This is a genomic window from Enterobacter cloacae complex sp. P24RS (genome assembly GCF_014982165.1).
GTDB lineage: Bacteria > Pseudomonadota > Gammaproteobacteria > Enterobacterales > Enterobacteriaceae > Enterobacter > Enterobacter quasihormaechei.
This window is the reverse complement of record NZ_JADCKU010000005.1, coordinates 173,014-230,684: the sequence shown is the minus strand read 5'-3', so window position 1 is coordinate 230,684 and position 57,671 is coordinate 173,014. Positions and strand designations below refer to the sequence as shown.

At 57.0% G+C, this 57,671-nt stretch carries 54 protein-coding genes and 1 pseudogene (2 of these 55 only partly in view); 24 read left to right on the top strand and 31 right to left on the bottom strand.

Going from position 1 to position 57,671, the window contains the following annotated elements; translation table 11 throughout:
- The 3 genes in view from INF58_RS07340 to INF58_RS07330 are tightly spaced (at most 15 nt apart) and all read right to left on the bottom strand, a layout consistent with a single transcriptional unit that may run on beyond the window.
- Nucleotides 1-108: the beginning of an ABC transporter substrate-binding protein gene (locus tag INF58_RS07340; protein WP_193527392.1), read on the bottom strand. Its footprint begins 1,425 nt before the window's first position; only the first 108 of its 1,533 coding nucleotides appear in the window; it begins with the start codon at nt 106-108; its stop codon lies beyond the left edge, outside the window.
- A 15-nt stretch (nt 109-123) separates the two neighbouring features.
- On the bottom strand, nt 124-696 hold the full coding sequence (gene ddpX, locus INF58_RS07335; RefSeq protein WP_063866677.1) for a D-alanyl-D-alanine dipeptidase: 573 nt from the start codon (nt 694-696) through the stop codon (nt 124-126).
- Between the two features lie 12 nt (nt 697-708).
- On the bottom strand, nt 709-1,563 hold the full coding sequence (locus INF58_RS07330; RefSeq protein ID WP_193527391.1) for a MurR/RpiR family transcriptional regulator: 855 nt from the start codon (nt 1,561-1,563) through the stop codon (nt 709-711).
- Between the two features lie 267 nt (nt 1,564-1,830).
- Here INF58_RS07330 and INF58_RS07325 point away from each other — a divergent pair, with 267 nt between their 5' ends.
- The 9 genes from INF58_RS07325 to dsbG all read left to right on the top strand — a co-directional run bounded on the left by INF58_RS07325 (nt 1,831) and on the right by dsbG (nt 13,654).
- A complete protein-coding gene (locus INF58_RS07325; RefSeq protein ID WP_193527390.1) occupies nt 1,831-3,306 on the top strand; it encodes a carboxylesterase in 1,476 nt (491 codons plus the stop codon).
- Nucleotides 3,307-3,391: 85 nt separating this feature from the next.
- Nucleotides 3,392-4,603, top strand: a complete 1,212-nt coding sequence (locus INF58_RS07320; RefSeq protein ID WP_131637135.1) for a diguanylate phosphodiesterase — start codon at nt 3,392-3,394, stop codon at nt 4,601-4,603.
- Nucleotides 4,604-4,691: 88 nt separating this feature from the next.
- Entirely contained in the window at nt 4,692-5,588 is an 897-nt protein-coding gene (locus INF58_RS07315) for an aminoimidazole riboside kinase (protein ID WP_193527389.1), read from the top strand.
- Nucleotides 5,589-5,758: 170 nt separating this feature from the next.
- The gene (locus INF58_RS07310; protein WP_193527388.1) at nt 5,759-7,276 is read left to right on the top strand and encodes a carbohydrate porin; all 1,518 of its coding nucleotides are present in this window, start codon (nt 5,759-5,761) and stop codon (nt 7,274-7,276) included.
- 66 nt (nt 7,277-7,342) lie between these two features.
- Nucleotides 7,343-8,713: a sucrose-specific PTS transporter subunit IIBC gene (locus INF58_RS07305; RefSeq protein ID WP_193527387.1), complete on the top strand. Its 1,371-nt coding sequence runs from the start codon at nt 7,343-7,345 to the stop codon at nt 8,711-8,713.
- The gene (locus tag INF58_RS07300) at nt 8,713-10,119 is read left to right on the top strand and encodes a sucrose-6-phosphate hydrolase (RefSeq protein ID WP_193527386.1); all 1,407 of its coding nucleotides are present in this window, start codon (nt 8,713-8,715) and stop codon (nt 10,117-10,119) included. The genes INF58_RS07305 and INF58_RS07300 overlap by 1 nt, the downstream gene beginning before the upstream one ends.
- 28 nt (nt 10,120-10,147) lie before the next feature.
- Nucleotides 10,148-11,164: a LacI family DNA-binding transcriptional regulator gene (locus INF58_RS07295; RefSeq protein WP_193527385.1), complete on the top strand. Its 1,017-nt coding sequence runs from the start codon at nt 10,148-10,150 to the stop codon at nt 11,162-11,164.
- 98 nt (nt 11,165-11,262) lie between these two features.
- The gene (locus INF58_RS07290; protein WP_193527384.1) at nt 11,263-12,813 is read left to right on the top strand and encodes a methyl-accepting chemotaxis protein; all 1,551 of its coding nucleotides are present in this window, start codon (nt 11,263-11,265) and stop codon (nt 12,811-12,813) included.
- 64 nt (nt 12,814-12,877) lie between these two features.
- Nucleotides 12,878-13,654: a thiol:disulfide interchange protein DsbG gene (gene dsbG / locus INF58_RS07285; protein WP_193527383.1), complete on the top strand. Its 777-nt coding sequence runs from the start codon at nt 12,878-12,880 to the stop codon at nt 13,652-13,654.
- Nucleotides 13,655-13,692: 38 nt separating this feature from the next.
- On the opposite strand, the gene INF58_RS07280 is transcribed toward dsbG, so the two are convergent.
- The 3 genes from INF58_RS07280 to INF58_RS07270 form a co-directional block, all read right to left on the bottom strand.
- Nucleotides 13,693-14,982: a glycoside hydrolase family 10 protein gene (locus INF58_RS07280; RefSeq protein WP_063866685.1), complete on the bottom strand. Its 1,290-nt coding sequence runs from the start codon at nt 14,980-14,982 to the stop codon at nt 13,693-13,695.
- Nucleotides 14,983-14,989: 7 nt separating this feature from the next.
- Nucleotides 14,990-15,277: a VF530 family DNA-binding protein gene (locus INF58_RS07275; RefSeq protein ID WP_193527382.1), complete on the bottom strand. Its 288-nt coding sequence runs from the start codon at nt 15,275-15,277 to the stop codon at nt 14,990-14,992.
- Nucleotides 15,278-15,402: 125 nt separating this feature from the next.
- Nucleotides 15,403-16,884: a UbiD family decarboxylase gene (locus INF58_RS07270; protein WP_193527381.1), complete on the bottom strand. Its 1,482-nt coding sequence runs from the start codon at nt 16,882-16,884 to the stop codon at nt 15,403-15,405.
- Nucleotides 16,885-16,994: 110 nt separating this feature from the next.
- Here INF58_RS07270 and INF58_RS07265 point away from each other — a divergent pair, with 110 nt between their 5' ends.
- Nucleotides 16,995-17,879 carry a LysR substrate-binding domain-containing protein gene (locus INF58_RS07265; protein WP_193527380.1) on the top strand — a complete coding sequence of 295 codons (885 nt, stop codon included), beginning with the start codon at nt 16,995-16,997 and terminating at the stop codon, nt 17,877-17,879.
- Here INF58_RS07265 and INF58_RS07260 read toward each other — a convergent pair.
- The 4 genes from INF58_RS07260 to INF58_RS07245 form a co-directional block, all read right to left on the bottom strand.
- Nucleotides 17,870-18,778, bottom strand: coding sequence for a LysR family transcriptional regulator (locus tag INF58_RS07260; RefSeq protein WP_193527379.1), 909 nt, complete (start codon nt 18,776-18,778; stop codon nt 17,870-17,872). The genes INF58_RS07265 and INF58_RS07260 overlap by 10 nt on opposite strands.
- Before the next feature lies 1 nt (nt 18,779).
- On the bottom strand, nt 18,780-19,757 hold the full coding sequence (locus INF58_RS07255) for an MBL fold metallo-hydrolase (protein ID WP_193527378.1): 978 nt from the start codon (nt 19,755-19,757) through the stop codon (nt 18,780-18,782).
- A gap of 107 nt (nt 19,758-19,864) precedes the next feature.
- The gene (locus tag INF58_RS07250; RefSeq protein ID WP_063866691.1) at nt 19,865-20,749 is read right to left on the bottom strand and encodes an SDR family oxidoreductase; all 885 of its coding nucleotides are present in this window, start codon (nt 20,747-20,749) and stop codon (nt 19,865-19,867) included.
- 112 nt (nt 20,750-20,861) lie between these two features.
- Entirely contained in the window at nt 20,862-21,389 is a 528-nt protein-coding gene (locus INF58_RS07245) for a GNAT family N-acetyltransferase (protein ID WP_193527377.1), read from the bottom strand.
- Between the two features lie 131 nt (nt 21,390-21,520).
- On the opposite strand from INF58_RS07245, the gene treZ reads away from it, so the two are divergent.
- Genes treZ through glgX form a run of 3 tightly spaced genes read left to right on the top strand, consistent with a single transcriptional unit; the run spans nt 21,521 to nt 27,864 of the window.
- On the top strand, nt 21,521-23,308 hold the full coding sequence (gene treZ, locus INF58_RS07240; protein ID WP_193527376.1) for a malto-oligosyltrehalose trehalohydrolase: 1,788 nt from the start codon (nt 21,521-21,523) through the stop codon (nt 23,306-23,308).
- Nucleotides 23,305-25,773 carry a malto-oligosyltrehalose synthase gene (gene treY, locus INF58_RS07235; RefSeq protein ID WP_193527375.1) on the top strand — a complete coding sequence of 823 codons (2,469 nt, stop codon included), beginning with the start codon at nt 23,305-23,307 and terminating at the stop codon, nt 25,771-25,773. Before treZ ends, treY begins: the two co-directional genes overlap by 4 nt.
- A gap of 15 nt (nt 25,774-25,788) precedes the next feature.
- Nucleotides 25,789-27,864, top strand: a complete 2,076-nt coding sequence (gene glgX, locus INF58_RS07230; RefSeq protein WP_107535374.1) for a glycogen debranching protein GlgX — start codon at nt 25,789-25,791, stop codon at nt 27,862-27,864.
- On the opposite strand, the gene INF58_RS07225 is transcribed toward glgX, so the two are convergent.
- Nucleotides 27,861-28,409 carry a winged helix DNA-binding protein gene (locus INF58_RS07225; protein ID WP_063866695.1) on the bottom strand — a complete coding sequence of 183 codons (549 nt, stop codon included), beginning with the start codon at nt 28,407-28,409 and terminating at the stop codon, nt 27,861-27,863. The genes glgX and INF58_RS07225 overlap by 4 nt on opposite strands.
- 224 nt (nt 28,410-28,633) lie before the next feature.
- Between INF58_RS07225 and INF58_RS07220 the strand changes: the two genes are divergently transcribed.
- From INF58_RS07220 to INF58_RS07210, 3 genes are read left to right on the top strand one after another with little or no spacing between them, the layout of a single operon-like run.
- A complete protein-coding gene (locus tag INF58_RS07220; RefSeq protein WP_193527374.1) occupies nt 28,634-29,356 on the top strand; it encodes a DUF969 domain-containing protein in 723 nt (240 codons plus the stop codon).
- Nucleotides 29,353-30,339 (top strand): DUF979 domain-containing protein, encoded by a 987-nt coding sequence (locus tag INF58_RS07215; protein WP_063866697.1) that lies wholly within the window; start codon nt 29,353-29,355, stop codon nt 30,337-30,339. Before INF58_RS07220 ends, INF58_RS07215 begins: the two co-directional genes overlap by 4 nt.
- A 9-nt stretch (nt 30,340-30,348) precedes the next feature.
- Entirely contained in the window at nt 30,349-31,344 is a 996-nt protein-coding gene (locus INF58_RS07210; RefSeq protein WP_193527373.1) for a DUF2891 domain-containing protein, read from the top strand.
- 12 nt (nt 31,345-31,356) lie between these two features.
- On the opposite strand, the gene INF58_RS07205 is transcribed toward INF58_RS07210, so the two are convergent.
- On the bottom strand, nt 31,357-32,736 hold the full coding sequence (locus INF58_RS07205) for a DHA2 family efflux MFS transporter permease subunit (RefSeq protein ID WP_193527456.1): 1,380 nt from the start codon (nt 32,734-32,736) through the stop codon (nt 31,357-31,359).
- 128 nt (nt 32,737-32,864) lie between these two features.
- On the opposite strand from INF58_RS07205, the gene INF58_RS07200 reads away from it, so the two are divergent.
- From INF58_RS07200 to INF58_RS07190, 3 genes and pseudogenes are all read left to right on the top strand, one after another.
- Nucleotides 32,865-33,779: a LysR family transcriptional regulator gene (locus INF58_RS07200; RefSeq protein ID WP_193527372.1), complete on the top strand. Its 915-nt coding sequence runs from the start codon at nt 32,865-32,867 to the stop codon at nt 33,777-33,779.
- A 65-nt stretch (nt 33,780-33,844) separates the two neighbouring features.
- Nucleotides 33,845-34,133 (top strand): annotated as a pseudogene (locus INF58_RS07195) (DUF1778 domain-containing protein).
- Nucleotides 34,121-34,606, top strand: a complete 486-nt coding sequence (locus INF58_RS07190) for a GNAT family N-acetyltransferase (RefSeq protein WP_193036826.1) — start codon at nt 34,121-34,123, stop codon at nt 34,604-34,606. Before INF58_RS07195 ends, INF58_RS07190 begins: the two are co-directional and overlap by 13 nt.
- Nucleotides 34,607-34,802: 196 nt before the next feature.
- On the opposite strand, the gene INF58_RS07185 is transcribed toward INF58_RS07190, so the two are convergent.
- From INF58_RS07185 to INF58_RS07175, 3 genes are all read right to left on the bottom strand, one after another.
- Nucleotides 34,803-35,465 (bottom strand): epoxyqueuosine reductase QueH, encoded by a 663-nt coding sequence (locus INF58_RS07185; protein WP_369750619.1) that lies wholly within the window; start codon nt 35,463-35,465, stop codon nt 34,803-34,805.
- A 91-nt stretch (nt 35,466-35,556) separates the two neighbouring features.
- Nucleotides 35,557-36,849 carry a glycoside hydrolase family 28 protein gene (locus INF58_RS07180; protein ID WP_193527371.1) on the bottom strand — a complete coding sequence of 431 codons (1,293 nt, stop codon included), beginning with the start codon at nt 36,847-36,849 and terminating at the stop codon, nt 35,557-35,559.
- A gap of 104 nt (nt 36,850-36,953) precedes the next feature.
- Nucleotides 36,954-37,712 (bottom strand): DeoR/GlpR family DNA-binding transcription regulator, encoded by a 759-nt coding sequence (locus INF58_RS07175; protein ID WP_107535367.1) that lies wholly within the window; start codon nt 37,710-37,712, stop codon nt 36,954-36,956.
- Between the two features lie 86 nt (nt 37,713-37,798).
- On the opposite strand from INF58_RS07175, the gene INF58_RS07170 reads away from it, so the two are divergent.
- Nucleotides 37,799-38,383 carry a GDP-mannose pyrophosphatase gene (locus INF58_RS07170; RefSeq protein WP_193527370.1) on the top strand — a complete coding sequence of 195 codons (585 nt, stop codon included), beginning with the start codon at nt 37,799-37,801 and terminating at the stop codon, nt 38,381-38,383.
- 84 nt (nt 38,384-38,467) lie between these two features.
- Entirely contained in the window at nt 38,468-39,226 is a 759-nt protein-coding gene (gene tam, locus INF58_RS07165; RefSeq protein WP_193527369.1) for a trans-aconitate 2-methyltransferase, read from the top strand.
- A gap of 6 nt (nt 39,227-39,232) precedes the next feature.
- Here tam and INF58_RS07160 read toward each other — a convergent pair whose 3' ends face one another.
- The 6 genes from INF58_RS07160 to INF58_RS07135 form a co-directional block, all read right to left on the bottom strand.
- Nucleotides 39,233-40,423, bottom strand: coding sequence for a cytochrome c biogenesis protein/redoxin (locus tag INF58_RS07160; protein ID WP_193527368.1), 1,191 nt, complete (start codon nt 40,421-40,423; stop codon nt 39,233-39,235).
- 135 nt (nt 40,424-40,558) lie between these two features.
- Complete coding sequence (locus INF58_RS07155; RefSeq protein WP_193527367.1) at nt 40,559-41,854, bottom strand: ATP-binding protein; 1,296 nt, start codon at nt 41,852-41,854, stop codon at nt 40,559-40,561.
- Nucleotides 41,851-42,591 (bottom strand): response regulator, encoded by a 741-nt coding sequence (locus INF58_RS07150; RefSeq protein ID WP_107535362.1) that lies wholly within the window; start codon nt 42,589-42,591, stop codon nt 41,851-41,853. The genes INF58_RS07155 and INF58_RS07150 overlap by 4 nt, the downstream gene beginning before the upstream one ends.
- Nucleotides 42,592-42,635: 44 nt before the next feature.
- The gene (locus INF58_RS07145; RefSeq protein ID WP_193527366.1) at nt 42,636-43,631 is read right to left on the bottom strand and encodes an alpha/beta fold hydrolase; all 996 of its coding nucleotides are present in this window, start codon (nt 43,629-43,631) and stop codon (nt 42,636-42,638) included.
- A 134-nt stretch (nt 43,632-43,765) separates the two neighbouring features.
- Nucleotides 43,766-44,206: a GNAT family N-acetyltransferase gene (locus tag INF58_RS07140; RefSeq protein WP_193527365.1), complete on the bottom strand. Its 441-nt coding sequence runs from the start codon at nt 44,204-44,206 to the stop codon at nt 43,766-43,768.
- Nucleotides 44,203-44,811 carry a hypothetical protein gene (locus tag INF58_RS07135; RefSeq protein ID WP_193527364.1) on the bottom strand — a complete coding sequence of 203 codons (609 nt, stop codon included), beginning with the start codon at nt 44,809-44,811 and terminating at the stop codon, nt 44,203-44,205. The genes INF58_RS07140 and INF58_RS07135 overlap by 4 nt, the downstream gene beginning before the upstream one ends.
- Before the next feature lie 104 nt (nt 44,812-44,915).
- On the opposite strand from INF58_RS07135, the gene INF58_RS07130 reads away from it, so the two are divergent.
- Entirely contained in the window at nt 44,916-45,464 is a 549-nt protein-coding gene (locus INF58_RS07130) for a GNAT family N-acetyltransferase (protein ID WP_193527363.1), read from the top strand.
- On the opposite strand, the gene INF58_RS07125 is transcribed toward INF58_RS07130, so the two are convergent.
- From INF58_RS07125 to sad, 8 genes are all read right to left on the bottom strand, one after another.
- Nucleotides 45,452-46,366: a bestrophin family protein gene (locus tag INF58_RS07125; protein ID WP_063451324.1), complete on the bottom strand. Its 915-nt coding sequence runs from the start codon at nt 46,364-46,366 to the stop codon at nt 45,452-45,454. The genes INF58_RS07130 and INF58_RS07125 overlap by 13 nt on opposite strands.
- A 200-nt stretch (nt 46,367-46,566) precedes the next feature.
- Nucleotides 46,567-48,018 carry a tagaturonate reductase gene (locus tag INF58_RS07120; protein WP_193527362.1) on the bottom strand — a complete coding sequence of 484 codons (1,452 nt, stop codon included), beginning with the start codon at nt 48,016-48,018 and terminating at the stop codon, nt 46,567-46,569.
- A 117-nt stretch (nt 48,019-48,135) separates the two neighbouring features.
- Entirely contained in the window at nt 48,136-48,663 is a 528-nt protein-coding gene (locus INF58_RS07115) for a GNAT family N-acetyltransferase (RefSeq protein ID WP_131637117.1), read from the bottom strand.
- An 82-nt stretch (nt 48,664-48,745) separates the two neighbouring features.
- Nucleotides 48,746-49,711 carry a diguanylate cyclase gene (locus INF58_RS07110; RefSeq protein ID WP_193527361.1) on the bottom strand — a complete coding sequence of 322 codons (966 nt, stop codon included), beginning with the start codon at nt 49,709-49,711 and terminating at the stop codon, nt 48,746-48,748.
- A gap of 58 nt (nt 49,712-49,769) precedes the next feature.
- The gene (locus INF58_RS07105; RefSeq protein ID WP_063451328.1) at nt 49,770-50,132 is read right to left on the bottom strand and encodes a DUF4186 domain-containing protein; all 363 of its coding nucleotides are present in this window, start codon (nt 50,130-50,132) and stop codon (nt 49,770-49,772) included.
- Entirely contained in the window at nt 50,132-51,058 is a 927-nt protein-coding gene (gene glsB, locus INF58_RS07100) for a glutaminase B (RefSeq protein ID WP_063866715.1), read from the bottom strand. The genes INF58_RS07105 and glsB overlap by 1 nt, the downstream gene beginning before the upstream one ends.
- Before the next feature lie 62 nt (nt 51,059-51,120).
- The gene (locus INF58_RS07095; protein WP_063866716.1) at nt 51,121-52,710 is read right to left on the bottom strand and encodes a methyl-accepting chemotaxis protein; all 1,590 of its coding nucleotides are present in this window, start codon (nt 52,708-52,710) and stop codon (nt 51,121-51,123) included.
- Between the two features lie 127 nt (nt 52,711-52,837).
- Nucleotides 52,838-54,220, bottom strand: a complete 1,383-nt coding sequence (gene sad / locus INF58_RS07090) for a succinate-semialdehyde dehydrogenase (RefSeq protein WP_193527360.1) — start codon at nt 54,218-54,220, stop codon at nt 52,838-52,840.
- A gap of 99 nt (nt 54,221-54,319) precedes the next feature.
- Here sad and INF58_RS07085 point away from each other — a divergent pair, with 99 nt between their 5' ends.
- On the top strand, nt 54,320-55,198 hold the full coding sequence (locus INF58_RS07085; RefSeq protein ID WP_193527359.1) for a LysR family transcriptional regulator: 879 nt from the start codon (nt 54,320-54,322) through the stop codon (nt 55,196-55,198).
- A gap of 20 nt (nt 55,199-55,218) precedes the next feature.
- Here the strand turns inward: INF58_RS07085 and INF58_RS07080 are convergent, their stop codons facing one another.
- Entirely contained in the window at nt 55,219-56,031 is an 813-nt protein-coding gene (locus tag INF58_RS07080; protein ID WP_107535352.1) for a PhzF family phenazine biosynthesis protein, read from the bottom strand.
- 24 nt (nt 56,032-56,055) lie between these two features.
- Nucleotides 56,056-56,844, bottom strand: coding sequence for a PhzF family phenazine biosynthesis protein (locus INF58_RS07075; RefSeq protein ID WP_193527455.1), 789 nt, complete (start codon nt 56,842-56,844; stop codon nt 56,056-56,058).
- Nucleotides 56,845-57,020: 176 nt separating this feature from the next.
- On the opposite strand from INF58_RS07075, the gene INF58_RS07070 reads away from it, so the two are divergent.
- Nucleotides 57,021-57,671, top strand: partial view of a sugar transporter gene (locus INF58_RS07070; RefSeq protein WP_193527358.1) — the 5' portion only. It continues 546 nt past the right edge of the window; the window shows 651 of its 1,197 coding nt (coding positions 1-651); it begins with the start codon at nt 57,021-57,023; its stop codon lies beyond the right edge, outside the window.

Below are 57,671 nucleotides of genomic sequence, written 5' to 3'. Positions count from 1 at the left end.
GGCAGCTTTACCAATTACCAGCATATCTTTTGGCACTGCCGCCAGCGCGAGCGGTGCGCTGAGGGCGAGCGTAGCGGCAATCAGGGTAGTAAGCAGCGTTGTTTTCATGGCCGGGCTCCAGAATTACAGTGAGGGTGTGGTCGAATAACAGGCGAACTGATCGTCCAGCAGCGGGTAGCTTGCGGCGTTCGGCAGCTCGAAATGCCACCATTCGCTGCTGATGCCAACAAAACCGCCGCCGGACATCACGGCGTTCAGGAGCAGACGATTACGCTGTGCCGCGGGCGGAACGGAAGGGTGCCAGGCATGAGAGCGGTCGTGCATTTCGTCAAACGCGGCGCCCATATCCAGCACGTTGTCGTGTTCATCCATCAGCGTGACGTCAATGGCGGTGCCGCGGCTGTGGTTGGAGCCAATCGCGACGTCCACCACGTATTGCGGATTGGGGCAGGCGTCCCAGAGTTGCGCCTGCGCCTGCTGGGGTCGGTAGGCGTCGTAGACCACCAGTTTCAGACCGGCCAGCGTGGCAATGCCGATCGCTTTTGCCAGTGCGGTGGCGGCGTCCGTATGCAGCAGACACGCGGCGTGCTGGTAGATTGGGCGTCCGGTAATGTTATCGGCAGTGGCGTATTTCAGATCGATATGCAGCGTGGGAAAGGTTTTCGCCACATCAATCAGTTGACTCTCTTCAGGCATAGCTCCGCTCCTTTAGCGTTCAAATTGACCAAACTCTTGTTGTAATTGTCGGTTGACTGCCAGACGCTCCGGCAGCGCATCCCCCAGCGCCTCCACCACGCCCGACAGCAGCAGGTTGAACAGACAGCTCACCGGCGCCAGCGAATCCCAGAAATGGCCGGTATCGGTCTTCACCTGGAGTAAATCAATTGGGTAATCCCGCGCCCACGGGCACCAGATATCGGTGATCAGCGCCATCGGCAGCTCTTTTTCGCTCGCCACGCGGCAGTACTGGCGGGCTATGGCGGAGTAGGCACGGGTATCGGTCAGCACGATATACGGGTGCGCAAAGCCGGAGTTAAGCGACTCCACCCAGCTGCCGGAGAGCCCTTCGGAATAGCTCACGCGCGGGCGCAGGTACTCCAGATGACTGAAGAACGCATTGGCGATCCCGCGCGTGGACTGGATCCCCAGCACGAAGACGGCATCGGCATGAGCAAGTTGATGGACTACCTGCCTGAACGTTTCGCTTTGCGCCAGCTGGTAGACATGGGCAATGGCCTCCACCTCCAGCGACAGGGAGTGCTGAACGCGATCCGACAGCGGCTGCTGCTGCTTCCAGGAGTCGAGGCGCTCGTTAATGCCCCAGGGCTGATGGGGATCGCGCAGACTTTTTTTGGCATCGTCCAGGTTGCGATAGCCCAGCTTGCGCAGAAAACGCCCGACGGTGATCCCGCTGGTGGCCGTGGCCAGCGCCACGCTTTCTGCCGTTTCGAACGGGATCTGCCCGACGTGCGCCAGCATCCAGCTTGCCACCCGCTTTTCGCTCGGGGTGAGCTGGCTGAAAGTCGCTTCGATACGGCTTAACACCTCAGGTTTGGTCGTCATACCGCCTCGCTGTTAACTGGCTGTCATTGGCCGGATTTCTGTTACCGCATTAACAATGCAGGACGCGTGCCATGTTCACATTGCGGCGAAAACGCGCTGTGCAGCTAAGTTAATGCAATATTTGTTTAACAGATGATCAACATTTGTGCAGCGTAGTTCACTTTTGGTGCAGTGTCCGACCCGAGAGATATCTATTTGGTGAATACGTCAGTCTCTTCACATTTTTTGGTAAGATGAAGGATCTGTGGACAAGAGAGGGAGCCTCACATGGCGAATTTGCCCTGGCGGGTCAGCGTGCGCCTGATGGCTCTCGCAAAAAAACTGGCGATGGTTATCGGGATAGTTGTGCTCGTCCTGCTCGCGGTGCGGGTTTATCTGTCCCAGCAGGGACCGGCCCTGCATCACTGGCACACCTGGCGGGCTGACGAAATGTCCGTGCAGGAGATGGATAACGCGAGCTTCGCGGCCTATGTCGCCCGTGAAAACGCCATCTTCACCGATCTCGACGCTGAGGTGACGGCGAAAGCCACCGCAGCGGAGCGCACGCCGTTAAACCGCTATTATCGCCAGAGTCTGGTGTGGCCAGGACAGTTTTCTCCGGATGCGAACCGGTCGTTTGTGCTGATGCCTGCCGGAAAGCCGCGCGGGGCGGTGGTGCTGCTTCACGGTCTGACGGATTCGCCCTACAGCGTCAGGCATCTGGCTCTCAATTATCAAAAGCACGGCTTTGTGGCCGTTGTTCCTCGTTTGCCCGGACACGGCACGGCGCCGGGCGCGCTGACAAACGTCGAGTGGGAAGCGTGGCTCGCGGCGACCCGCCTTGCGGTTCGTGAAGCGACGCGTCTGACGGGGAGCGATCTCCCGCTGCATCTGGTGGGCTACTCCAATGGCGGGGCGCTGGCGATGAAATACGCCCTCGACGCCCTTGATGCGCCGACACTGCGTAAACCCCAGCAGATTGTTTTGCTGTCACCGATGATTGGCGTCACGGCGTTTGCTCGCTTTGCCGGTTTCGCCGGGCTACCGGCCATGTTACCGGCGTTTGCCAAAGCCGCATGGCTCAACATTGCGCCGGAATACAACCCTTACAAATACAACTCGTTTCCGGTGAATGCGGCACGTCAGTCCTGGCTGCTTACCCAGGCGCTGCATGAGCAGTTAAATCGCGATGTTCAGGCCCACAAACTGGCGCAGCTCCCGCCGGTTCTGGCGTTTCAGTCGGTTATGGATTCAACGGTCAGTACCCGCGCCGTAGTTACCGGGCTGTTTGATCGGCTTCCGGCTAACGGCAGCGAACTGGTGGTATTTGATATCAACCAGGCCGGGAGCTTCCGTCCGCTGTTCAGGCCGTCATCCTGGACGGCGGTGGCCGATCTGCTGCCCGTGGTAAAAAGACGTTACAGTGTCACGATTGTAACCAATGCCAGCCCCGACAGCTTCGAAATGGTGGCAAAGGCAACGCCAGCGGGTAGCACCCGGGAAACGGTGGTGCCGCTGACGGTCTCTTATCCCCAAGAGGTGTATTCCCTGTCGCACGTTGCCATACCGTTCCCGCCCAATGACGATCTGTATGGCCGACATCCTGAGGTAAAAAATCACTATGGCATTAGCCTCGGGACGTTTGCCCTGTGGGGAGAAACATCGGTGCTGAGCGTCGGCAAAGATGCGCTAATGCGCGTGACGTCGAATCCGTTCTACGATTACATGCAGGCGCGTATCGACAGCCGTATCGGGGAAAATTAATTCCGCTGCGGAATAGATTAGGTCCCGCCGGGGAACTGTGTTAAACAGTACCGCTCTGGCCTATATCCCTATCGGACCTCTTTTTGTGCTGACAACTCTCATTTATCGAAGCCAGCTGAGCTTAACCTGCACCTCCGCAGCGTTAAGCGAGCTGGTTGAACAGGCCAGGATCCGCAATACGGAGCAGGGCATCTCCGGCATTCTTCTCTCCAGTGGCCGTGACGTCCTGCAAATTCTTGAAGGAACGGAACAGAGCGTAGTCGCGCTGTTTAATACCATCCGCGAAGATAACCGACATACCGGCGTAGTGGAGCTGATGCGCGACTACGGTCCGCGCAGACGGTTCGATAACGTGGGGATGCTGCGGTTTGACCTGGAGGTTCAGACCCCGAAGGCGATTCTGGCGTCGGTACTGCACTACAGCAAGCTGGAAAGCTACCTCACTTCTGAGGATCGGGTCTTCAAATTCATCCAGACCTTTATCACCGGCAAAATCTCTGCGCCACGGGCTTCGAACTATGAACCTGATAAATGGACGCTGTCGCGGGAAAGCACGCCGTTTGGTGAAGGGTTAGGCCTGCTTGCGGGCCAGCCCTGCCAGTTTGCGCTGCAACCGATTGTCGAGCCGTCCGAAGGCAAAATCAGCTCTCTTGAGGCGCTCATACGCGGAAACGACGGCGGCAGCCCGGAGCATTTCTTCAGAAGCCTCGATCACCAACGGATTTACGAAGTCGACCTGCAAACCAAAGCCTGGACCTTTGCGCTGGCGAAAAAGCTGGGCATTGGTAGCCACAAGCTGGCGGTGAATCTGTTGCCGATGTCGCTGGTTAACGTGCCCGGTGCGGTTGAGTTTCTGGTGACGCAGATCAAACAGCACGGTCTCCAGCCAGAGCAGGTGGTCATTGAAGTCACTGAGAACGAGATGATTTCCGGCTTCAACCAGTTCAACAGCGCCATCAAACAGCTGCGCGCGGAGGGGGTTGGGCTGGCGATAGATGATTTTGGTTCCGGCTATGCCGGCCTGTCGCTGCTCACGAGATTCCAGCCGGACAAGCTTAAAATCGACAGGGAGATCGTCAGCGATATCCACCTGAGCGGCCCCAAGCAGGCGATTGTGAAGTCGATAATCAGCTGCTGCACCGATCTGGAGATTACCCTGGTCGCGGAAGGTATTGAGAAGATAGAGGAGTGGTGCTGGCTTGAGTCTGCCGGTATTCGCCGCTTTCAGGGTTTTTTGTTCGCCCGTCCACAGCTCAACGGCGTGGGTGATATCCACTGGCCCCATCGGGTGCGTTAAGCAAATTTTCCCTCGCCTTATTTCCCCAATACCACGCCTGTGCTTAAATAGCTAAACCGGTTTAACATTATTTAGCTAAGAGAGTGATATGGAGACGATCTGGGTACTTGGCGATGCGGTGGTGGATCTTTTGCCCGATGGTGAAGGCAAACTGCTGCAATGTCCGGGCGGCGCGCCGGCCAACGTTGCGGTGGGGATTGCGCGTCTGGGCGGCAGGAGCGCGTTTATCGGCCGGGTGGGCGACGATCCGTTTGGGCGTTTTATGCAAAAAACGCTTGCGGATGAGCAGGTTAATACAGAATGGCTGCGTCTGGACCCGCAGCAGCGGACCTCCACGGTGGTAGTGGATCTCGATAACGATGGTGAACGTTCCTTTACCTTTATGGTTCGCCCGAGCGCGGATTTATTCCTCGATGCTGGCGACCTCCCGCCATTTCGCACCGGAGAGTGGCTGCACGTTTGTTCCATCGCGCTCAGCGCCGAACCCAGCCGTTCCGCGACGTTTCAGGCGATGGCCGCTGTCAGACAGGCGGGCGGTTTCGTCAGCTTTGACCCCAATATTCGCGCCGATCTCTGGCACGATGAAGCCGAGCTGCGCCACTGTCTTGAGCGGGCATTGGCCTGTGCAGACGTGGTGAAACTCTCGCTAGAAGAACTGGCGTTCTTAACCGGAAATGCGCAGGTGCATGAGGGGCTGGCGGCACTGACGCGTACCTGTCCGGCCAGACGGGTACTGGTGACGCAGGGAAAAGCGGGGGTGACCGCCTGGCAGGAAGGCACATTGACGCACTATCCTGCATCACCCGTGGAGTGCATTGATACCACCGGGGCGGGAGATGCTTTCGTCGCCGGGCTGCTGTTCGGCCTGGCACGTGATGGCGAAGCCAGCCTCTCAGACGTTATCACGCTCGCCCAGCGCTGCGGGGCGCTGGCGACAACCGCAAAAGGGGCAATGACCGCGCTGCCTTACCATCACGAACTGTAATTCTCCTCGCATGGGCCGCCGGTCGGCGGCCTGAATTGTCGCCTCGATCACACTTACTAAAACGGTTTAGCAAAAACAGTTGCCGATCCAAAATTTGGCGGTTTAGTATCATCAGCCTAAACCGGTTTAGCAATTTAGCACTTTCACCAATATTTTCGGGATGCGACAAAATGTATAAAAAACGCAGACTTGCCGTGATGATAGGCATGCTGGCCGGCAGTACCTCTGTTTTTGCCCAGACGGATATGACGCGTATCGAAGCGCGTCTGGCGGCGCTGGAGCAGCGCTTGCAGGAGGCGGAAACCCGCGCGCAGGCCGCTGAAAAGCGCGCCACGATAGCGGAAGAGAAAACGCAGCAGCTGGTCACCGCGCAGCAAAAAGCGCAAACCACCACCCAGGCGGTGGCGCAGCGTACCACGGCCCTGGAGGAGAAAGCCGATCGGTCCGGCGGCTTTGAGTTTCACGGTTATGCCCGTTCCGGCCTGCTGATGAACGACGCGGCCTCCAGCAGCAAAAGCGGTCCCTATCTGACTCCCGCAGGGGAAACGGGCGGGGCCATCGGGCGTCTGGGGAACGAAGCGGATACCTACGTGGAGCTGAACGTTGAGCACAAGCAGACGCTGGATAATGGCGCGACGACGCGCTTCAAGGCGATGCTGGCCGACGGACAGAAAACCTATAACGACTGGTCAGCAGACAGCAGTGACCTGAACGTCCGTCAGGCCTTTGCCGAACTGGGCAATCTGCCGGACTTCACCGGCGCGCTGAAGGGCAGCACCTTCTGGGCGGGCAAGCGTTTTGATCGCGACAACTTCGACATTCACTGGCTGGATTCCGACGTGGTATTCCTCGCCGGGACCGGCGGCGGCGTCTATGACGTGAAATGGAACGATACGCTGCGAAGCAACTTTTCCCTTTATGGCCGTAACTTCGGCAGCGAAGAGGAGATCGACAATAACGTTCAGAACTATATCCTCAGCATGAATCACTTCGCCGGGCCGGTGCAGCTGATGGTCAGCGGCCTGCGGGCAAAAGATAATGACGACCGCAAGGACAGCAACGGCGATCCGATTAAAACCGACGCGGCGAACAACGGAGTGCATGCGCTGGTTGGTTTGCATAACGAGAGCTTCTACGGCCTGCGGGAAGGTTCCGCCAAAACGGCGCTGCTTTACGGCCACGGTCTGGGTGCCGAGGTGAAAAGCATCGGTTCTGACGGCGCACTGCTGTCTGAGGCCGATACCTGGCGCTTCGCAAGTTACGGTGTCACGCCGCTGGGCGGTGGCTGGCATATAGCGCCCGCCGTGCTGGCGCAAAGCAGTAAGGACCGCTACGTGAAGGGCGACAGCTATGAGTGGGTCACGCTCAACACGCGTCTGATCAAAGAGGTGACCCAGAATTTCGCCCTCGCGTTCGAGGGCAGCTATCAGTACATGGATTTGAATCCGGAAGGCTACAAGGATCGCAATGCGGTTAACGGCAGCTTCTACAAGCTGACCTTCGCCCCGACGCTAAAGGCGGGCAAGATTGGCGATTTCTTCAGCCGTCCGGAGCTGCGCCTGTTCGCCACCTGGATGGACTGGAGCAGCAGGCTGGATAACTACGCCAGCGATGACGCCTTTGGCAGCAGCGGCTTCAACGCGGGCGGGGAATGGAACTTTGGGGTGCAGATGGAAACCTGGTTTTAACCCTTCACGCTCCCGCATCGCGGGGGCGTTTCGAACATCATAAAAAGAGGTCAGGAAGAGGTATCTATGGATTTTAATCATATTGCTCGCGAGCTTATTCCGCTGCTCGGTGGCAAAGAGAACATTGCCAGCGCGGCGCACTGCGCTACGCGCCTTCGTCTGGTGCTGGTCGACGATGCGCTTGCCGACCAGCAGGCTATCGGCAAGGTTGAAGGCGTAAAGGGCTGTTTTCGCAATGCCGGGCAGATGCAGGTGATCTTCGGCACGGGCGTGGTGAATAAGGTTTACGCGGCATTTATTCAGGCAGCAGGAATTAGCGAGTCCAGTAAATCGGAAGCGGCGGATATTGCGGCCCGCAAGCTGAACCCGTTCCAGCGTATCGCGCGTCTGCTCTCCAATATTTTCGTGCCGATTATCCCGGCGATTGTGGCCTCGGGTCTGCTGATGGGCCTGCTCGGGATGGTTAAAACCTACGGCTGGGTCAACTCGGATAACGCGCTCTACATCATGCTGGATATGTGCAGCTCGGCGGCGTTTATCATTTTGCCGATCCTGATTGGCTTCACCGCCGCGCGCGAGTTTGGCGGCAACCCGTATCTGGGCGCGACACTGGGCGGCATTCTGACGCACCCGGCGCTGACCAACGCCTGGGGCGTGGCGTCCGGCTTCCACACCATGAACTTCTTCGGCCTCGAAATCGCCATGATTGGCTATCAGGGAACCGTCTTCCCGGTGCTGCTAGCGGTATGGTTTATGAGCATTGTGGAAAAACAGCTGCGCCGGGCGATTCCGGATGCGTTAGATCTGATCCTGACGCCGTTCCTGACCGTCATTATCTCCGGCTTTATTGCGCTGTTGATTATTGGCCCGGCGGGGCGCGCGCTGGGCGACGGGATCTCCTTCATTCTCAGCACCCTCATTGCCCACGCAGGCTGGCTGGCCGGGCTGCTGTTCGGTGGGCTTTATTCGGTGATTGTCATTACCGGCATTCACCATAGCTTCCACGCCATTGAGGCCGGGCTGCTGGGTAATCCGTCAATCGGTGTTAACTTCCTGCTGCCGATCTGGGCGATGGCGAACGTGGCCCAGGGCGGGGCGTGTCTGGCGGTGTGGTTCAAAACCCGCGATGCCAAAATCAAGGCCATTACCTTACCGTCGGCGTTTTCTGCGATGCTGGGTATCACCGAAGCGGCGATTTTTGGTATTAACCTGCGCTTCGTGAAGCCGTTTATCGCGGCGCTGATCGGTGGCGCGGCGGGCGGTGCCTGGGTGGTATCGGTGCATGTCTACATGACCGCCGTTGGGCTGACGGCGCTGCCCGGGATGGCGATCGTCCAGGCCAGCTCGCTGCTCAACTATATCATCGGTATGGTGATAGCCTTTGGCGTGGCGTTCACCGTCTCTCTGCTACTGAAATATAAAACGGACTCTGAATAATGAAGTTACCTTCCCGCTGGCCTGCCGTGTTGCAGGCCGTGATGCAAGGCCAGCCGCGCGCGCTGGCAGACAGCCATTATCCGCAGTGGCATCCCGCGCCCGTGACGGGGCTGATGAACGATCCGAACGGCTTTATCTGGTTTGCCGGACGTTACCACCTGTTCTATCAGTGGAACCCGCTGGACAGCGATCATCGCTATAAGTGCTGGGGACACTGGAGTTCAGCGGATATGGTGCACTGGCGGCACGAGCCCATGGCGCTGATGCCCGACGAAGAGTACGACCGCAACGGCTGTTATTCCGGCAGCGCCGTGGATAACAACGGCGTGCTGACCCTGTGCTATACCGGCAACGTTAAGTTTGACGATGGTGGCCGCACCGCCTGGCAGTGTCTGGCGGTGCAAAACGACGATGGAACTTTTGCCAAGCTGGGGCCGGTGTTGCCCCTGCCGGAAGGGTATACCGGGCACGTTCGGGATCCGAAAGTGTGGCGCCATGACGGGCAGTGGTACATGGTGCTCGGGGCGCAGGATCGGCATAAGCGCGGCAAGGTACTGCTGTTTAAATCAGCCGATTTGCACGCCTGGATACCCTGCGGCGAAATCGCCGGTCACGGCGTCAACGGGCTGACGGACGCAGGCTATATGTGGGAGTGCCCGGATCTTTTTGCGCTCGACGGCACGCACGTGCTGATCTGCTGCCCGCAGGGGCTGGCGTGCGAGCCGCATCGCTATCTCAATACCTATCCGGCCGTCTGGATGAGCGGGGCGTTTGATTATCAAACGTCTGCCTTTGCGCATGGCGAACTGCACGAGCTTGACGCTGGCTTTGAGTTTTATGCGCCACAAACCGCAGTAGCAGAGGATGGCCGCCGCATTCTCATCGGCTGGATGGGCGTGCCGGACGGCGAGGAGATGCTTCAGCCCACCCGCGCGCACGGCTGGATCCACCAGATGACCTGTCCACGCGAGCTGCGCTACCGCGACGGTAAGCTCTGGCAAACGCCGGTGCGTGAGCTGGAAGCGCTGCGCGAGGATGAACATCACTGGCAGGGGCGCGCCGACGATGCGCCGGAACTGGACGGGACGCGCCTTGAGTTCGAGCTAAGCGCTTCGCACGTGAAGGTGAATTTTGCCGGTGCGTTGCGGCTGGTTATGGATGATGAGGGTTTACGTCTGGCGCGCGCCAGTCTGGAAACCGGAGAAACGTTGACCCGCTACTGGAGGGGTGACGTTAATCATTTGCGCGTGCTGTGTGACCGTTCCAGCGTCGAAATTTTCATCAATCACGGTGAAGGCGTCATGAGCAGCCGCTATTTTCCTGACCATCCGGCACGGGTGCGCGTCGAAGGTGCGTCCGACATCACATTACGCTACTGGTCGCTGCGCACCTGCATGATAGAATAGGCGTTTTGGCAGCCGGATCTAAGTCGTTGTGAGAAAAACAAAACGCGTCACCATCAAAGATATCGCGGAGCTGGCGGGGGTATCAAAAGCCACTGCCAGCCTGGTTCTGAACGGCCGCAGCAAAGAGCTTCGCGTGGCGGAAGAGACGCGGGAGCGCGTGCTGGCGATTGCCAAAGAACAGCATTATCAGCCCAGTATTCACGCCCGTTCGCTGCGGGATAACCGCAGCCACACCATTGGACTGGTGGTGCCGGAAATCACCAACTACGGTTTTGCCGTTTTTTCGCACGAGCTTGAGACCCTCTGCCGCGAGGCGGGCGTTCAGCTGCTGATCTCCTGTAGCGATGAAAATCCGGGCCAGGAGACGGTGGTGGTCAACAACATGGTGGCCCGCCAGGTGGACGGGCTGATTGTCGCCTCCAGCATGCTCAACGACGCGGACTATCAAAAGCTGAGCGAACAGCTGCCCGTTGTGCTCTTTGATCGTCATATGAACGACAGCTCCCTGCCGCTGGTCATCACCGATTCGATTACCCCAACCGCCAGACTGGTGGCCGACATTGCGCGCCAGCATCCGGACGAGTTCTACTTCCTCGGCGGGCAGCCGCGGCTTTCCCCAACCCGTGACCGTCTTGAAGGTTTTAAGCAGGGGCTGCGCGACGCCAGCGTCGAGTTACGTCCGGAGTGGATCATTCATGGTAATTACCATCCGAGCTCCGGCTACGAAATGTTTGCCGAGCTTTGCGCGCGCCTTGGCCGCCCGCCAAAAGCCCTTTTTACCGCCGCCTGTGGCCTGCTGGAAGGGGTATTGCGCTACATGGGGCAACATAACCTGCTGCAAAGCGATATCCGTCTGGCCAGCTTCGACGATCACTATCTCTATGACTCTCTGTCTATTCCCGTCGATACCGTTCGTCAGGATAACCGACAGCTCGCCTGGCACTGCTTTGATCTGATTGGCAAACTGATTGACGGGGAGACGCCGGAGCCGATCCAGCGCAAGCTGGATGCAACCCTGCAACGTCGTTACCGGTCAGCCGAATAAAAGATGAGCAACTCGCGAATACGGCCATAACTTTAATTAATTAAAGATCTGTTTTCGCCGATAACCAAAGGGAAACTATATTCCTGAGGTTTGCTGTTATGTCGTTGAAAAAATCATCACTGATTATCCTGTTTTCCCTGCTTTTCTTCTTTGTAGCGAGCACCATCACCAGCGTTGGGCTCATCATCAAAAGTAATAATTCGCTGGATAACGTGAACAAAGAAATTCAGGTGGTTCTGTCGATTAATGACCCCATTAACCACAGCCGAACCCTGCGCGTCAGGGTCATGGAGTATGTGAAAATGGTGGAAGCGGGGGACGCAGCCGTTTCGTCCGCAAAACTGGCCTCGGTAAAAGAGGCGCTGACCAAAGCCGACCGTGCCTTTTCGGCGTTTATGGCCTCGCCGCGTTTGCAGGATGAAGCCCCACTCGTCAATGACTACCAGGTGGCGTGGCAAAACTACCGTAATCAGGGGCTGGCGCCGCTGATCGCTGCGGCTGCCGCTCACGATGTGTCACGATTCAATTCCCTCATCCCCGTGGTGTCCCAGCTCGATCGCCAATATGAAATTGTGCTCGACCAGGTGCTTTCCGTTCACCAGAAGTACGCGAAAACGCTGAACGAGGATGCGAGCCGTAATTTCGTGTCGGGACTGGTCATTATCGCCTGCATTGCCGCGCTGTTCGTGGTGGTGATCCTTGCCGTCAGCCTGCTGATGAAACGCCTTGTCTTTGCGCCGGTTGACCTGGCGCGTGAGCACTGTAGCCAGATTGCGGCAGGGAAGCTGGATGTACCGGTACCCGTCAAGGGTGATTCCGGGAATGAAATCGATCGCCTGATGGGCTCGATGGAGCAGATGCGTCAGGCGCTACTCTCCACGCTTTCTCAGGTGCGCGATGCCAGCCATACCGTAACCCACGCGGCGCAGGAAATTGCCTCCGGTAATATCGACCTGGCCTCGCGTACCGAGCAGCAGGCCTCCGCCCTGACCCAGACGGCGGCCAGCATGGAAGAGCTGAGCGCGACGGTGGCGAATAACACCGATAACGTCTTCCAGGCCGGTAAGCTGGTGCAGGATGCCGTGAAAAATGCCCGTACCGGCGAAGCGGTAACCCGTGAAGTCATCGAGACGATGAATACTATCGCGTCCAATTCGAAGCGCATTGAAGACATCACCAGCGTCATCAACAGCATTGCTTTCCAGACCAACATTCTGGCGCTGAACGCGGCTGTTGAAGCGGCGCGTGCCGGTACGCAGGGGCGAGGATTTGCCGTCGTGGCGAGTGAAGTCCGCACGCTGGCGCAGAAAAGCGCGGTGGCGGCGAAGGATATCGAAAGCCTTATCGCCCAGTCTGTTTCCAGCGTGAAAAACGGGGCGGAGCTGGTGAACCGCTCGGGAGAGGTGATTCATTCTATTATCAGCTCTGTGAATAAAGTGAATGCGCTGATGGAGCAGATTTCGGTTGCCTCTGAAGAGCAGAGCCGCGGAATTGGTCAGGTTGGGCAGGCCGTAACCGAGATGGACGGCGTGACCCAACAGAACGCGGCGCTGGTGCAGCAGTCCGCCGCTGCGGCAGCCTCGCTGGAGGAGCAGGCGCAGCAGCTGTCGCAGAGTATTTCAAGTTTCAGTCTGCCCAGGACGGCGTAACGGGCAAGCGTTGACAGGGCACGCATCTTCGACCACTCTAAAACTCTATCTTAGAGAGGTCGTTATGCTTCAACGGTTTGCAAAGAAAAAAGTGCTGTTACTTTCTGCTCTGCTGGCGTCAGGGCTGGTCAGGGCAGAGGAGACGCTTCCGGATGTGGTGAAGCACTTCAGCGAACAGCAGGACATCAAAATCATAAAGAAAATTGACGCTCCCGGCGGCGCGCCTGCGTGGCTGGGGCAGTATCAGGACATGGGCGTGACGCTCTTTCTGACCCCTGACGGAAAGCACGTGGTGTCTGGCTATCTGTATGATGATAAGGGAACAAACCTCAGCGAGGCCTATTTCCAGAAGGACATATACGCCCCGATGGGCCGCGAGATGTGGAAGAAGCTCAATGCGGCGCATCCGCTAAAAGAGGGCGCGGAGACTGCGCCGAAGAAAGTTTTTGTCTTTGCCGACCCGTTCTGCCCGTACTGCAAACAGTTCTGGGCAGAAGCGCAGCCGTGGGTGAAGGCCGGGAAAGTCCAGCTCAACACGCTGCTGGTCGCGTTTCTCAACCCGAACAGCGGGCGCAATGCCTCAGCGATCCTGAATGCGAAAGATCCGGTATCGGCCTGGAAAGAGTACGAACTCTCCGGCGGCAAAAAGCTGCCGAAACCGGAAGGCGCGGCCTCCCGGGAAACCGTTGAGATCCTGCAAAATCATCAGACGTTAATGGACAGCCTCGGCGCGAATGCCACGCCGGCGATTTATTACCTGAATGAACAAAACGAACTTCAACAGGTCGTGGGCATGCCCGACGCGAAACAGCTTGAGGCGATGTTCGGGCCGAAGCCCTAAAAGAAAGGCAGAAACAGGGCGTTTCTGCCTTTTCTTCATCAGCTACCCCAGCGTCCCCGCAGGTAATTCACCGCGTCCTGCGTCTGCGGCTGGTTAAGATAATCTTCGCGGAACAGGATAGTGCCTTTTACGTCAGGCAGAGAATCGTTGAGATCGAGCTGTTTTTTCAGCTCCGGCACGCCGCCGTTTACTGTCCAGTCAGGTTCATTTCTGGAAGGCGCGCCCACCTTGTAGAACGCGATCCCGATATACAGGCGGGTATGGGTCGGTTTCACCACGTCAGCCCACCATTTTGTCAGCACATCGTAACGTGCTGCGTCGCGGGCGAAGGGCCAGTAAATCTGCGGCGCTATGTAATCCAGTAACCCCTGCTGTACCCACTTGCGCGTGTCAGCGTAGGATTCATCGTAGGCTGCGGCACCGCGCGTGTCCGAACCTGCCGGGTCGAAGGAGCGGTTGCGCCAGACGCCCGCCGGGCTTACGCCAAATTCAACCTCAGGCTTGGCCTGCTTAATCGCCCGGGAGACCTGCACAATCAGCTCCTGGGTATTATGCCGCCGCCAGTCGGCTTTTGACGCAAATCCCTCGCCGTAGCGCCTGAAGGTCCAGGCATCATTGAGGGCTGAACCCGGCGTTTCGGTATAAAAATAGTCATCGAACTGAACGCCGTCGACAGGGTAGCGATTCACCACTTCCATCACCACCTGGGTTATCCAGTCCCGCACCTCGGGAATGCCCGGGTCGAGAACAAAACGATCCCCCGAGGTGCGGATCCACTCCGGATGTTGAACATACACGCTGGAGGGATGAAGCGACGAGGTCCGGTTTAACGCGGCAATGGTCGATGGCTTCGTATTGGTGGAAACGCGGTACGGGTTAAACCAGGCGTGAACCTTCATGCCGCGCCTGTGCGCTTCATCCAGCATAAACTGGAGCGGATCGTAACCGGGATCTTCCCCGATAGTCCCCGTCAGGGTATCCGACCACGGCAGGATTTTAGAGGACCACAGCGCCGTGCTGTCCGGTTTTACCTGAAAGAAGACGGTATTGATCCCCAGGGTTTTCAGCTTATCGAGCTTGTCCGTCAGCGCCCGCTGCTGCTGGGCGATACGCTGGTCCGCGCTGCGGCCATTCACCGAGGAAACGGGTGGCCAGTCGAGACGGGAGACGGTCGCCAGCCAGATCCCGCGCATGGGTTCGTTGGTCTGCTGTACTGGTTTCGCCTGCGGCAGCGGGGTAACGAGTGATTTGGGAGGTTTGGAGGTGCAACTTACCAGTAAAAGCGCGCAGCCAAGCAGCGCGCCGGTCCGTTTTACGTGTCGCATCATTTGCGTTTTAGCTCCTGGGTGTCCGGCTTTCCGTCCAGGGATTAAAGGCCGGTTCGTCCTGTTCCCCGTGACCGTCATCGTGAAGGGATTCGAGGTAAAGGGCTTCGACTTCCGCCCGCGCCCATGGGGTACGGCGCAGAAATTTCAGACTTGATTTAACGCTCGGGTCCTTGCGAAAACAGTTGATTTTGATTCGGTTGCCCAGTTCATTCCAGCCATATCGCGCAACCAGCGCGTTAACCTGCATTTCGAGCGTTACGCCATGCAAAGGATCGTTGGAAGTATGTGCAGTCATAGGCGTCCGGTAGTCTCAATTTTTATGGGGATGTGATAAACGCTCAAAGGTTACAAGAAAGCAGGGGACGCGGCAATTTCAGCGTGAGGTTCTTCACCCTTGAGAGGGTGAAGAAGAGGGGATTACTATTTTTTAAACAGTTCAGGCGCCCAAGGCGTTGGGTCTACTTCCATAAACGGCGCGCGCTCAAAGCGAGACTTCAGCGCCCAGGGTACCGTACAGTCAAAAATCGTTTTGCAGGTTATCCCGTTTCCACGAATGGAGGGGCTGTAGTCCGGCGACTGCGAAGGATCGAGCTGGTGACCGCGGAGCCCCGGCAGATGGGTGATGCTGACGTCGCCCTGCATGCGGGTGGTCATCGCCCACAAAATGTCGTCGCTGTCGAAGATATCCACGTCTTCATCGACGAGAATAATGTTTTTCAGCTCGGAATAGGTGGCTAGCGCGATAAGAGCCGCCTGACCCTGACGCCCTTCGTCAGAGGGCTGGCGTTTTTTCACCTGCAAGATGCCGAGGAATTTGCCGCCGCCAGCGGTATGCGCGTAAACGTTTTGCAGGAAACCGGGGATGGCTTCTTCCACCGCATTGCGGATGCTGGCCTCGGTGGGTAAACCGGCAAGCGTGGTGTGCTCTTCGCCCGGACCGACCAGCGTTTGCAGGATCGCCTGATGGCGCATCGTGACGGCCTTCACCTTGATGACCGGCAGCGAAGGGTTCGCCTCCCCACAGTAGCCGGGGAATTCCGGCATCGCATGCCCGGTATGGGTATGCTGATCTTCTTCGACGCGCACGCCCGGCAGCAGTTCGCCTTCAATGATAATTTCCGCACGCGCAATCGCTTTTTCATTTACGGCCACGCCCTGCACCAGCTCAACCGGGCGTTGACGCAGGGCACCGGCGACGCCCAGCTCGTTATAGCCGAAGGGCGTGGTCGGCGCTTCGAAGCAAGCGCCAATGTAGATAGCCGGATCAAGACCCATGTTGATGGTGACCGGCAGCGGTTTTCCCGCCTCTTCGGCTTTCTTACGGAACACTTCGATGTGACGGCCCGCGGCAAGGAACATGGAGAGCTCGTCGCGCTCCTGAACGCAGAGACGGTGAATGGTGACGTCGGTCAGCGACGCGTCTTCCGGATCGCTCGCCAGCACCAGTCCCAGACAGAAGAACGGACCGGCATCTATCGGCGTATTGGTCGGGGCCGGAAGCAGCTTACGCAGATCGAAGTTCGGATCGTCGGCGTAAAACACCTCCTCCTGGCACGGCGCCTGCGCCGCCGGAACGACAACGGGCGCAACCGGGTTTTTCACCGCCTGGCCGACGTGTTTTGCCAGTTCAGAGGGCTCGCACCCCAACAGCAGCGCCGCCCGTTCGCGGCTGGCGTGCATGCCCACCAGGATGCGGGAATCCTGGTAACCCTTCACGTTATTGAACATCATAGCCGGGCCGATGCGCGTCGGACGTTTGACCGTGCCGCCGGCGCCAATGTGCCGGTAAACGCCCGCCAGCTCAGCATTCGGATCGACCGGATGGTCAGTTTCAATGTACTGGCCTTCGTGGCGCTGGAGCAGTTCGATGGCACTTCTGAGATCGTTAATGTGGTTTTCCATATTACCTCCTTGGTTGAATGCTTCCATTCTTAACCGGACGAACAATGCTATCAATTGCATCATTTATGCTATTTTGATAAGCAAATTATTATCAATGACGGAGGCTCGATTTGCAGTTTCGACTGATGCGCAATTTTATCGTGGTGGCCGAAGAGCTCCACATGCACCGGGCGGCAGAGCGCCTAAACATGGCGCAGCCCGCGCTGAGCCAGCAGATCAAAACCCTCGAAGAGCGACTGGGTGTCACGCTGTTCAGCCGGGCGAATCGTCGCTTAACGCTGACGCCAGCCGGAGAGGCGTTTCTCCATAAAGCCAGAATCGCGATATTTATGACCGATCAGGCGATTCTGGACGCCAGGCAAACGGCCAGGGGCGAGCAGGGCGTGCTGAATCTCGGATGTGTTTCAAGCGCGATATTCGACAGCAAACTGCCCGCCGCGCTACGGCTACTTCATGAGAAATGGCCGGCCATCACCCTTTCTATGATGACGGGGAACGTGCAAACCCTTTACACCGGCGTGCAAAGTAACCAACTGGATGTGGCCATCATCCGTGCGCCGCTACCGCTGCTGCCTGACGATCTGCAAAGCCGTCCTTTCACCACGGAAAAAGTCGTGCTGGCGTTACCGCATCACCATAGCCTGGCGGGATCTTCCGCGCTGACGCTTTCGTCTGTGAAGGAGGAAAAGTGGATTACCCTGCGCGATCCGCAGGGTATGGGACTGGAGCAATACTTTTATGATGCCTGCCATAGCGCGGGTATACAGCCTAACGTCGTGCAAAATGCCACCGATGTCCCCACGGTGATAAGCCTTGTCGCCGCGGGGTTTGGCATCGCCATGCTGCCAGCCTCAGCGAAAGCGATACGCGTACAAAACGTGGTCTTTGTGGATATTCTTGACCGACTCCGGGAGAGTGAGCTGACGCTGGTTTGCCATCGGGTGGTTCGCTCTGAGGTTCTGAAAAAATTGATGAACATTCTCGATCATACCTGACGCCCGGCGGTCTGTAGAAGCTGTTCCCGCAGCCAGCGGTTAGCCGGATCTTGGCTGTTTTTCGGGTGCCAGTACATACCAATAACGATCGGCGGGAGATCCAGCGGCGGCGGAAAAATATCGAGCGTTTGCGCAAAGCGTTGCAGCATGCGTCTGGGTAGGGTGCAGAGCAAATCGGTACCGCCAACAATCGCAGGCGCCATCGCGTAGCTTTGCGTCGACATCACCACGTTACGCTGGTGGCCAAGCCCCGCCAGATGCCGATCGACAAAGCCTGAGAAAGGGTCCCCCTCGGACGAAACCACCAGGTGGGAAAGGGCGCAATAGCTTTTCAGATCCATCGGCCCCGTACCGCGCGAATGGCCTTTACGCTGGGCGGTGGCATATTCATCGTCAAACAGTTTTCGTCTGACCCATGCATCGTGCGCGCCCGCGTTAATGCCGACATAAATATCCACCTCGCCATTTTCCATCTGCGCCACCAGCAGCTGGGTTTCGGGGAGCGCAAAACGCAGCCGGATGCCTGGTGCCGCAGCGCTAATCTGATTCTGCAACTCCGCCCCGAGCATCAGCGCCGGGTTCTCATGCAGGGCAATCACAAAGGTGCGGTTGCTGTTTTGCGCGTTGAACGTGGTGGGTTCAAGCATTGACGAAATGCCCTGTAAAACCGTCGTGACCTGCGGCCTTAACGCCTCGGCGCGCGGCGTAGGTAACACCCCACGTCCGTGTGGGGAAGGGACAAACAGCGGCTCACCGAACAGGAGGCGCAGGCGCGCAAGGCGGGCAGACATTGCCGGCTGGCTGATGCCCAGCCGCGCGGCCGCATGGGTGATGTTCTGCTCCCTGAGCAGGGCATCCAGCGTCAGGAGCAGATCTATATTTATATCGGAAGGTGGCATCTTATTTTGCGTCACGGTTGGTATAGGTTACCGGGACCCACGCGTAGCCTTGCCGCTCGCCCTGCGTGACATAACCGATACCGGGGAAAGGCAGGTGCGGAGCTGCAATGAGTTCTTTGTTTTTCACAAACTCCGCGAACGCCGCGTTACGCACCCTGGCGGCGCCGTCCTGATCCTCATCGTAAGCAATCGTCACATTGGGCTGCGGGAACTGAACCGCAGCGACGTGAATAATGTCGCCGACAAAGGTGATTTTTTCACCTTTGCTCTCCAGCGTATAGAACGCCGAACCTGGGGTATGGCCCGGATGTACCGTTCCGCGGATGCCCGGCAGAAGCTGTTCCGTCCCGGAGAAGGTCTTCATTTTTCCGGCGTCCAGATAAGGTTTTAAGGTTTTGCGCGCAACGTCAAAGTAGTTCTGGTCATAACCAGATTTTTTCTGGTTCTCGTCGTTAAAGAAAAATTCGATATCCGGTTTCCCGACATAGACCTGCGCATGAGTAAACACGCGTTGGCCGTCTTTCACCAGGCCACCGGCGTGATCGGAGTGAGCGTGGGTGATGAGAATATCGGTTATATCTTCGGGTTTGATGCCCTGCGTCGCCAGGCTTTCAATCAGTCGGCCGCCTTTGCCGGGCCCAAAGAGTTGGCCTGATCCGGTGTCCACCAGGATTTTGTGGCCGGGCAGCGCGATATAAAACGCATTAATCGATGCTTCAACCGGGTTGGCCTGGAAATTTTTTGCCAGTAACGCATCGGTATTTTCCGCCGTTGTACGGCGCAACAGGGTATGCAGATCCTGCGGCACGCTGCCGTCCGTAAAGGCGGTGACAATCGTATCGCCAACCTGAACGCTATAGCCGCCAGCCTGCTGTTTCACCACGTGCTGGGGAACGTTGGCCACCGCGTGGATCGCGGGTAAGAAAAGGACAGAACCGGTAAACAGGGTTGATAAAGCAAGTTTTTTCACAGTAAACATGATGGGCTCCTCAATAGTAAGTTCATCATAGTTCAACTGAGATTTTTGAGAACGGAAGGGGGGTGAATGTGACCTATCCATGAAATGGATAGGTCTGAGAGAAGTTTTTACAGAACGCCGGTACCGCCGTCAGAACACCAGACCTGTCCGGAGGCGTATGAGCAGGTATCGGAGGCAAACAGCACGTACAGCGGTGCGATTTCAACCGGCTGGCCCGGTCTGCCCAGCGGGGTATCTTCCCCGAACTTCTGGACCTTGGATTGAGGCTGGCCGCCGCTGGACTGAAGAGGCGTCCAGTACGGACCCGGCGCGACAGCGTTCACACGAATGCCGCGCGGCCCCAGCTGCTGCGCCAGAGATTTGGTAAAGGCCACGTTACAGGCTTTGGTCTGCGCATAGTCGACCAGGATCGCGCTCGGCTTAAATGCCTGAACGGAAGTGGTGTTGATGATCACGGCGCCTTCCTGCAAATGGCGCAGCGCGGCTTTTGTGATCCAGAAGGGCGCATAGACGTTGGTTTTGAACGTCGCGTCAAAATCAGCGGTAGTGAGATCGTCGATCGATTCGCAGAACTGCTGGCGCCCGGCGTTATTCACCAGAATATCCAGGCCGCCCAGTTCGGCGACGGCTTTTTCCACCAGCGTATCGCAGAACGACTCTACGCGAATGTCGCCGGGAATAGCGACCGCTTTACGGCCTTCGGCCTTAATCAGCGCAATGACCGATGCGGCATCGGATTCCTCTTCAGGCAGATAGCCGATGGCAACATCTGCCCCTTCACGGGCATAGGCGATGGCGACCGCACGACCAATGCCGGAATCACCGCCGGTGATCAGCGCTTTTTTTCCTGCCAGTTTTCCCGACCCGATATAACTTGTTTCACCATGATCCGGTATTGGCTTCATTTCCGATGCCAGCCCGGGGGCCATTTGCGGTTGTTCAGCAAACGGTGGACGAGGGTAATGCAGCGTGTGATTATTTCCTGTAGACATACCGGCCTCCTTAAATAGTGAATTCCAAGATTAGTCGTTAATTAGACGCAAGCGGGCAAAATTGATAAATTCAGACAAATCTATATTCCATTGCCGGATGTAAAATATTTTCTTAAGCCAGCATGTAATACCAGAAAAGGGCGACCTCATCTTTTTCCGGCAGGGCGTTGTAAAGATAGCGATCGTAACCGCCCAGAATAAATCCATAGTGACGATAGAACAGACAGGCCGTAACGTTTACGTTCTGCGTCTCCAGCCGTAAGCCGGGCGCATTGAGGCTTCGCGCCCAGACGTGGGTAGCAGACATCAGCTTATGCGCCGCGCCCGTCCGGCGCTTTGAACGCTCCACGGCAATGTAATCCACTGAGATAAATTTATTCCAGTTACAGGATGCAGTAATAAAACCGGCGATTTCTCCATCATCCGTTTCGGCAATCAGAAATATTGAATCCGGATTAACACAATGGTTTTCCAGCGTCTGGAGATCCAGTTCATACGTTTTAAGATAAGGCTCTGTTAACGCTTGAATATGCAAATCGCCATTGAGAAAGGGCTCTCTGGCAATCTCATCAACCGTGAAAGAAAAATCACAGCATTCAAGACGGGCGAGATCGGTACTTAATCCTTTTCGAATGTGCATGGTATTCCTTAAGTGGGAGTTATAAATAGATAATAGACGAAGCGGCATACCCTGCTGGCATAACACTCTGTTGATCCTGGTCTAAGCTTGTATTTCGTTCCGCGTAGAATGTGGTCATTCGAGGACAGTGAATGGAATTCAGAACATGTCGCAGGCACTGGGGTGCCGAGTTTATTTCCGATGACGTTGTACGTTTTCGCGTCTGGGCTGAAGGGCAGAAAGATCTCACGTTGCGTTTAACTGACACCGACATTCCGATGGCGGCGGTGGGCGACGGCTGGTTTCAGATTGACGTTCCCGGCGTCAGGCACGGTACGACGTATCAGTTTGTTTTACAGGATGGGTTGGCAGTGCCGGATCCGGCCTCACGGACCCAACAGAATGACGTCAACGGCCCGTCGGTGGTGATCGACCCGCGTCGCAACCCCCCCACGCAACCAGAATGGAAAGGGCGGCCGTGGGAAGAGACGGTAATTTACGAACTGCATATCGGGACTTTCACCGAGGAAGGAACCTTCAGGGCGGCCATCGAAAAACTGCCTTATCTGGCCGAACTGGGTATTACGCAGCTGGAAGTGATGCCCGTTTCCCAGTTTGGGGGGCAACGCGGCTGGGGGTATGACGGCGTATTGCTGTATGCCCCGCACTCGGCTTATGGCACGCCGGATGATTTTCATGCCTTTATCGACGCCGCCCACGCGCTTGGGCTTGCCGTGGTGCTCGATATCGTACTCAATCACTTTGGCCCGGAAGGGAACTACCTGCCGTTACTCTCGCCGGCGTTTTTCCATCAGGATCGGATGACCCCGTGGGGCTACGGGATTGCCTATGAGGTTGACGCGGTCCGGCAATACATTGCCGAGGCGCCGTTATTCTGGCTGTCGGAGTATCATCTTGACGGTCTGCGCTTCGACGCCATCGACCAGATCCACGACGACGCAGAGACCCATATTCTTCCTCACATTGCGCAACGGATCCGCGACGCATTTCCGGATCGTCATATCCATCTCACCACCGAAGACAGTCGCAACGTCATTTTCCTGCATCCGCGCGATGAGCATGGTCAGACGCCGCTTTTCACCGCCGAATGGAATGATGATTTTCACAACGCCGCGCATGTCTTCGCGACCGGGGAATCTCACGCCTATTACCAGGATTTCGCCTACGAGCCGGAGAAAAAGCTGGCGCGAGCGCTGGCCGAAGGCTTTGTCTACCAGGGCGAAATCTCGCTTCAGACCGGAAAATCGCGCGGAGTAGAGTGTCGCGAGCAGCCTCCGCAATTTTTTGTCGATTTTATTCAGAACCACGATCAGGTCGGCAACCGTGCCCAGGGTGAGAGGCTCATCTCTCTGGCTGGCGCGGATAAAACGCGGGTGCTGTTCGCGGCGCTGCTCCTGTCGCCTCATATACCGCTGCTGTTTATGGGCGAGGAGTATGGCGAAACGCAACCGTACCTCTTTTTCACCGACTTCCACGGCGACCTGGCGAAAGCGGTGCGGGAAGGGCGCGCGAAAGAGTTTACCGGCCATGCCGGGCACGATGAAACCGTACCTGATCCCAACGACCTGAATACCTTTATGTGCTCGAAGCTGGACTGGAACAGGGTGGAGACGGAGGAAGGCAGAGCGTGGCTGCACCTGACGCGCGAACTGATTGCGCTGCGTCAGCGCTATGTCGTCCCGTTGCTGAAGCAGCAGGGCGCGGTTGAAGGTAACGTCCTGCAAACAACGCTCGGCATGGTTGCCGTGAGCTGGCGTTTTCCGTCCGGTACGCTGTCGATGGCGCTGAATATCGGTAAAAAGCCGCTCCCCTTGCCGGACCTGCCCGGAAAACCGATCTTTAGCAGGCCGGAGGCAATCGAAAACCTGCCGTCGAACAGCATTGTTGTTCGCTTTGCTGAAGGAGAAGCAACGCTATGATCCCGTCCTCAACCTATCGCATTCAGTTTCGCAACGGCATGACCTTTGACCGCGTGGTGGCCTTGATACCGTATATGAAAGACCTCGGTATCAGCCATCTCTACGCGTCACCTGTTTTCACGGCAACCACGGATTCCACTCACGGCTATGACGTGACGAACCCCAACGAAATCGACCCGGCGATTGGCGGGCGGGAAGGGTTCGACCGTATGGCGGCGGCGCTTAAACAGGCGGAGATGGGGCTGATTCTGGATATTGTGCCGAACCACATGTCCACCTCCCTGGAGAACCGCTGGTGGCGCGATGTGATCGAGCACGGCAGGCAGAGCCGCTACGCGACCTATTTTGATATCGACTGGTCCAGACCGCTAACGCTGCCGTTTCTTGGCGACACCTTCGAAGCCGAGCTGGAGCGCGGGGCTATCACCGTAAAACGTGACAGTGTCACCAATAAAGCGGAGCTGGTCTACTACGACACAGCCTATCCGCTTAATCCTGGCACGTTTGCCGAGGACAAAAGCATCGCTGAGATCCACGAGGCGCAAAGCTGGCGGCTGATGTCCTGGCGGGAAGCGCCGAAACAGCTTTCATGGCGACGCTTTTTTGAAATTACCGGGCTGGTGGGCGTGCGGGTGGAGGATGAGGCAGTATTTGCAGACACGCACCGCCTGATCCTTGAGCTTGTTCACGCTGGCGTCGTCGACGGCCTGCGCATTGACCATGTGGACGGGCTTGCCGATCCGCTGGGCTATTTGCAGCGCCTGCGGGCGGCGACCGGGCCGGATTGCTACATCACGGTGGAGAAGATCCTCGCGAAAGGGGAACAGCTTCCTGCGGAGTGGCCCGTCTCGGGTACCACAGGCTATGAGTTTATCGCCTCGCTGGCGGAAGTGCTGGTGGACGATAACAACCTGTCGCGGCTGGAGACGCTCCACGATGAGACGCTGGGCACGACGGTGGACAGGCATACGGAGTTGCGCAAGGCCAAAGGTCTGATGACCGATCGTAACTTTGAAGGCGAATTTACTACGCTGCTGACCATCGCCAGCGAGCTGGCCCGGCACAACGACGTGGCGGTGCAGCACGACGATATTCGCCACGCCCTGCGCGAGCTGCTTATCGCCTTTCCGGTATATCGCACCTACGGCACCGCGGAGGGGCTGACGCCCTCGGACGTGGCGCTGCTCAGCCGGGTGGTCGCCAGCGTAAACACGTCCGAACCCGCCCTGAGCCTGATCGTCCGTATTCTTACCGGCGATCTGCCGGAGCATGATTACGCGCAGGCTTCCCTTTTCCGCACCCGTTTTCAGCAGCTGACCGGGCCGCTGATGGCGAAATCGGTAGAGGATACGCTGTTCTTCCGCCACAACCTGGAGCTGGCGCTGAACGAAGTAGGCGCCGACCCGACGCCGCGCGCGTTTTCACTTTCCCGTTTTCACCAGGAGATGCGCATTCGTCTTGCCCGCCAGCCCGACGCGCTGCTGGGGACCTCTACCCACGACACCAAACGCGGCGAGGATGCGCGAGCGCGTCTGTACACGCTGACGGAAGCACCGGATCTGTGGGGAGAAAATCTGGCGCGCTGGCGGCAGATGAACCAGACGCAGGTCAGGTTCCTGAACGATGGCACCGCGCCGAACGCCGCCGATACCTGGATGATCTACCAGGCGCTGGCGGGCGTCTGGCCTGCCACGCTCTCGCCTGACGATCGCGACGGGCTTAAGTCACTGGAAGAGCGTTTCCTCGGTTTTATCGAAAAAGCCCTGCGCGAGGCCAAGCAGCGGACCGACTGGATCGACAGCAACGAAGATTACGAGAGCGTGGTGCTGGACTACGTGCGGCATCTGCTCTCCCCGGATAACACCCTGTTCCTGCGTGATTTTAGTGCCGCACTACAGCCGTTCATTCGGGCGGGATTAATGAACAGCCTGAGCCAGACGGTGATCAAGCTGACTGCCCCCGGCGTACCGGACATCTATCAGGGTAGCGAAGGGCTTAACTTTAGCCTGGTCGACCCGGATAACCGACGCGAGCCGGATTTCACCGCGCTGGCGGAAAACCTGAGCACGGCGGACGGCAACATCTTTAACGATACGCAACGCTGGCGCGACGGCAGCGTGAAGCAGTATGTCACCGCCACGCTGTTACGGATCCGGCCGCATTACCCAGCGCTTTTCCGCTACGGCGACTGGCTGCCGCTGAAGGTGACCGGCGAGCGCGAGGAGAACCTGATTGTCTATGCGCGCCTTCACGAGGAAGAGGCGCTTATCGTTGCCGTGCCGCGCCTGGTGTTTGACGTCACCGACAATGCGGCCCTGTGGGCCAATACCACCGTGGCCATACCCCAGGAGCTGGCCGGAAAGCACTATCGGGATCTTTTTACCGGAGAGCGTCGCCTTCTGCCAGAGACGCTGGATTTAACGTCTGAAAAGGGATGTTTGTTGGTTCTGCTTACCTGCGAATAATCGAGGAGAACAAAAATGCCAAAGGATACAACGTTTGAAATTCGGGCCGGCCATGGCCAGCAGCTTGGCGCAAATTATGACGGAAAGGGGGTAAACTTCGCCCTGTTTTCCGCCCACGCGGAGCGGGTAGAGCTCTGTCTGTTTGACCCTTCCGGGAAAACCGAAATCGCCCGACTGGAACTGCCGGAATATACCCATGAGGTGTGGCACGGCTATGTGCCCGACCTGAAGCCGGGCGCGCTCTACGGCTATCGCGTTTACGGACCCTACGATCCGGAGAACGGCCATCGTTTTAACCCCAACAAGCTGCTCATCGATCCGTATGCCCGCGAACTGGTGGGCGACATTGCGTGGAACGATGCCCACTTCGGCTATGAGCTGGGGCATGACGAGCTCGATCTCAGCTTTGATACGCGGGACAGCGCGCCGTTTACGCCGAAATGTAAGGTCATCGACCCGAACGCCGTCGACTGGCAGGACTCGCGGCGGCCTGACGTCCCATGGCCGCACACCGTGGTCTATGAAAGCCATGTGAAAGGCTTTACCCAGCTTAATCCGGCCATTCCGCCCGAACTGCGCGGTACGTTTGAAGGGATGGGACATAAAGCCTCCGTGGATTACATCAAAAGCCTGGGCATCACCTCGGTGGAGCTGCTGCCGGTTCACTGGTTCCCGGACGATCAGCACCTGCTGGATCGCGGTCTAAAAAACTTCTGGGGCTATAACTCGCTGGCTTTCTTTGCGCCAGCGTCCCGCTATTACGGTCCGGCGGGTATTCAGGGTTTCCGCGACATGGTGCGCGCCTATCATGATGCGGGCATAGAGGTGATCCTCGACGTGGTCTATAACCACACGGCGGAGGGCAACGAGCTGGGGCCAACCCTGTCGTTCAAAGGAATTGATAACTTCTGCTATTACCGCACCATGCCGGATCAGCACCGGTATTACATCAACGACACCGGCACCGGGAACACCGTTAACACGTCGCACCCGCGCGTGTTGCAGATGGTCATGGACTCCCTGCGTTACTGGGCGGAATCGATGCAGATTGACGGCTTCCGCTTTGATCTCGGAACCATACTCGGACGCGAGCCGGAGGGATTCGATCCGCGCGGCGGCTTCTTCGATGCCGTGACCCAGGATCCGGTGCTGTCGAAGCTGAAGCTCATTGGTGAGCCGTGGGATATCGGCCCGGGTGGATATCAGGTTGGGGGCTTCCCGCCAGGCTGGGGAGAGTGGAACGATAAATACCGCGATACGGTACGTGAATACTGGAAGGGGGATAACGTCTCTAACGATTTTGCCGCCCGCCTGCTGGGGTCCGGCGATCTGTATGACTTGCGCGGTCGTCGTCCGTGGGCCAGCGTCAATTTTATCACCGCGCATGACGGCTTTACGCTCAACGACCTGGTGTCGTACAACGAGAAGCATAACGCCGATAACGGGGAAGATAATAACGACGGACATAACGATAACCGTTCGTATAACTACGGCGAGGAAGGACCGACGGAAAACCCGGATATCATCGCCACCCGCGAGCGGCAAAAGCGTAATTTCCTCACCACGCTTTTCTTCTCCCACGGCACGCCGATGCTGCTGGCGGGAGATGAGTTTGGCCGGACGCAAAAGGGCAACAACAACGGATACTGTCAGGACAGCGAGATCTCCTGGATAAACTGGGAAGGGCTGTCAGAAAACGACGAGGCGCTGCGCGAGTTTACCCGTCGGCTGATCGCCCTGCGCGCGGAGCAACCGCTGCTGCGCAGGGAGAACTGGCGCGACGGGCTGGAGATCCGCTGGTTTAACGCCGGCGGCGGCCCGCAGCAGTCGGAACAGTGGGACGAGGGCTCCACCCTTGGTCTCTCCATCAGCCGTCCGGACCTTCAGCAGGAAGAGGGTGTCTGGCACGACGTGCTGATGCTGTTCAATCCGTTTGAAGGCACCGTGCCTTTCCAGATCCCGCAGTTTGGTGAAGGGGGCTGGGTGCTCGAACTTTCGACGGCGGAGGATGCCCCCACGGGGGAAATCATCACTGAATCTGTCGATTACGAGCTGGCCGGGCGGAGTATCACCCTGTTCCGCCGCCCTTAAAGCGAGGCCGCCGCGCGTGCGGCGGTATCGTACAGGGACGAGATCGCGCGCAGCAGCTGCGCGGTCTCGCCAATTGACGTTCCCGGAATGCCGCTTTCCGCATGAATGTTGATCAGGCAGGCTTCCCGCACCTCACGGTACTTCATGCACAACGCTTTCCCGTCCTCGGTCGTAGAGAAAAAAAGCTCTTTCCCCGCTTTCTCGCTGGTGACGTAGCCCGCCTTCACCAGCTTTTTCAGCGCATACGTCACCACGTGGGTATCTTCCACGTTCAGCACAAAGCAGATGTCGGCCAGCTTCTTCTTGCGGTTGCGGTGATTCACATGGTGAAGAAGCGAAACGTCAAAGGCTCCCATATCCGGTTCACCTGCTGCGGTCATGCAGCGCACCATCCACTTGTTGAACGCGTTGCTGGTCATGATCAGGGCGTATTCCAGCTCTGATAATTCGGCGCACCGCTCTGACACCAGATGACGGGAGGAGACGATACGCCCGTCCGCAATATCGTCGTGGTTTAACGCTGCCTTCGTTTTCTTAGTCGTCATACCGATCCTTTCTCCAGAATGTAAACCCGTCGATAAAATAAGAACATTTTATTGATAAATTGTTTACATGTTTTTGACGTTCAGATATAGCTTTTTAGTGCAGGTTCTGCGGAGCCTGACGTAAAACACAACATCGCGCGCCGTAATGCACCGGCTTCGCTCTGCTGCGAAGTATAAAAAATAGCCGTCGGCGCGCAACGCTCACTTTGGATAGGGTAACGTTTATGGACAGTTCTACACTGTTGCCGCTTATCGGGATTCCGGTGGTGGTTATTGGTTTTGCACTGCGTTTCAACCCGCTGCTGGTTGTCGTGGTGGCGGGGCTGGCGACGGGCCTGCTGGTTGGCATGGATTTAGGCATGCTGCTGGAAACCTTTGGCGAAAAGTTTGTGAATAGCCGATCGCTTGCCACCTTCATCCTGATCCTGCCGGTGATTGGCCTGCTGGAGTATTACGGGCTGAAAGAGCGCGCCCAGGCATGGGTGGCGAAGATCGCCAGCGCCACCTCGGCCCGTATCCTGATGCTCTACTTTGTCGCCCGCGAAGGGACGGCTGCGCTCGGGCTGATGTCGCTGGGCGGCCACGCGCAGACGGTGCGTCCGCTGCTGGCGCCGATGGCGGAAGGGGCCGCGCTGAATGAATACGGCGACCTGCCGCAGCACATTCGCGACAAAATCAAAGCCCATGCCGCCGCCTGCGACAATATCGCGGTTTTCTTTGGGGAAGATATCTTTATTGCCTTCGGCGCGGTGCTGTTGATTGACGCCTTCCTCAAGGAGAACGGGATCGAGGGGATCGAGCCGCTGCATATCGGCCTGTGGGCCATTCCGACCGCCATTGCGGCCCTGATTATCCATATGACGCGCCTGCTGCGCCTCGACGCCAGCATTCGTCGCGACGTGATGGCCTGGAAAGCAGAGCAGGGCACGCAGGAGATCGCATCATGATGACGCTCATCACCATAAACCGCGTGTACTATCTGATTGGCTTCGTCGTGATGCTGCTGGTGGTCATGACCCTTCGCGATCGCGCCAACCCGAAACGCTTTACGACCGCGCTGTTCTGGTTCCTTTTCGGCGGGATCTTCCTGTTTGGCGATCTGATGGTGCAGGAGCTGGGCAGGTCGCTGGCGTATCGCATTATTGGCGGCGCCGTAATCGTGATTGCGCTGCTGGCCGGTTTCGGGCTGGTCGGGAAGGGGCACTATAAAATGGCTACCGAGGAGGAGCGCGTTGCCTCGTCGAACCGGCTGAAAAACTGGCTGTTTTTACCCGCGCTGATGATCCCGGTGGTGACGGTGATCGGGACGCTGTTCCTGAAGGGCGTCTCGATCGGCGGCGTTTACCTGCTCGACCAGAAACAGCTCACCCTGGCGGCGCTGTGCGTGGCCTGCGTGGCGGCGATCCTCACCGGCTGGTGGCTGACGAAAGGCACGCCGCTGCACGCGATTCGTCAGTCTCGTCGGCTGGTCGACACCATCGGCTGGGCGGTGATCCTGCCGCAGATGCTCGCCATGCTGGGTGGGGTGTTTGTGGTGGCCAATACCGGTGAATCGGTGCAGAAGGTGGTCAGCCTGTTTGTGAACCCGGACAGCCGCTTCATGCTGGTGGTGATTTACTGCGTGGGGATGGCACTGTTTACCATGATCATGGGTAACGCTTTTGCGGCGTTCCCGGTGCTGAGCGCCGGTATTGCCTTGCCGTTCCTGATTAACGTTCATCACGGTAACCCGGCGCCGCTGCTGGCTATCGGCATGTATGCAGGCTACTGCGGCACGCTCATGACGCCTATGGCCGCTAACTTCAACATCGTGCCTGCCGCGCTACTGGAGCTAAAAGACAAATATCAGGTCATCAAGATCCAGATCCCGACCGCGTTAACCCTGCTGGTGGTGAACGTGTTCTTAATGTATTTCCTCGTGTTTCGCTAAGGAGCCGCTATGGAATTAACGCAACATCAGGCTGACGCCTTCGCCAGAATGCCGTTGACCTATTTACGTCAGGAATACCCGAACCACATTATGCACCTGCTCAACGACGACGGTGACGTGTTGCCGCCTCGCGAGCTGCATCCGATATTTTACGGCTGCTTCGACTGGCATTCGGCTGTACATGGTTACTGGTTACTGCTGCGCTGCCTGCGTCTCTATCCCGAACTGCCGTGTCGGGAGGAGATTATCGCCCTGTTCGACGAACACCTGACCGATGAGAAGGTGGCGAAGGAGCTGGCCTATTTTACCGCGCCGTTCCGCGCGTCGTTTGAACGGCCCTATGGCTACGGCTGGCTGCTGGCGCTGGCGCAGGAGCTGCATCAATCGGCGCTGCCGCAGGCGGAGCGCTGGTACCAGACGCTGCAACCGTTAACCCTGGACATTCGCCAGCGGCTGGTGGATTACCTCAGCAAGCTTACCTATCCGATCCGCGTCGGGACGCACTACAACACGGCGTTTGCCCTCGCGCTGGGGCTGGACTATGCCCGCGCGGTAAACGACGACACGCTCGAGCACGCCATCCTGGACGCATCGACGCGGTTTTATCTCGCGGATACGCATTATCCGGCACATTATGAGCCGGGCGGCGACGAGTATATCTCCGGGGCACTGACCGAGGCCCTGCTGATGAGCAAGGTGGCGGAGGATTTCCCGGCCTGGTTCGATGCGTTTCTGCCCGAAATCGCGTCCGTTTCTGCACTGATGCATCCGGCAGAGGTGAGCGACCGCACCGATCCGAAAATTGCGCACCTCGACGGGCTCAACCTCAGCCGCGCGTGGTGCATGAAGCACATTGCCCGTGCCTTACCGGAGAATCATCGCGCCCGGCAGGCATTACGCGATGCCGTTGCGCGCCATCTTTCGGCAAGCGTGGAGCATGTCGTCGGCAGTCACTACAGCGGCGGACACTGGCTGGCGAGCTTTGCGCTGCTGGCGCTGGAGTAGCCCAGCCTGGCCTCATTTTATCAGCCTCAGCGACCGTAACCGGCTTACGCTAACCAATACGGACACCGCTGAGGCTGCCGTGGCGATCCACAGCGCAGCATGAACGGGTTTTCCATCTGCTGTCAGCATAACTCCTACACCCGCTGCACCGAGACACTGTCCGAATGTGCGCATAATGGACAAAACGCCTGAAGCAAAGCTCGCATGGTCACGCGTAACGTTTGAGAGCATCTCACGGTTATTGGGGCTCTGGAAGCAGCCAAACCCCATACCGCACACCAGGCACCGCAGGCAGATGTCCCACATGGCTGGGCTGGCAGGCAGCGTCGCCAGTAGCCCCAACCCTACAGCGAAAATCATCAGTCCGAGAGTGGAGATCGGCGGAGCCGAAATCGTGTCCGCCCACCGGCCTGCATGCGGTGCAATCAGCACGATCCCCAACGGCCACGGCGTAAACAGCAGGGCAGAGACGAGCGGGCTAAAGCCATAGACGCTTTGAAGCAGGAACGGCAGGGCAATGAAGGCGATCCCCTGGCTGACGAACGCCATCATCGACGTAAGGGCCGCGAGGGTAAAACGTTCATTTTTGAAGATGGCAGGCGGCAATAATGGGTTAGCCGAGCGGCGGATCTGCCAGACAAAGGCGATGCCGCTTAGCGTGGCGAGCGCCGACCAGCAGAGGCTGGTGATGTGATGTTCTGCATTCTGGAAACTGTTCGCCGCCACGATCGTTGAGCCCAACAGCAGCGCCGACAATATTGCCCCCGGTGTATCGAAGGGCGCTTGCGTTCGAACCGCGTCACGCGGCAGCGCTCTGACAGCCAGATACAAGGCGAGAGCGCCCGGAATAATGTTTATCGCAAACAGCCATTGCCAGCTCAGCATATGAAGAATTGTACCGCCCAATACCGGCCCGATAGCGGAGCTGAAGGCGATGAGCAGGGCGTGCAGCCCAAGAACGCGGCCCAGCAATCGTCCGGGAAACACGGACCGCAATATCGCGGGGGCAATACTCAGCGTCGCTGCACCGCCGATCCCCTGAAGCACACGCATGCCGACGAGCGCTTCCGGGGTATTCACCAGCGTGCAGCCCAGTGACGTCAGGGTGAAGGTCGTCAGGCCTGCGAGAAATACGGGGCGGTAACCCAGGCGGGCCGCAAGCGCCGCAAATATCGCCAGCGACATCGCAGCCGCCAGTAAATATCCGTTGGCGAACCAGACGGCAAAACTGGCAGATACCTGCATCTCCTGAGCCATAGATGGCAGGGCAATATTGATCATGGTGCCATCGAATACGCCCATTAACGTGGTGGTCATGACTGCGGCCATCACCCGTGCTCGCACCGGGCCAGGCAGTCCTTCGTCGCCGGGTTGACTGGAAAAGAGCGTCATCATGTTGTCCTCTCAAAGTTTATGGATGACAAAAACTATAAAGATGGCTTTTACCGGGCGGAAGGCGCACCATTTGCACTTTATCGTTGCATGAAACGCCTTATCCGAATGTGAAGGGAGGATGGATAATGTCCGATCCGGATTTTAATTTGCTGATAGCGCTCGACATACTGCTGAGCGAAGCGAGCGTGGCAGGCGCGGCACGTCGTTTGAACCTCAGCACCTCGGCCATGAGCCGCACGCTGAGCAGGTTACGCGACGTCACAGGCGATCCGATTCTGGTACGCGCCGGACGAAACATGGTCCTGACCCCGTGGGCCGAAGCGACCCGGGATCGCGCCCGGCGCGCGGTGCACGAGGCGAAGGCGGTATTGCAGCCCTCAACCGAAACGTTCAACGTGGAAACTCTGGAGCGCCTTTTCACCATCCGGGCAAACGATGGTTTTGTGGTGGCGTTTGGGCCTGCGCTTATAGCGGCTGTGGCCAACGCCGCGCCGGGCGTCTGTATACGCTTTGCGCCCAAGCCGGAAAAAACGTCGCGCTATCTTCGGGAAGGCCTGGTCGATCTGGAGATTGGCGTCCAGAGCAATATGGGGCCTGAAATCCGTTTGCAACGGCTGTTTGAGGATCGGTTTGTGGGCGTGGTGCGTAAAGGACACCCGCTGGCTGCCCTGGCAGACATACGCGTGGACGACTATGTCTCCTGGGGCCATGTGGTGGCGTCACCCGAGGGTGCATTGCACGGATCCGTGGACGATGCGCTGGCCGGGATAGGGATGAAGCGTAAAATCGCAAGCGTCGTACCGGGATTTCCGACGGCCCTGTCCGTGGCGCTGGAATCGGATCTTATTGCCATGATACCCGCGCTCTATTTACTTAATCAGCAGGTAACAGACCAGATACACGTTTTCGAACTGCCGTTCAAAAGCCGGCGTATTACGGTGTCGCAGATGTGGCACCCGCGAATGGAGCGCGACCCTGGTCACCGCTGGCTGAGAGAGACAATTCTTGCGATATGTGGTGAGCGCAGGTCTTACCGTTAACGGCTTCCGTATGATTTTGTATAGAGATTGCTATACACAACGCCTGTGCTATGCTTGTAAAGCAAATGCTATACAAGAGGTGTTCCCATGAAATCAGATGTTCAGCTCAACCTTAGAGCCAAAGAATCTCAGCGGGCGCTTATCGATGCCGCCGCAGAGATCCTCCATAAATCACGTACGGACTTCATTCTGGAGATGGCCTGCCAGGCGGCCGAGAATGTGATCCTCGATCGACGTGTATTCAATTTTAACGATGAACAGTATGCCGAGTTCATTGATATGCTCGATGCCCCGGTGGCGGACGATCCTGCCTTAGAAAAACTGCTGGCAAGGAAACCCCAGTGGGACGTGTAACCGCACCAGAGCCTTTAACCAGCGTCCATCAACTGGCGGAGTTCTTCAGTGGGGAAGCCGTGCTTGATGAATGGCTAAAACAAAGAGGTCTGAAAAACCAGGCGCTCGGCGCAGCCCGAACGTTCGTTGTTTGTAAAACGGGCACGAAGCAGGTAGCGGGTTTTTACTCACTGGCTACCGGCAGCGTTAACCATACGGAAGCGACCGGTAATCTACGGCGTAACATGCCGGATCCCATTCCCGTGATTGTACTTGCCCGTCTGGCAGTCGATGTCTCATTGCGTGGAAAGGGGTTGGGAGCCGATTTGCTCCATGATGCGGTTTTACGCTGTTACCGGGTGGCAGAAAACATCGGCGTGCGGGCGATCATGGTTCATGCACTGACTGAGGAAGCCAAGGCTTTTTATATTCACCATGGTTTCAGGGCATCACAGACTCAGGAACGGACATTGTTTCTGAGACTTCCTCAGTAGAGATAAAGGGGAAGGTGTGAATGTGAGGAGCTCATAGGATTGGGGATAAGCATTAGGATATCGCATTTAACATAATATACATTATGCGCACTACTATTAAAGGAGCTAAATTCTAGCTTCCGTCTCAGGCCAATCCCCAATCCGCGAAAGTTACACCATGGCGCAAAATCTGGTGCGGTTCCAGGCGTCTCTCATACTATTGACCTTCATCTTCCTTACCATAGTAAAGTTTACCGAGTTTAATCAGCGGCCTGCCTTGTGATTTACGGTGCATGTTAGTATCACGCAATGAATAAACGCAGCCACAGTACTCCTGCTGATAAAACTGTTCGCGCTTGCTGATCTCAATCATGCGCGACGATCCTCCCTGTTTACGCCAGTTGTAATCCCAATACACCATGCCCGGATAATGCGCGGCGGCGCGCTGTCCGCAGTCGTTAATCTGCTGCATATTTTTCCAGCGGGAAATTCCGAGCGAGCTGCTGATCACGCTGAAGCCATTTTCAGCGGCATACAGCGCTGTGCGCTCAAAGCGCATATCAAAGCACATGGTGCACCGAACGCCGCGCTCAGGCTCCCATTCCATACCTTTGGCGCGCTCAAACCAGTTATCGGTATCGTAATCTGCATCGACAAATGGCACGCCATGTTTCTCAGCGAAACGAATATTCTCCTCCTTTCGGATGAGATACTCTTTCTGCGGATGAATGTTCGGATTGTAAAAGAAGATGGTGTAATCAATGCCCGACGCCTGAATGGCCTCCATGACCTCACCAGAACAAGGGGCGCAACACGAGTGCAACAACAGTTTATCTGCGCCGTTTGGAAGCTGTAGTTTCGGACGTTCAAAATTAGTCATAGCCATCAGTCATTTGATTCAGGAAATTTATGGTTGCGGACAGTGTAGCATTGAAAAGTTTGCTTTAAAAAATGCGATGAGTGTTGTGCTCTCAACGCTCATAAACATCATTGCTGTCCCGCGTGGCCTCCCTTGCCGTAACATGGACATCATAAAAGTGCAGCCCGTCAACGCCCGAAATCTTCCCGAACTCGGTGGCATCAATCGCAATATCTTCCAGCACGAGCCCGGATACCGGACGCTCCGGATACCCTTCAATGAAAAACGCGCGTGAAAAAATGGTATTGGCGGATCGCCGGGCCACGATGTTATTAAGCCTCAGGTCACTTACCGCAGTAAGACCGGCTTCTCCCTCGACGCCCTCAGCCAGCTTGCGCCAGTGTTCTGGTTTTTCAGATAAATTGTCCTGATCGCCATAGCTGTACTGCGGGAACCAGTTCAGCTGGATCAGAACAGGAAAGCGTACGTCCGTAAGTCGCAAATTCTGTACGGTAATATCCCGAATGAACCCGCCTCGGTTGCGGGCAGACTTAATGCGAAATCCAACGCCCGTACCGTTAAACGCATTATCTTCGATCAGGACGCGTTCAATGCCGCCTGAGGTTTCGCTCCCAAGGGTGATCCCGGACCCTTTATTCAGCGTACAGCCGCGAATCACTATATCCCGCGCCGGACGTGCTTTTTGCGCCGCTTCGCGACCCCGTCCTGATTTGATGCAGATATTGTCGTCATTGCAGGAAACGATGCAGCCTTCAACGCGCACCTGTTCACAGGAGTCGATGTCTATTCCGTCGGTGCTCGGCCCCGCAGAATTGCTAATCTGCACGCCCTCAACCGCGATATGGCGCGAATAACAGAGGTGCATGTTCCAGAATCCGGATTCCCGACTGGTGAAGTCACGCAGCAAAATGGTCTGGCTTTCATAAACCAGAACATTGCGCGGGCGCTGACAGTCGTAATCAACCACCCAGCGCAACCCTCTGGCGCTGTAGTCACCGACCATTCCGCTGTGCTCGTCCTCGCCCCAGAAGCGTTGCCACCAGACTGCACCCTGCCCGTCTATCGTGCCCGTACCGGTAATGCTGACGTTTTCACAGTTGATAATATTAATGATGCCTGCCGGCCAGCGCATTTCAATGCCGGCTACCCGGGTATCAATCAGCGGGTAATCTGCTAAATTCTGGCTTCCCATAAGCTGAGCGCCGGCGTCCAGACGAAGCGATACTCCACTTTTCAGGAACAGTGCTCCGGTCAGAAAACGGCCTTGCGGGATAACGATGACGTCGTTGCGTTGCGCGGTATTGATGGCTTGCTGAATGGCGGAAGTTGACAGGCGTTGCGCGGTTGGGTCCGCGCCGAAGGCCAGAATGGAGATCGCTTTCATGGGGTGTCCTTAAACGAATGAAAGCGTTAGTCTAAGAATCAGCGTGACGCATAACCTTTGTCTGTTTGACAGCCCCGCAGCCAGGCTGGCAAAAAAGCGGATATTTACTGGCTTGCGATCACCGCAATGCCCTTTTCTTTCATGGCATTTACCCAGCGTTCATCCGTTGTGTCCTCAACGACCAGCGTATTGACCAGCGACAAATCGCCAATCACAAACGCCGAGGCCGTATTGATCTTTTCCGGCGAGGCCAGTACTACCGTTTCCGCCGCTCTGCCGGAAAATGCACGTTTGATGCACGCTTCCTCATAATCTCCTGTAGTCAGCCCGGCCTCGGGATGAACGCCGGTGACGCCCATGAAGAACAGATCTGCATGAATATTGTTGATGCCTTCAATAGCGGCCGCGCCGACCGTGACGATGGAGTGTTTATACAAACGGCCGCCAATCAGGATCACTTCTATGCTCGGATGGTCGACCAGCCCCAATGCGATACCCGGGCTGTGCGTCACCACGGTAATCCGTAGATCTGGCGGTAAGAACGTGATCAGTTCTGAGGTGGTCGTCCCGCCATCGACAATCACCACCTGCCCCGGCGAAATGAGCTGCGCGCCCCGACGGGCCACGCGTTTCTTGGCATCCATTTTAACGGACTGGCGCTCGGCAAAAGGCGCAATCGCTGACGATGCCGGAAGCGCGCCGCCGTGGACACGCTGCAAACGCCCTTCTGCCGCCAGTTCGCGTAAATCCCGGCGAATAGTGTCCTCTGACACCGAAAATAAGTGGCTAAGCGCAGTAGACTGAACCTGACCTTCCGCCTCCAGCTTTTCAAGGATTAACTGTTTACGCTGACTGGTGAGCATTTTTTATTCCTGATATTGCACGATATAGCTTGTTTTTGCACGATAGTGCTGCTTATGATGTTTACTCTACGAGAGGAGAGCTAAACGTGCAATCAAAACGTGCAGATATACGCATTATCACTAGCGAAACGTTGTCCGATTACTGGTATAACCTGAAAAAATACACTTTTGACCTCCAGCGCAGCGATGGCGACTGGCAGCGGCAAGAGCGCGAAGTATATGACCGCGGGAATGGCGCGACGATCCTGCTCTATAATCGCGACAGCAAAACCGTCATTCTGACGCGTCAGTTCCGTTTCCCGGTGTTTATCAATGGTCACGAAGAGGATCTCATTGAGGCAGCCGCGGGGTTGCTTGATAACCTGGATCCTGAAAGCCGGATTAAGGCCGAAGCGGAAGAAGAAACCGGGTTTAAGGTGGCGCGCGTTGAGAAAGTTTTTGAGGCCTACATGAGCCCGGGCTCCGTTACCGAAAAGCTCTATTTCTATCTGGCAGAATATCACCCGCAGGATCGGGCCAGCGCGGGCGGCGGCGTTAAGGCCGAGGGGGAAGATATCGACGTGCTGGAAATGACGCTGGACGACGCGCTACGGGGCATTGAGAACGGCCAGATTGTCGACGGTAAAACCATCATGCTGCTTTATCATGTAGCCCTGAAAGGCATTTTATAATCTCACGGTTATCCAGATACCTGCCGCGGCGCAGGTTTCTGCCTGTGCTATTCTTGCTGAACACCTCAACATGGAGATGCGAAAATGGCCGACTGGGATCCCTCTCTTTATCTTCAGTACAGCGCAGAGCGCACGCGTCCCGCCGCTGAGTTACTCGCCCGGGTGCCGCTTGCTGACGTAACGACTGCCGTGGATCTGGGCTGCGGGCCGGGTAACAGCACGGCGCTGCTGAAACAGCGTTGGCCTACAGCGCAGATCGCCGGCGTGGATAACTCCCCTGCCATGCTGGATGAAGCCCGACAGGCTCTGCCAGACTGTCAGTTTATTGAAGCGGATATTTGTCACTACAAACCTGAACAGCCTCTTAGCCTGATCTACGCCAACGCCTCCCTGCAATGGCTCCCGGACCATTATCACCTTCTGCCACATCTGGTTTCACTGCTTCAGCTAAACGGCGTGCTGGCAGTGCAAATGCCCGACAACTGGCTTGAGCCGACGCACGCCCTGATGCGTGAAGTTGCAGCGGAACAGGGCTACCCCGATCGTGGCCGCGAGCCGTTGCCGGGCATCCATGCCTACTACGATATTTTGACGGAAGCGGGATGCGACGTGGATATCTGGCGTACCACCTACTTCCATCAGATGAGCTCTCATCAGGCGATTATTGACTGGGTCAGCGCGACGGGGTTACGGCCGTGGTTACAGGATCTCAACGAGAGCGAGCAGAAAAACTTTCTGAAACGCTATCATGAACGGCTGGTAGAGCAGTATCCGCTCCAGGAGAACGGGCAGATACTGCTGGCCTTTCCACGCCTGTTTATGGTTGCTCAGCGGGCACCCTGAGCCGGATCAGGAACGCGCTTCCTTGAGCAGCTGTTGTATAACGGCCTCCTGCTTGTCGTAGTGACCTTCGCCGAACGAGGTGTAACGCAGTTGCCCTTTCGCATCGAAATAGTAATGCGCCGGCCAGTACTGGTTTCCGAACGCGCTCCAGATTTTGTAGTTATTATCCGTCACTACGCGGTACGGCAGCTGCCATTTGTTGACCGCGTTTGTCACCGATGATAACGGCTTTTCCCATGGATATTCCGGGGTGTGAACGCCAATCACCACGAGGCCTTCAGACTGGTATTTCTTCGCCCAGTCACGTACGTGCGGGAGCGTGTGCTGGCAGTTAATGCAGTCCCACGTCCAGAAATCAATAAGCACCACCTTTCCTCGCAGGGATGCAGACGTGACAGGGTCACCGTTTATCCAGCCCGTGCCACCGTCCAGGGACGGCAGCTGGCTGCTCGGCTCCGCGTCAGCCACCGGCTGTAGTTTCACCTGCGTGGAGGCTGGTTGCGCAAGGTTCAACAGGGCGTTTTCCAGACGGTCGGCAATGCCGTTAGCTCCTTTCAGCGACGAACTCATTCCGGAGGCGTTAAAGGCCACGGCGGCTAACATCATTACCCCTGCTCCCTGACGCAGACGCGCCATCAACGCGGATTTTGCCCTCAGAGGGGTGATCAGCTTACGCCCTCCGATGACAAGCAGCCCCAGCATCAGCGCGCATCCTCCGCCGTAAGCGGCTAACAGCGCGCCGGTTGCAATGGCCGAGTGACCCGAAATATTGATGCTGAAGATCGCCCCGAGAATCGGTCCGGCACAGGGAGACCACAGGAGCCCTACGGACAGCCCTGCCAGAAATGCCGACAACATGCCGTGCGTCTGTGCGCTGCGGGTGTTTAGCACGTTCCCGACGCTGACCGCCGGGCTGGCAATCCGTTGTGCGAACTGGGGGAAAATGAGAGCCAGTGCGGCGATGCCCAGCACCAGAAGCGCAATCCAGCGGGCGATAACGGTAGCGTCGGCGATCCACTCGCTGGCAACCGTGACCACCATCGCCACCAACGTAAACATCACAATCATCCCCCCGAGTAGCGCCAGAATGTGTTTGCGCTGCCCCTGGAAACCGGCGAACAGCAGAGGAATGACGGGAAGCGTACACGGGCTGAGCAGGCTAATCATGCCGCCCAAAAAAGCAATTATCAGAAACATAAGGACCTCACAATACCGTTGCTGCGAAGGTGCAGTGAGGTCATTTCACCGTAAGAATGTGTTCAGGCTGTGTGCTAAAAGCTGCATTTCGTCTGCCCGTGTAACGCCGCGGCGTACAGATACACAGGGGTACAATTAACCGCGCGGAAGGGTCACGCTGACGGCCAGCCCGCCCTCGTTACGGTTTGCAAGATGCAGTTTCCCGTCAAGCTGGGCGGTGAGCTGCGCGGCAATCGCGAGGCCTAATCCGGTGCCGCCCGTGTCGCGGTTGCGCGACGTTTCAACCCGATAAAACGGTTGTAACACGGCCTCCAGTTCAGCCTCAGGAATGCCGGGACCATCATCCAGAATGCGGATTGCCACCTGATTTTCATCTGCATCAATGTCTATTACCGCGCTATCACCAAACTTCAGCGCATTATCCAGCAGATTGGTCATCACCCGACGCAAGGCCTGCGGGCGGGTAACGATCGGCAGACGCGTAGCGGGTGCGTGAAACTGCACGTTTTTACCGATGTCCTGATAATCACTGGCGATGCTGTTAACCCACGCATTCAGTTCCAGTTTCAGGGTGGGCTCTTCAAGGGATTCTGATGACCGGGCATAGGCAATGCCCTCCCGTACCAGGCGCGACATATTATCGAGGTCACTCATCAACTTATCGCGCAGCTCGGGCCGATCCGCCATTTCGACCCGCAGCTTCATGCGCGTGATGGGTGTCTGGAGATCGTGAGAAATGGACGCCAGAATTTGCGCGCGTTCACGCAGATACGTCTGTATCCTCGACTGCATCGCATTAAAGGCATGCGCCGCCTGACGCACCTCAATCGGTCCTTTTTCTGTCATGGGTGAATGGGCCGCAGGATCGAGCGAATCAACCGCACGCGTGAATTGCAGGAACGGCCGGACAACCTGGCGCACGGCAATCCAGGAACAAAGCGCGACAAGTAACAGCTGAAGAACCAGCACCACGGGTAACCAGCTGGCGACGGGCGGCATACGCGGGATCAGATCGATGGTGAGCGGTGCCCCGTCGCGGAGCGTCAGATGGGCCTGAATATGGGAGATCGGCCCCGGAACCGCCGTAAACTGGAGCGGATATTGAGCAGAAAGCGTCTCTTTCAGGGTACGAACCGCATCCCGCGAGCGTTTATCCACTGGCGCGGCGCCTGCTTCCCCGGGGCCAAGGATGTAACGATAATTCCCCCGGCTGAGCCGTTCCAGCCACTGCGGGCGCTCTTTCGCGGGAAGCCGGTCGAGAATGGCCACGCTGGTGGCAACGTCATTCTCAAGATTGCCCAGCATAACCGTGCGCGCGCTGTGCATTCGCTCCACCATGACCAGCGTCAGGCTGAGTGCGTTAGCCAGCAATAGCCCAAGCAGCACAATGATCAGCAGCCGGGCCAGTAATGTTTTGGGCCACAGCGTCATTCATTGGCCTCAACGATGGTCACCGGCATGGTAAACACGTAGCCTTCACTGCGTACGGTTTTTATGTAGGCCGGCGTGCGGGCATCCTCATTCAGGCGCTGCCGCACGCGGCTCACCAGAAGATCAATCGAACGCTCAAACAGTTCGGCATCGCGTCCCTGCGTCAGGTTCAGCAGTTGGTCACGGCTTAACACCCGCTGAGGATGATCGAGGAACACGCGCAGGAGCCGGTATTCCGCGCCGCTGAGCGCGACGATCATTCCCTCATTATCGATCAGATGACGCGCCACGGTATCCAGCTGCCATTCGCCGAACACCACCAGGCGCCCTGCCTCGGTGACCTGAAGATTCGGCGGCATGGTACGAAACCGACGCAGGATGGCTTTGATACGCGCCAGCAGTTCGCGGGCCACAAACGGTTTTACCACGTAATCGTCTGCGCCCATCTCCAGCCCCAGGATCCGGTCCGTGTCCTCGTTGCGCGCGGTAAGCATCAGGATCGGCAGATCCTTATGCTTGCTGCTGCGCAGCTGTCGGCACAGCGTCAGACCGTCATCGCCGGGCATCATCACGTCCAGCACCACCAGGTCGATATGCTGTTTGTCGAGCATCACGCGCATCTCTTTCCCGTTCGCCGCGCCAGAGGCGTGATAACCGGATTTCACGAGGTAATCGACAATCAGTTCACGAATATCCCTGTCGTCATCGACAACAAGGATGCGATCAATATGCTCCACCGCAGGCTCCTGATTAAGAGGTAACGGATTGAAAATAGCACATGTCAGAGCTTATCCGCGTCGACAACCGCTTTAACAAAGTCCTGCGGATCTTCCTGCGGCGGGTTGTGGCCAACCTTAGCGCCAAAGGTGCGGTGCTCATATTTCCCGGTAAATTTTCCGGCATAGGCCGCAGGTGCCGGATGTGGAGCTCCGTTGTTACCGCCCTCGATGGTGATGGTCGGCACCGTAATATTCGGCAACGCGGCGAGCTTTTGTTCATAGGCGTCATATTTCGGCTCACCCTTCTCCAGCCCCAGACGCCAGCGGTAATTACTGAGCGTGACGGCAACGTGGTCCGGATTATCGAGGGATTTGGCGCTGGTATTGAAGGTGGCATAGCTGAATGTCCAATCAGGCGAAGCCTGGGACCAGATCAGGCGGGCAAAATCGTGCGTATTTTTAGCATAACCTTCAGCACCGCGCGGCGTGGCGAAGTAGAACTGATACCACCACTGCACCTCCGCTTTCGGCGGTAAAGGTTGTTGACCAATTGCCTGACTGCTTATCAGGTAGCCGCTCACCGAGACCAGCGATTTCACGCGCTCCGGCCAAAGCGCCGCAACGATATCCGCCGTACGTGCACCCCAGTCATAACCGGCAAACACCGCCTGTTTGATATCCAGGGCGTCCATCAGGTTGACGATGTCTTTCGCCATTGCCGAAGGCTGGCCGTTACGCGGTGTTTTATCAGAAATAAATCGCGTGGTGCCGTAACCGCGCAGGGACGGCACGATGACACGATACCCCTTCGCGGCCAGCGCGGGGGCAACTTCCGCGTAGCTGTGAATATCGTACGGCCAGCCATGCAGCAGGATCACCGGTTGCCCGTCTTTCGGCCCGATATCAACATAACCGACGTTCAGATCGCCGGCGTTAATTTGTTTTACCTGGTTAAAAGCCGACGAGTAATCCTTACCCATCGCTTCTGCCTGACAGGACATTACGGTGCCAAGCGAAACGGTCAATGCGACTGCTGAATAGGCGAGTTTGTTAAGCATGATGTTATCTCCGGGTGAGTTCAGTTGACGGAGATATAACACCATGGGTTTGTATAGGGGATGTGTGCGGATGCGGTATTAATGCATACCCGTGTATGTCTCTCAGGCGCAGATACAGTGTGATACAAATCGGGTTAAAGGGTGATTCGGTAACGGACGTAATCGTCGGCTTCACCATAGTGGTCATAGAGTTTACGCGCCGGATTGTTTGCCCGGGTGACCCAGTAAAGTTTTGACCACCCTTCCCGCTTGCCCTCATCGATCAGGGCATCGATGAGGGCTTTGCCTGCCCCTGCGCCACGTTCGGCAGTATTAACGAACAGATCTTCCAGATAGCAAACCGGCGCGGTTGACCAGGTCCCTTCATGCAGGACACACATGGCGAAGCCGATGACGTTACCGTCTTTCTCCACGACCCGGCAAAACAGAGATGATGAGCCTGACAGCGCCCTTTTCCATGTCGCTGCGGTGACGGGCTCGTCAAGGTAGCAGTCATAAAAATGGGTATAGCCATCCCACAGCGGTCGCCACTGTGGGTAATCTTCTGCGCGTAACGGGCGTACGGTGAGCGTCATGTGTTCCTCACATTATCGTTACTGCTTTTTAAACGCATGATGCGAGCCAGCGTGGCAAGACGCTTCGACCGACAAAATAGCGTGAACAGCACAAAGCCTCGACTGTTTAACACCATGCGGCTTAATACCAGAGCGATCGTTGCAATAATCAGCTGCCAGCTACTGGCGTCAGAAACGGTCAGATAGTGAAGCCATTGCAGAACCGTTAATGTGAACAGGAGAATGAAAAGCGCTAAAAATCCTGTTAGTCCTGAAGTGTATCCGCGAGCGAGGCGTGTACTGGCGAGCATCAGGAAGATAAGTATGGTTAACGATGGGACAAAAAAACTGAGTGCATGTAGCGATGGCGAAATACTTGATACCAACCGGAGAAATGGCAGCAAGTTCAACGCAAAAATAATCAGAAACAGTGGTAATAATATCGCAACTGGATAAGCATTTTGACGTGGCAGCTCACTAAGCGGGCGTGAGAAATAGCGCTCTAGTTCAGGCGTAGAATGGTCTAATAACACATCGTCATGACGGGCGATAGCGTCCTCAATCCGTTTCCCGTGTTGCAGGAGTTCATAAGAAACGTGTCCGGTTAACAAAGGCAAAATTTTCATCAAAAAACCGCCAGTGACTGGATAGTATTTAAAGTACAGTAGAACGGAACTGAAAATACCAGAACCCAAACAAAAGCATAACGCTCAAATATGGAGATCACCGGATGACGATACCCACGCTGACGACAGCACGCCTATTGCTTAAACCCCTCGTTGCCGCCGATGCCGTTCAGATCCAGCAGCGTTATCCACGCTGGGAAATTGTTCGCTATATGGTGGCTTCCGTTCCCTGGCCCTATCCGGACGACGGTGCTGAAAGCTATGTCAACAATGTTGCGCTGCCCGATATGGCCAAAGGTAAAGCGTGGTTCTGGACGATTCGCCGTCGCGAAGCGCCTGATGAACTGATGGGATTAATTTGCCTGTACGACGTGGAAGACAACAACCGAGGCTTCTGGCTCTCGTCGGAATTTCAGGGACAGGGATATATGCGGGAGGCGAGTATCGCGGCCACGGATTATTGGTTCAATACGCTTAACAAACCGGTGCTACGTGCGCCGAAAGCGGCTGCCAATAGCCGCTCCCGACGTATTTCAGACAGTAGCGGCATGCGGCTCATCAGGACAGGGAAGAAAGCCTACGTCAGCGGCGTGCTGGACTCGGAACTGTGGGAAATCACCCGCGACGAGTGGAATGCCCGTCAGGTCAGCTGATAATGCTTATCCGGCATCAGTCTTTCAGGGATGTTCTCTTCATCGTTCATCTGCAACAGATCGCGCTCCATCATGTTGCAGATGGCGTCCAGCGGCAGGTCGTTATCTTCTGTCCCAAACGGATCTTCCAGCTCTTCCGCCAGGGTATCCAGCGAGATAAAGGTGTACGAAATCAGCGCGGAGACGAACGGCGTCATGTAATGCAGATCAACAACCAGCGCAAACGGCAGCATGATGCAGAACAGATACACCGTTCGGTGCAGGATCAGCGTATAGGCAAACGGGACGGGCGTATTGGCGATACGCTCGCAGCCGGCCAGCACGATGGACATATCGTTCAGGCGGTTGTTCAGGCTGTGAAACAGGATGTCTGAGAGATGCCCGCTACGCCGACGTACGGCCAGCCACTCCCCCATAATCAGCAGGATACGGTTCGCCGGGGAGTTGGCGTCCATCACCTTACGTAAATCGTCCGGAGACAGATAGCGAGAAAGCCGCTCGGCATTGATTTCTTTGCGCAGAGTCATGCGCAGACAGTTAGCAAAGGCGATTTGCAGGCGGACAAACTCTCCGAGATGTTTATCATCCGGTAAGGTGTTTTTTACCTCGCGAAACAGCGAGCGCGCCGCTATCATCAACTGCCCCCAAAGCAGACGAGCCTCAACGTAGCGCGAATAGCAGGCGTTGTTCCGAAAGCCAAGGAAGATAGCGATAGCCACGCCCAGAATGCTGAATGGCGCGACGGTAAACCGGATGCCCAGCGAGGTATACCACGGCAGCATGACAATCACGGCGATGGAAAGCAGGAAGTTAAGCAGCAGTCGGGTATAAATTTTGGGTAGTACCGAACCATGCCAGACAAAAATCAGTTGCAGCCAGTGCTGTTGAGGACGAACAATCATAATCAGCTTCAGAAAAGTAAAGAGCGCGGCTATTAAACGTGATCCCCGTCACGGTTGCAAGCATGTTAACAACTCATTGCATTTTCTCACCTGATTAGCCTAAATCGCACGGTGTTGCATGTGATTTAAAAAAAAGAACCTATAGTATGTTGTAACTAAAGAGGGTTAATAAAAAACCCGGCAAACGCCGGGCAGTCTGATTAGCAGAGCGGTTTCACCGCATCGCGCATCCCTTTATTTAAAATCGCATCCAGATCCTGCGCAACCTGTTCTACCAGTCCATTCACCTGTGTCAGGTCCTGCTCCCAGTGCTCGCTCACGCTTAACACCGACGACACCAGATCGTGCGTAGTAATCTGCTTGTCGTGATGCTGCGTCCACAGCTGCTGATAACGCTCCAGCCAGTGCGCATCGTCCTGCACCGGATAACGCTCACCGTTGCGTTCGGCACGGTAGAAAGCAATCAGCGCCGCAAGGGCAAATGTCAGCCGTGCGGGCAGTTTGCCGGTCGTCTTCTGCCCTGCAAGCAGCTGCGGCAGAATGCGGGTGCGGTATTTTGTCATCCCGTTTAAGGCAATCGACAGCAGCTGGTGCTTAATGTACGGATTACGGAAGCGCCCCGTTACGGCACGGGCGAAGGAGTGCAGCTCGTCGCACGGCAGATCCAGTACCGGAATAATCTCTTCATAGATAGCCTTTTCAACGAACGCGCAAATCTCCGCGTCGTTCATGGCTTCCCCTACCGTATCCAGTCCGGCCTGATAAGCAACCGGCACCAGCGCCGTGTGCGCGCCGTTGAGGATTGCCACCTTACGCTCTTTATACGGTTTGATATCGTCAACAATCAGGACGTTGAGCGGGTATTTATCCAGGCGCAGTTCGGCTGCAAGCGATTTTGGCCCCTGAATAACAAACAGATAGAAATGTTCAGCGGTGTCCAGGAAACCGTCGTGATAGCCCAGCCCGGCTTCCAGCTCCGCCACCTCATCACGCGGGTAGCCGGTAACAATGCGGTCAACCAGCGTCGAGCAGAAGGTGTTCGCGTCGTTCAGCCAGGTAATGAACGCCGCCGGCAGCGCCCACTCCTGCGCATAACGCAGCACCAGTTCACGCAGGGCTTCGCCGTTGTAGTCAATGAGTTCGCAAGGAATGATGATCCAGCCTTTATCCGCAGCCCCGTTGAAGTGGGTAAAGCGTTCGAACAGCAGACGCGTCAGCTTGGCCGGATAGCTGGCAGCAGGCGCATCGTCAAACCTATCGCCCGCGTGATAGCTGATGCCCGCTTCCGTGGTGTTGGAGAAGACAAACCGCATGTCCGGGTTATGGGCGAGCGCCAGAAATTCATCGTACTGGCTGTAGACGCTGATTTCACGGTTCACAGAGCGAATAAGACGCGCATCGCTTACCGCTTCCCCCTGCTCGTTCAGACCCCGAATAATCGTGGTATACAGACCATCCTGAGTACTCAGCGACGGAGGAAAATCGCTCTGGATCGGCCGAACAATCACCACACCTGAGTTGAGATCGGTATGCTCGTTCAAAAGGTCGATTTGCCAGTCAACGAACGCGCGCAGGAAGTTACCTTCGCCGAACTGGATGATACGTTCAGGGTAGTGCGCACCGGGGAAATCACGACGGTTGAGTGTGTTCACAATGGAGGTCCTTTATGATTAGTCATACAGCCTGATAAGATTGGTGTAATAACTTATCAAAACTTCACAACCAGAACCCCTGTCTGGATCAACTCATGACGCAATGGCGGGAAATAATCACAAAAATTTATAAAATACCGAGGTCGCCGCCATATCGCCGTTCGGCATCAACGCGTAGCGTGGGATCTCCCCCACCTTTTGCCACCCTGCACGCTGGTAAAACGTCTCCGCGCCGCTGCCGGTCGTAGTATCAAGCACCAGCACCGTCAGCGCTTTTTCACGCGCAACTGCCTCCAGCGCTTCCATCAGCGCCATGGCTACCCCTTTACGGCGCGCCTTCTCGTGAACCAGAAGTTTTGCGACGTCTGCGCGGTGCGGCTGGTTTTCAGGTTGATCGGTGATGAGCTGTACCGTTCCTATTATGCCTTGCTCTTCATCGAAACAGCCCAGGAGGGTTCGTTCGCCGCGCCCGGCGCTGTCCGCAACGCCGAGCCAGAACGTACGCGCCTTCTCAGCAGTAAAAGGCAGCATAAAACTGACGGAGGCACCGCCGTTAACGCAGTTGACAAGAATATCGATCAGGTCATCGAGGTGGGTAAGAATGTCCTGCCGGGAAAGAGGTTTAATCAGCATGGGAGAGTTCATAGCGCGTCCTTAGGTTGAATCTCTCCACTTTGCTATTAACATTTTTGTAACGCAACAGGCGATGACATAGGATTTCGTTATGTCATTTTTCGCGGTGATGTTGCTGCTTCATGGCGTACATCTGCGTATCCGCCTGTTTTAACCACGCCTGCATATCGTTCCGGTGATGATCGAACTCGCTCAGCCCCCAGGAGAACTGTAACGACCAGGGATGCAGCTGGCGCGCGTTGTACTTTTCCGTTTGTTCGACGAGATACTGCATGGCGATCCAGGCGCCAGGCTCATCGGTGTCCGCAAACAGCACCGCGAACTCATCTCCGCCGAAACGTACCAGCAGATCGGCCTCGCGAAACGACGAACGCATCAGGTTAGCCATCGCTTTCAGGGCTTTGTCGCCCTCCTGATGGCCGAAGCGATCGTTAATGGTTTTGAAATGGTCCAGATCCAGCCAGCCAAGCGTTAACGGCTCTGCCCGACGCCGCGCAACCGACAGGGCAAAATGCGCAAACTGATTAAACCCACGACGGTTGAACAACCCCGTAAGCTCATCGGTCGTGGCCGCGCTGACTGCGGCAAATTCATCTTCTGCCAGCGCGCTAAGATCGGCCAGCACGGCGGAATCCGCCGCCGTAAATTCGCGCGGTGCGTAATCAATAATGCACAGCGATCCTACGCACGCCCCGTCGCGTAAACGCAGCGGAAAACCGGCATAAAAGCGTATGCCGCCCTCTACCACCACCTGCGGATTATCCACAAAGCGTTCGTCCAGCAGCGTGTCACTCACCACCAGCGGCGCATCACCCAGAATCGTATGGCCACAGAACGAGAGATCGCGAGGCTGGCTGACGGGCACTTTGCCCTCGGCAGACTTCACGATGACGGCGTTGTCATCCACCAGCGTTATCATCGCCAGCGGCACCCTGAAAAAGCGTGATGCCAGCCGTGTCAGACGATCAAACGCGGGATTATTGTCGATCTCGAGCAGACCGGACTCGCGCAGAGCAATCAGGCGCTCCGCCTCATTAACGGGAACTAAAGGTGCTTTCATAACGTCTCCTGACGCTGAGCATTAGTAAAAGCGTAGCTTAAACAGAGACATTGTCAGTTCAGGAGGCACGATTTACCTCAATGACCAGCCAATGATGGATCACGTTGACGATATACTGTTGTTGCTGCGCATTGAGCGGCACGCCCTGCGGGATAGCGTGCCACTTAGCCAGACAGCCCCGACAGCAGGTTGCCGTGGCATGCTGGGCGATAAAGACGGGATGGCCGCGCATCGGCGTCTGCTTACCGTCATTCACCGGGTGTGCAGGTGCCAACCGTGCGGATACAAAATCGGCCGCATGCCGATCGATAGTCTCCACGCCCTTATCCCAGCAGTATTGCCGCTCTTTGGTACCTAAACGAAAACGCGAACGGAACGTCGAGCGAGCCAGGCGCGCAAATAAAGGATCGAGCGTAGACATCAGTAAACGGACCGTCCCAGACGTTTGGTCAGCTGTTCCAGCGCCGCCACGCCCGCCAGTGAATTGCCGGTCTCGTCCAGTTCCGGGCTCCAGACGGCAATCGCCATCTCGTGGGGGACAATCGCCACAACCCCACCGCCAACGCCGGATTTAGCCGGCAGCCCCACGCGCCAGGCAAACTCCCCGGCGTTCTGATACATGCCGCTGGTTGCCATTAAGGCGTTAATTTGCCGGGCCTGCATCGGAGAGACGACGTCCTCGGCCAGATGCGGGGCATGGCCCTGATGCGCCAGAAAAAGGAAAGTCTGCGCCAGTTCGACACAGTTCATCTTCAGCGCGCAGTAATGGAAATAGTTTTGCAGCACCGTAGCGACGTCATTATGAAAATTGCCGAAGGACTTCATCAGCCAGGCAATGGCGGCGTTACGGGCGGAGTGTTCAAATTCGGACCGCGCCACCACCGGATCGTAGGCAATGTCCTGTACGCCGGAAAGCTGACGCACAATTTCCAGCATTCTTTGCCGCGGCGCGCTCAGTCGGCTTTGCAGCATATCGCACACCACCAGCGCTCCGGCATTAATAAACGGGTTACGCGGCTTACCCTGCTCTATTTCAAGCTGAAGAAGGGAGTTGAACGGCTGACCGGACGGATCTTTGCCCACCCGCTGCCAGATCTCCTGCTCGTCATACTGGCGCATGGCGGCAACCAGGCTAAGCACTTTTGAGATCGACTGAATGGAAAAGCGCTCCAGCGCGTCTCCCGCCTGAAAGCGCTGACCGTCGATAGTACAAATGGCGATGCCGAGCTTATTCCCGCTGACTGAAGCCAGCGCGGGAATGTAATCGGCAACGTTACCCTGCCCCAGTAACGGACGAACCTGCGCCAGAATCTCGTCCAGCATCTCATTATGGATGACCGCAGCCACACTTTGCTCCTTGCCCTCAGGCTAAAACGGGCTGCGAGTATAACAGAGGCTGATACGTCACGTCAGGCAGGGAGACGAAAACGCGAGACGGCCTGCATCAAAAGATCGGACGCCTGATGCAGGCGTTCAGAGGCATTCGACGCTTCGCTGACCAGCACGTCCGTCTGACGCGATACCTGATTCAGCGCCTGAAGCTGACGGGTCATCTGATGGATACTTTCCCCCTGATTCAGGGTAGCCAGAGAAATATCGTTCAGCAGGCTGCTCAGATTCGCCACCAGCCCGGTGACCTGTTGCAGATTATCCTCCAGACGATTGACCACCTGAGAACCTTCCTCAATGCCCTGAAGCGAGTGGTTGATCAGCGCCTGGATGGTTTGCGTGGAGTGACTGCTTTTTCGGGCCAGCAGCCCCACTTCCCGGGCGACCACCGCAAACCCGCGCCCCTGTTCCCCCGCATGGGCGGCTTCAATGGCGGCGTTAAGGGCCAGAATGTTGGTCTGAAACGCCACGCTGTCGATCATTGCGACGATCCCGCGCATTTCTGAGGATCGGTCAACGATCGTCTGCATTGAGCCATTCACCGCAGACATCATTTGCTCCCCGCCGGCGGCAGCCTGTCGGGCCTCATCGGCACGCGAGCGGGCGAGCTTTGCATAACCCGTGTTTCCCTCAACGTGGGTTTCGAGGTCGGCAATATGTGCCGTTACCTCCTCCAGCTCTTTCGCCTGACGCGTAGACTGCTGATAAAGCTTCTGATTTCCCTGCGCAAGTGACCCGATATTCTCAACCATGGAGGTGGTGGCCTCGCTGACCTGAGTCACTAGCTGCTGTAGCCCGCGCTGCATGGCGGTAATACTGTTGCTGAGCTGGCTGATTTCCCGGTTAAAGCGCATAACGTCAGGCGGCGTGCCCGACAGATCCCCAGCCGCAAGCTGGTTGATATGGGCAATCAGACGGCGTAGCGGGGAGATCACCCATTTCGCCATTCCGAACCAGACGGCAATGGCAATGGCGAGCAGCACCAGCGGCGCAAACAGGAACAGCCGTTGCAGGCCTGAGAGTTGTTCCATCAACGACTGACGCCCCTGTATCGCCTGCTTCTCGCTCCGTTGCTGATAGCGCGCAAAGTTGTCATTAAAATCGGTCTGAAACGCCTGCGCAGGTACGGCAAAAAAGAGATCGATACTGTTGGTTTTCACCAGCCCTTCCGCCTGCTCTCTGATGGCGCCGAAGAAAAGCTGATAGCTGTTAACCAGCCCCTCGTCTTTCGGCGGATTAAGCGCGAGCCAGGCCTGCCATGCCTGCTGAGACGCCGCCAGGGATTTTTGCGCCTCGTCCATCAGGCTATGCCAGCTGCCTTCAGAGCCGGTCTCTTTATCCTGCATAAAGTAAACGCCGGAGCGGTTGAGCAGATCGCTGGCGGCCAGCAGGGAAACGCGTGCCTGATCCAGCTTACTCTGCTGCTGCCAGGCCAGCTGATTGCGCTGTTCGTTACGCTGGGCTTCATTGAGGGAGGCGGTCAGCAGGAAGGAGGAAGAGAGTTGCAGAGCGGAGAAAAGGCCAATAATACAAAAGATGCCGGTCAGCAGGCCAAACTGACGGGGAATAATGCGCTGCGCAAGACGGCGAAAAATTTGCGTTAGGTTCATAATTTTCTTCTGTAACAATACGTTAGACGCGAGCGAGTCTACGAAACGAAAATGACAGAACCATTGCAGAATAATGACAGGAAACATGAACTGCCGGGTAGCGGCCTTGCCCTACCCGGCAACAACATTACACGCGATCCTTCCAGACCGTCTGAACGTTACAGAACTCGTGCAGACCGAAATGAGAAAGCTCTCGCCCGAAGCCGCTCTTCTTCACGCCGCCAAAGGCGACGCGCGCATCGCTGGCGCTGTAGCCGTTGATGAACACGCCACCACACTCCAGTTCGGGAGAGAAGGTTTCAGCCTGCGCGTCGTTGGCGGTAAAGACCGTCGCAGATAAGCCAAAGTCGCTGTCGTTAGCCAGCTGCAAGGCATGCGCCGCATCGTTCGCAACGATAATTGCCGCTACCGGGCCAAACAGCTCCTGACGGAAGGCCGTCATCTCCGGGGTGACGCCGCCGAGTACGGTTGGTGCGTAATAGTTACCGGTCCCGGACATCTTCTCTCCGCCCAGCAGCAGGGTCGCCCCTTCCGCCAGCGTAGCCTGCACCTGCTGATGCAGTTCATCGCGAAGGTCAAATCTCGCCATTGGGCCAATATAGTGCTCTTCTTCATCCGGTGCGCCCATCTTCAGCGCCGCAACCGCGTCTACAAAGCGTTGGGTAAAGGCTTCTGCCACGCCCGCTTCCACGATAAAGCGTTTCGCCGCCGCACAAACCTGCCCGGTATTCTGATAACGCCCGGCCACGGCCGCGCTGACGGCCAGATCCAGATCGGCATCGTTCAGGACGATAAACGGATCGGAGCCTCCCAGCTCCAGCACGCATTTCTTCAGCGCCGCACCTGCCTGTGCGCCAATCGCCGCGCCTGCCCGAACGCTGCCGGTCACCGTCACCGCCGCAATACGACGATCGTTAATCGCCTGGCTGACGCCGTCATTCGTCGCGTTTATCCAGCCAAAGACACCCTCCGGGAAGCCGGCATCCGCGAACACCTGCCCAATCAGGTCCGCCGAGCCGAGCACGTTTGGCGCATGCTTAAGCAGATAGCTGTTCCCCGCCAGCAGGATCGGCACCGCGCCGCGCAACACTTGCCAGAGCGGGAAGTTCCATGGCATCACCGCCAGGATCGGCCCCAGCGGACGGTACTCAATGACCGCATTTTCGACCTGGGTGGATTCCGCGCGCAGCATCGCCGGGCCGTGTTCGGCGTACCAGTCGCAAAGGCTGGCTGATTTCGCCACTTCCGCACGCGCCTGGACAATGGGCTTGCCCATCTCGCAGGAGATAGTCTGCGCCATCTCTTCCGCACGGCTGCGCAGCGCCGTACCCAGATCGCGAAGTTTTTGTGCCCGGTGCGCTATGCCTTCGCGTCGCCACTGGCGAAAACCGGCATCGGCCAGCGCAATGGCTCGCTCCACGTCCTGAGACGTTGCCCACGGCCAGGCGGCCAGCGTTTCGCCGGTCGCCGGGTTGACAGAGAGAGCATGGGTTGCAGATGAATAGGTCATGATGTTCTCCACGTAATAACGGTTGATTCATTGTGGCCCACTCTGGTATTTCTTAAAAATGAATAATACTCACCACCTTATTCACGAATCGAGAATGGTATGGACTTAACACAGCTTGAGATGTTTAACGCCGTCGCGCTGACCGGCAGCATTACCCAGGCGGCGCAGAAGGTGCACCGGGTGCCTTCAAACCTCACCACCCGCATCCGTCAGCTTGAGGCAGATCTGGGCGTGGAGCTGTTTATTCGCGAGAATCAGCGCCTGCGGCTTTCCCCCGCCGGGCACAATTTTTTACGTTACAGCAAGCAGATCCTGGCGCTGGTCGACGAAGCCCGAATGGTGGTCGCCGGGGATGAACCGCAGGGATTATTCTCACTTGGCGCGCTGGAAAGTACCGCCGCCGTGCGCATTCCGGAAAGCCTGGCGCTGTTTAACCAGCGCTATCCGCGCATTCAGTTTGCGCTGTCTACCGGGCCTTCCGGCACGATGATTGACGGCGTGCTTGAGGGCACGCTCAGCGCGGCCTTTGTCGACGGGCCGCTCTCGCACCCGGAGCTGGAAGGCATGCCTGTTTACCAGGAAGAGATGATGCTGGTCACCCCTGCGGGGCACGCGGAAGTATCAAAAGCCGCGCAGGTAAGCGGCAGCGACGTTTACGCCTTTCGCGCCAACTGCTCGTACCGGCGTCATCTGGAGAGCTGGTTTCATGCTGACCGCGTCACGCCGGGACGGATCCATGAGATGGAGTCCTATCACGGGATGCTCGCCTGCGTGATCGCGGGAGCAGGCATTGCGCTGATGCCCCGCTCCATGCTGGAGAGCATGCCGGGACACCACCAGGTAGCGGCGTGGCCGCTGGCGGAGAACTGGCGCTGGCTCACCACCTGGCTGGTGTGGCGACGCGGGGCGATGACGCGCCAGCTCGAGGCATTTATCGCGTTGCTGAACGAACGTCAGCCATCAGCGCCTTCTGCATAACTGGCTCAGCGTACGGGCAATTAACGTTGTCCGTAATCCTGAAGGCGAAGATAAACTTTCCCCTTCATATACAGCGTGGCCTGCCCGCCAATCAATACGCGGTCGCCCTTCAGCGCGCAGCGCAAATCGCCGCCGCGCCGGGACACCTGGCGGGCAACCATCTGCGTTTTACCGAGCTTTTCGCTCCAGTACGGGATCAGCATGCTGTGGGTTGAGCCCGTGACCGGATCTTCCGGCACCCCTTCCCCCGGACAGAAGAAGCGGCTGACGAAATCATACGCGTCCCCCGGCGCCGTGATGCAGACCATTTTCCCCAGCGGGGTCATCGCCGCGATGTCCGGCGTCAGGGCCTCCACCTGCTGCTGGCTGTCGAGCACGACCATATAGTCACGACCGACGCGCACCTCTTTCGCCGCGCTAATGCCCAGCGCGCTGAACAGCGCCGGCGGCGGGTTGTCGACGGCCTCGGTTGACCAGGCCGGGAAATTCAGCGTCAGCCAGTCGCCGCTGCGAGTTACCGTCAGATCCCCCACGAAGCGCGTGCTAAAGGTAATCTCCGTGTGCGGATAGTCCAGGTATTCAAAAATAACGTGCGCGGCGGCCAGGGTCGCGTGGCCGCACAGGTTAATTTCATCCTGCGTGGTAAACCAGCGCAGCTCAAAGCCTTCGTCCGTGCGCACGAAGAACGCCGTCTCCGACTGGTTATGCTGTTTCGCCATGTTGAGCAACGTCTCGTCCGCAAGCCAGGACTCCAGCGGACACACTGCCGCTGCGTTGCCGCCGAACGCCCTGTCGCTGAAGGCATCTACCAGATAAAAATCAATTTCCTGCATCGTTTATTCCTCTTATCCATTTAGTCAGCGCAGAAAAACTGTGCCCTTGAGATACAGTGACGCCTGCCCGCCCATCAGCACGCGGTCGCCCTTAAGTTCGCAGCGGACGTCCCCACCGCGGGCAGAAACCTGACGCGCAAACATCTTTGTTTTACCGAGTTTCTCACTCCAGTATGGGATCAGCATGGTGTGTGCGGAGCCGGTGACCGGATCTTCCGGCACGGCCACGCCCGGCGAAAAGAAACGGCTGACAAAGTCATACTCCCCTTCATCCCGGGCGGTCACAGCCACCTTATGAACGCCCGGCAACATCGCGGAGAAGTCCGGCGTAACGGCTTCCACCTGCTCGCGGTTTTCCAGCACCAGCACCCAGGCACGGCCTTTGCGGGCGTCGACATAGCGGCTGATACCGAGCGCGGAGAGCATCTCCGGTGGCGGTATCTGCGCCTGCGTCGGGCAGGCGGGGAAATCCAGCGTCATCCAGTCACCCTCCCGGCTGACGGTCAGGCGGCCGGAAGCGGTATCAAAATGAATGCGCGAGTCCGGATAGTCCAGTTCGTTGAACAGAACATACGCGGCGGCCAGGGTCGCGTGACCGCAGAGATTGACCTCGGTAAGCGTGGTGAACCAGCGCAGCTCAATCCCCCCTTCGGTGCAGACAAAAAACGCGGTTTCCGACTGGTTATGCTGTTGCGCCATACGCAGTAACGTCTCATCCGGCAGCCACGCTTTCAGCGGGCATACCGCCGCCGGGTTGCCACCAAAGGAGAACGCGCTGAACGCATCTACCAGATAAAAATCAATCTCCTGCATCGAGTTACCGCCCGTTTTTGTTGTGTTGTTCTCTATCTTCAATGAAATCCCCCTCGCTCGCTACCGCTGCATGAAGGTAAATTTTGTGATTCATATCACATAACGGTTGAGTTTTCGCCGTTTAACGCTTTAAGATCGTCACCTCATCTTTCAGGCAACGAATCCCAGATATCCCTATGACAACACACACGGTTTCCCGCAGGGTCGCGTGGCTACGCGTGGTCACGCTCGCCATCGCAGCGTTTATTTTCAACACCACGGAATTTGTTCCGGTTGGGCTGCTGTCTGACATCGCAGCCAGCTTCAACATGGAGACGGCACAGGCAGGCATCATGCTGACCATCTATGCATGGGTCGTGGCGCTGATGTCGCTGCCGTTTATGCTGCTGACCAGCCAGATGGAACGCCGTAAGCTGCTGATTGGGCTGTTTGTGGTGTTCATTGCCAGCCATGTGCTGTCGTTTATGGCATGGAACTTTACGGTGCTGGTCATCAGCCGCACGGGTATCGCCTTTGCCCATGCCGTTTTCTGGTCGATCACCGCGTCGCTCGCCATTCGTCTGGCGCCCGCGGGGAAACGCGCCCAGGCGCTGAGCCTGATTGCCACCGGAACGGCGCTGGCGATGGTGTTAGGCTTGCCCATCGGGCGTATCGTGGGTCAATACTTCGGCTGGCGCACCACCTTCTTTGCCATCGGCATGGGGGCGCTGGTCACGCTGGTGTGTCTGGTTAAACTGCTGCCAAAACTGCCGAGCGAACACTCCGGCTCGCTGAAAAGTCTGCCGCTGCTGGTGCGTCGTCCGGCGCTGATGAGCATCTATCTGCTG

Coding starts and splice junctions, on each gene's coding strand:
- INF58_RS07300 (WP_193527386.1), top strand. CDS start 8,713: ATGAAGTTACCTTCCCGCTGGCCTGCCGTGTTGCAGGCCGTGATGCAA.
- sad (WP_193527360.1), bottom strand. CDS start 54,220: ATGACCTATTCATCTGCAACCCATGCTCTCTCTGTCAACCCGGCGACC.
- INF58_RS07075 (WP_193527455.1), bottom strand. CDS start 56,844: ATGCAGGAGATTGATTTTTATCTGGTAGATGCGTTCAGCGCGTTCTCC.
- INF58_RS07275 (WP_193527382.1), bottom strand. CDS start 15,277: ATGACTGCACATACTTCCAACGATCCTTTGCATGGCGTAACGCTCGAA.
- INF58_RS07215 (WP_063866697.1), top strand. CDS start 29,353: ATGATGACGCTCATCACCATAAACCGCGTGTACTATCTGATTGGCTTC.
- INF58_RS07160 (WP_193527368.1), bottom strand. CDS start 40,423: ATGTTTCTGATAATTGCTTTTTTGGGCGGCATGATTAGCCTGCTCAGC.
- INF58_RS07135 (WP_193527364.1), bottom strand. CDS start 44,811: ATGAAAATTTTGCCTTTGTTAACCGGACACGTTTCTTATGAACTCCTG.
- dsbG (WP_193527383.1), top strand. CDS start 12,878: ATGCTTCAACGGTTTGCAAAGAAAAAAGTGCTGTTACTTTCTGCTCTG.
- ddpX (WP_063866677.1), bottom strand. CDS start 696: ATGCCTGAAGAGAGTCAACTGATTGATGTGGCGAAAACCTTTCCCACG.
- INF58_RS07145 (WP_193527366.1), bottom strand. CDS start 43,631: ATGCTTAACAAACTCGCCTATTCAGCAGTCGCATTGACCGTTTCGCTT.
- INF58_RS07140 (WP_193527365.1), bottom strand. CDS start 44,206: ATGACGCTCACCGTACGCCCGTTACGCGCAGAAGATTACCCACAGTGG.
- INF58_RS07175 (WP_107535367.1), bottom strand. CDS start 37,712: ATGCTCACCAGTCAGCGTAAACAGTTAATCCTTGAAAAGCTGGAGGCG.
- INF58_RS07125 (WP_063451324.1), bottom strand. CDS start 46,366: ATGATTGTTCGTCCTCAACAGCACTGGCTGCAACTGATTTTTGTCTGG.
- INF58_RS07085 (WP_193527359.1), top strand. CDS start 54,320: ATGGACTTAACACAGCTTGAGATGTTTAACGCCGTCGCGCTGACCGGC.
- treZ (WP_193527376.1), top strand. CDS start 21,521: ATGGAATTCAGAACATGTCGCAGGCACTGGGGTGCCGAGTTTATTTCC.
- tam (WP_193527369.1), top strand. CDS start 38,468: ATGGCCGACTGGGATCCCTCTCTTTATCTTCAGTACAGCGCAGAGCGC.
- INF58_RS07270 (WP_193527381.1), bottom strand. CDS start 16,884: ATGGAAAACCACATTAACGATCTCAGAAGTGCCATCGAACTGCTCCAG.
- INF58_RS07180 (WP_193527371.1), bottom strand. CDS start 36,849: ATGAAAGCGATCTCCATTCTGGCCTTCGGCGCGGACCCAACCGCGCAA.
- INF58_RS07110 (WP_193527361.1), bottom strand. CDS start 49,711: ATGAAAGCACCTTTAGTTCCCGTTAATGAGGCGGAGCGCCTGATTGCT.
- INF58_RS07210 (WP_193527373.1), top strand. CDS start 30,349: ATGGAATTAACGCAACATCAGGCTGACGCCTTCGCCAGAATGCCGTTG.
- INF58_RS07205 (WP_193527456.1), bottom strand. CDS start 32,736: ATGACGCTCTTTTCCAGTCAACCCGGCGACGAAGGACTGCCTGGCCCG.
- INF58_RS07095 (WP_063866716.1), bottom strand. CDS start 52,710: ATGAACCTAACGCAAATTTTTCGCCGTCTTGCGCAGCGCATTATTCCC.
- INF58_RS07250 (WP_063866691.1), bottom strand. CDS start 20,749: ATGTCTACAGGAAATAATCACACGCTGCATTACCCTCGTCCACCGTTT.
- glgX (WP_107535374.1), top strand. CDS start 25,789: ATGCCAAAGGATACAACGTTTGAAATTCGGGCCGGCCATGGCCAGCAG.
- INF58_RS07245 (WP_193527377.1), bottom strand. CDS start 21,389: ATGCACATTCGAAAAGGATTAAGTACCGATCTCGCCCGTCTTGAATGC.
- INF58_RS07310 (WP_193527388.1), top strand. CDS start 5,759: ATGTATAAAAAACGCAGACTTGCCGTGATGATAGGCATGCTGGCCGGC.
- INF58_RS07080 (WP_107535352.1), bottom strand. CDS start 56,031: ATGCAGGAAATTGATTTTTATCTGGTAGATGCCTTCAGCGACAGGGCG.
- INF58_RS07255 (WP_193527378.1), bottom strand. CDS start 19,757: ATGTTTACTGTGAAAAAACTTGCTTTATCAACCCTGTTTACCGGTTCT.
- INF58_RS07325 (WP_193527390.1), top strand. CDS start 1,831: ATGGCGAATTTGCCCTGGCGGGTCAGCGTGCGCCTGATGGCTCTCGCA.
- INF58_RS07130 (WP_193527363.1), top strand. CDS start 44,916: ATGACGATACCCACGCTGACGACAGCACGCCTATTGCTTAAACCCCTC.
- INF58_RS07330 (WP_193527391.1), bottom strand. CDS start 1,563: ATGACGACCAAACCTGAGGTGTTAAGCCGTATCGAAGCGACTTTCAGC.
- INF58_RS07220 (WP_193527374.1), top strand. CDS start 28,634: ATGGACAGTTCTACACTGTTGCCGCTTATCGGGATTCCGGTGGTGGTT.
- INF58_RS07155 (WP_193527367.1), bottom strand. CDS start 41,854: ATGACGCTGTGGCCCAAAACATTACTGGCCCGGCTGCTGATCATTGTG.
- INF58_RS07185 (WP_369750619.1), bottom strand. CDS start 35,465: ATGACTAATTTTGAACGTCCGAAACTACAGCTTCCAAACGGCGCAGAT.
- INF58_RS07315 (WP_193527389.1), top strand. CDS start 4,692: ATGGAGACGATCTGGGTACTTGGCGATGCGGTGGTGGATCTTTTGCCC.
- INF58_RS07115 (WP_131637117.1), bottom strand. CDS start 48,663: ATGAACTCTCCCATGCTGATTAAACCTCTTTCCCGGCAGGACATTCTT.
- INF58_RS07305 (WP_193527387.1), top strand. CDS start 7,343: ATGGATTTTAATCATATTGCTCGCGAGCTTATTCCGCTGCTCGGTGGC.
- INF58_RS07260 (WP_193527379.1), bottom strand. CDS start 18,778: ATGCCACCTTCCGATATAAATATAGATCTGCTCCTGACGCTGGATGCC.
- INF58_RS07105 (WP_063451328.1), bottom strand. CDS start 50,132: ATGTCTACGCTCGATCCTTTATTTGCGCGCCTGGCTCGCTCGACGTTC.
- INF58_RS07200 (WP_193527372.1), top strand. CDS start 32,865: ATGTCCGATCCGGATTTTAATTTGCTGATAGCGCTCGACATACTGCTG.
- INF58_RS07290 (WP_193527384.1), top strand. CDS start 11,263: ATGTCGTTGAAAAAATCATCACTGATTATCCTGTTTTCCCTGCTTTTC.
- treY (WP_193527375.1), top strand. CDS start 23,305: ATGATCCCGTCCTCAACCTATCGCATTCAGTTTCGCAACGGCATGACC.
- INF58_RS07225 (WP_063866695.1), bottom strand. CDS start 28,409: ATGACGACTAAGAAAACGAAGGCAGCGTTAAACCACGACGATATTGCG.
- INF58_RS07280 (WP_063866685.1), bottom strand. CDS start 14,982: ATGATGCGACACGTAAAACGGACCGGCGCGCTGCTTGGCTGCGCGCTT.